We start from the raw sequence: 57,671 nt of genomic DNA on the forward strand, positions 1-57,671 counted from the left end.
GCCCGGCGGACGTCGGATGCTTCCTGCCGCCCGGCCGCACTCCCGGAAGGACGAAACCTTGGGCACCGTAGAAGTTCCGGTACTGATCGTGGGCGGCGGCGGCGCCGGACTGTCCGCCTCCACCTTCCTGTCCGACGCCGGCGTCGGCCACCTGCTGGTGGAGCGCCGCGCGGACACCTCGCGCCTGCCGAAGGCGCACTACGTCAACCAGCGCACCATGGAGATCTTCCGCCAGCACGGCCTGGCCGACGACGTGCTCGAACTGGGCGCAGGCCCGGAGCAGTTCGGCAAGGTCCGCTGGCAGACCACGCTCACCGGGCAGGGCCCGCTCGACGGGCGGCTCATCCACGAGATGGACGGCTTCGGCGGCGGCGCGCTGCGCGAGGCGTACGAGGCGGCCGGACCCGTGCTCCCGGTCAAGCTGCCCCAGCTGCGCCTGGAGCCGGTGCTGCGCCGGCACGCCGAGCAGCGCAACCCCGGGAAGGTGCTGTTCGGACACGAGCTGGTCTCGCTGACCCAGGAGGAGGGCGGCGAGAGCGTCACCGCCGAGATCCGCTCCGCCGAGACCGGCGAGACCACCACGGTCGTCGCGCGCTACGTCATCGCCGCCGACGCCGGACGCACGGTCGGCCCGGCCGTCGGCGCCCGCATGGAGGGCATGCCCGCCCTCTTCGACGCGACCACGGCCTACTTCTCCGCCGACCTGTCGCAGTGGTGGAACGAGGGCTCCCTCATCACCTGGTTCCTCAACCCGATGCGCCCCGACCTGTCGAGCGCGCTCATCGAGATGGGCCCGACCTGGGGCAAGAACTGCGAGGAGTGGGGCATCCACCTGCCGCTCGCGGGCATCGACCGCGATGACGAGCAGGCGGTCACCGGCCGTATCCGCGAGGTCCTCGGCCTGCCCGACCTGGAGCTGACCCTGCACCAGGTGACCAGCTGGACCGTGGAGGCGGTGCTCGCCGAGCACTACCGCCACGGCCGGGTCTTCCTGGCAGGCGACGCCGCCCACCGGCAGCCGCCCGCCGTCGGCCTCGGCCTGAACTCCGGCATCCAGGACGTGCACAACCTCGCCTGGAAGCTCGCCTCGGTCATCTCCGGCAGCGCCGACGACAGCCTGCTCGACGCCTACGAGGCCGAGCGCCGGCCCGTCGGCCAGTTCAACCTCGGCTGGGCGATGTCCGCCTCGGCCAACCACCTGGTCGTCATCGACGCCGCGCTGGGCCTCGGCCCGCACGTGCCGCCGGAGCGCCGCGCGCAGATGTTCTTCGGCTTCTTCGCGCCCACCCCGATCGGCGCCGCGCAGCGCGCCAGGGCGGCGGAGATCTTCGCCACCCACCGCGGCGAGTGCCAGGCGCTCGACGTGGAGACCGGCTTCTCCTACGAGCAGGGCGCGGTCGTCCCCGACGGCAGCCGCCCGCCGGCCCGCTCGCCGCTGGGCGACGTCCACCGGCCCACCACCCGCCCCGGCCACCTGCTGCCGCACGCGTGGGTCGAGCGGGACGGGCAGCGGGTCTCCACCCACGACCTGGTCGGCCCGGCCGCCGGCTTCGTCCTGATCACCGGCCCTGACGGGGCCGCGTGGACCGAGGCCGCCACGCTGGCGGCGGAGAAGCTCTCCGTCCCGCTGACCGCGGTGCGGATCGGCGAGGGCGCCGACTACGCCGACGCCGACGGCGCCTGGGAGCAGCTGCGCGGGACGGACGGGGCGGGTGCCGTCCTGGTCCGCCCCGACCAGCACGTGGCCTGGCGCGCGACCGGCGCCGAGACCGACCCGGCGGGCGCGCTGACCGAGGCGCTCTCCCTCGTCCTGGGCCACCGGGCCTCGTGACCTCCCGCCCCGGCCTGCCTCCTTCGAGACCCGACCAGACGCCCGATCAGGCGTGTCCCGCGCGGAACGCCCTGACGAAGACGGAAGAAGCAGCATGATCAACAGAAGGTCCTTCCTCGCCGGCGCCGGCGGCGCCGCGGTGGCCGGGACGGTGCTGGCCGGCGCGACGCAGGCCAAGGCCAACGGCTCCGCCACCAAGTGGAGCCGGCTCGGCGACCGCCTCCAGGGCCGCCTGGTGCTCCCCACCGACGCGGACTACCAGAAGGCCAAGCAGCTCTACCAGGTCGAGTTCGACTCGACCAACCCCAAGGCGGTGGCCTACTGCGCCTCCGCCGCCGACGTCGCCGCCTGCCTCCGCTTCGCCGAGGGCGAGGGCATCCCCGTCGCCGCGCGCAGCGGCGGCCACAGCGCCGGCGGCTACTCCACCACCCGCGGCCTGGTCGTCGACGTCTCCTCGCTCAACTCCGTCGTGCCGGGCGACGGCACGGTGCGGATCGGGCCCGGCGCCCAGCTCGTCGACATCATGGACACCCTCGCGCCGAACGGCCTGGGCATCTCCGGCGGCTACTGCCCCACCGTCGCGGCCGGCGGCTTCTTCCAGGGCGGCGGCATGGGGCTGTTCACCCGCAGTGTCGGCATCGCGGCCGACAAGATCACCTCGGCGCAGGTGGTGCTCGCCGACGGGCGTACGGTCACCGCGTCGCCCGACTCCCACAAGGACCTCTTCTGGGCCCTGCGCGGCGGTGGCGGCGGCAACTTCGGCGTCGTGACCTCCTACGACGTCACCCCCTCGCCGCTGACCAACGTGGCCGCCATCAACATGGTGTGGCCCTTCGACCAGGCCTTGGACATGCTGGACGGCTGGGCCAAGTGGCTGCCCGACGCGCCCTGGTCGATCGGCAGCGGCGTCAATGTCACGCTCACCGACGCCGGTCCCGGCACGGTGCCGAGCGCCGCGGTCTTCCTGGCCTCGGTGGACACCGGGCCGGCCTTCGACGCCGAGATCGCCCGGCTGCTGTCGCTGGTCGGCCGGCCCACGGTCTTCCAGCAGAAGTTCACCGCCCCTTATCGCAACGTGCTGATGCAGCTCTACCAGTGCACGGAGCTGTCGGTGCAGCAGTGCCACCGCGTCGACACCTCCACGAGCGGCCATATCCAGCGTCCGGCCTTCGGCGCCTGGCGCAGCCGCCTGTTCGAGGACTCGATGCCGCGCGAGGGCTGGTCCAAGGCGCTCGACGCCTTCGTCGACCACCGCTACGCGGGGCAGATGCGCCAGCTGCAGATCTCCGCGCTCGGCGGCCAGGCCAACACGCTGCCGCGCGACCACTCCGCCTACGTCCACCGCGACAGCCTCTTCTCGGTCAGCTTCCTCACCTCGGAGGCGGCGGCCCCGGTCCCCACCGAGGCCAAGGACGCCGCCTGGGCGTACGTCGACGGCGGCTTCAAGGCGATCGACCCCTACTCCAACGGCGAGACCTACCAGAACTTCATCGACCCGCGCCTGCCGGACTGGCGGCGCTCCTACTACGCCGAGAACTACTCGCGGCTGGCCCGGGTCAAGTCGAAGTACGACCCCTACGGCTTCTTCCGGTTCGCGCAGAGCGTCCGCTGACCCGCGCCCGGCCCCGCCCCCGGGTCGCACCGGGGCGGGGCCGGGCCCCCTTCCTTCGCGCCTCCCCGCGCTTGCGCGCGCTCCGCGCGCCGCCTCACAGCGCCACCAGCCCTTCCGCCGGTTCGGCCGGCCCAGACAGGAGCACTCCATGAAGATTGCGAACGCTGCGCGCCCGGCCCCGCTGCGGCTTTCCGACGACATCGACCCCGACGCGGTGCGCCAGGCCACCGCGCGGCTGGTCGCCCACGTCAGCGGCAGAGCCGACCCGGACGGCGCGATCCGCGAGACCTGCGAGAGCAGAGTGCTCGAATCCGCGCTCGCCCTCTCCCTGCTGACCCGGATCGGCTCGAAGTCCCCGGCCAGGGACCGCCTGCTGGCCTACCTGCGCGGCCACCAGGAGTCGCAGGACCGGCTCGACATGGTGCTCGCCTCACTGGCCGTCGGCGGCGCCGCGGGCCGCGAGCCCGGCGGCGACAGCGCCATGGTCGGCACCCTGGCGTCCGGCGTGCTGGCCGCCGCGCCCGGCTTCATCTCCGTACGCCGCCGCCTGATGGTCTACGCGGTGCTCTCCGTGCTCGGCTGCCCGCTGCCCGCCGACGCCGAACTCCCGGGCGGCGGGCAGGCGCCCACCGACCCGCTGCACTCCTGGGCCGCCGTGCAGCAGGCGTCCATCACCCTGATCCTGGCCGGCGCCATGGGCGTGCGGAACCGCGTCACCGAGGCGGCCCTGGAAACCCTGCTGGCCACCGACCCGGCGGGCACGGTGTGGGAGGGCTACGCGCTGATGCACCTGCTGGCGCTGCACGCGCTGGCCGCCCGGCCCGGCCAGGAGGAGACCGTGCGGCGCGGCGTCGAGACGCTGCTGGCCCACCAGCGCGCCGACGGCGGCTTCCCGTTCGTCCTGGAGATGCACAACTGGTGCACCTCCACCGGCGGCCTCGCCCTGCACGCGGCGGGCGCCGACCCCGCGCTGCTCGGCCGTATGGCGGCGATGCTCAGCGCCCACCAGGGCGGCGCCCCGCTGCGCTCCCTGTCCCGCGGCGCGGCGCTGACCGGCGGCTGGTCGATGTCGACGGTCGTCGCGCAGAACGACGTCGACGACACCTCCTGCGCCCTGGAGTTCCTCCAGGCCGTCGACCCGGTCACGCACGCCGGTGCGATCAGGCGCGGCATCGACGCCCTGCTGGCCGTCCAGGGCGCGGACGGCGGCTTCCCGACCTATGTCGCGGGCGCCTCCTCCGAGCCGTGCATGACCGCCGCCGCGATCTGCGCGATGGCCCCGCACCCGGCGACCGCGCCGGCCCGGGAGAGGGCGCTGGCCTTCCTCGCCGACAACCAGTTCGCCGACGGCGGCTTCGAGCCCGGCTGGAGCCGCAGCCGCCTGCACAGCCTCTTCCGGGTACGGCTCGCCGCCTGCACGGCGGCCCCCGACAACCTGCGCGCCGCCGCGATGGCCGCCCGTATCGAGCGGACCGTGCGCGACACGCAGAACGACGACGGCGGCTGGGGCATGCAGCCCGGCGACCCCAGCGACGACATCAGCACCGCCTACGGCCTGATCACGCTGTGCTACTCCGACGACCCGGCGGCCGTCAGCCGGGCCCTGACGTGGCTGCTCGCGCAGCAGAAGGCCGACGGCGGCTACGGCGGCCCGCCCGACATGGTCGGCCCGCGCCCCTTCGCCTACCACTTCCCGCTGCTCACCGACATCCCGGTGCTGCTGGCACTGGGGCACGTACGGGCGCAGGTCCTCGACCCGCGGACCGTCGTGCACGCATGACGGGCCCCCCGGCCTCCTGACACCTGGTCAGGGGGCCGGGGCAGCCCTGTGACATCTTTCGCCCCCACAAGAACTCGGAGAAATCGGCATGCTGCGAAAACTGGCCGCCTTGCCCAGCGGACGGGTGGGCAAGTGGGTCGTCATCGCGATCTGGGCCGTCCTGCTCGTTCCCGCGATGATGTTCGCCGGGAAGCTCACCGGCGCGGAGCAGAACGACAACTCGGCCTGGCTGCCCGGCAATGCGGAGTCCACCGCGGTCGTCCAGCGCGCCGAGAAGCTGATGCCCACCGACACCGTGCCGGCGATCGTGGTCTACGACCGGGCCGGCGGCGTCACCGACGCCGACATGGCCAAGGCGCAGGCCGACGCCAAGGCCTTCCTCGACATCGACAACGTCGTGGGACAGCCGCAGGGCCCGGTGAGGTCCGACGACGGCAAGGCCATCCAGACCGTCTTCCAGGTCCACAAGGACAACACCGGCTGGGAGGGCCTCGGCAAGGTCGTCGACCGGATGACCGTGGTCGGCGGCAAGGGCGCCGACGGCCTCGGCTTCCACGTCGCGGGACCGGCCGGCTACGGCGCCGACTCCATCAAGGCCTTCAGCGGCGGCGGCGCGCTGACCACCATCACCGCCGTGGTCGTCGTCGCGATCCTGCTGCTCACCTACCGCAGCCCGCTGCTCCCCCTGCTGCCGCTGGTCACCGTCGGGGTGGCGCTGCTCGGCGCCGAGGCGCTCATCTACCTGCTGGCGCGGCACGCCGGCCTGGTCATCAACAAGCAGACCAGCTTCATCCTGGTCGTGCTGATCTTCGGCGCCGCCACCGACTACGCGCTGCTGCTGATCTCCCGCTACCGCGAGGAGCTGCTGCGCCACGAGGACCGGCACGAGGCGATGGCCGAGGCGCTCTACCGCTCGGGCCCGGCGATCGTGGCCAGCGCGGCGACCGTCGCGGTCAGCCTGCTGCTGCTGAGCTTCGCCGAGCTGAACTCCACCAAGGGCATGGGCCCGGCCTGCGCCGTCGCCGTCGTGGTCGGCCTGCTCGCCATGGTCACCCTGATGCCGGCCCTGCTGGTCGCCTGCGGCCGGTGGATCTTCTGGCCGGCCAAGCCGGCGCACGGCGCCGAGGCGGTGCTGAAGGAGGGTGTCTGGAGCCGGGTCGGCAAGGCCGTCGCCGGGCGCCCGCGCCTGGTGTGGGCGGGCACCGCGCTGGCGCTCGCGGCCCTCGCGCTCGGCACCCTCGGGCTCGACGCCTCGGGCCTGGCCAACAAGGACCAGTTCACGAACAAGCCCCAGATGGCGGTCGGCGAGGACGTACGCGCCCAGCACTTCCCCGCCGGGTCGGGCGACCCCGTCTACGTCGTGGCCAAGGCCGCCGCGGCGGACCAGGTCAAGGCGGCGCTGGGCGGCGTGTCCGGCTTCGCCGGGGTCCAGGACCCGCTGGTCAAGGGCGACGAGGCGGTGCTGCTCGCGCAGTTGAAGGACGAGCCGAGCAGCGACGCGGCGATGCGGACCGTCGACCGGGCACGCACCGCCGTCCACCGGATCGCCGGCGCCGACGCGCAGGTCGGCGGGAGCACCGCCATCATGGTGGACACCGAGGACGCGGCGACCCGCGACGACAAGGTGATCATCCCGCTCGTCCTGATCGTCGTGCTGCTCATCCTCGGGCTGCTGCTGCGGGCGGTGGTCGCGCCGCTGGTGCTGATGGCGACGGTGCTGCTGTCCTTCGGCGCGGCCCTGGGCGTGAGCAGCCTGATGTTCGAGCACGTCTTCCACTTCGCCGGGGCCGACGCGTCCTTCCCGCTGCTCGCGTTCGTCTTCCTGGTCGCCCTGGGCATCGACTACAACATCTTCCTGGTCACCCGGATCCGCGAGGAAGCGCAGCGGCAGGGCACCAGGCGGGCCGCGCTGACCGGCCTGTCCTCCACCGGCGGTGTGATCACCTCGGCGGGCCTGGTGCTCGCCGGCACCTTCGGGGCGATGGGCTCGCTGCCGCTGGTCTTCGCGGCCGAGCTGGGCTTCGCGGTGGCCTTCGGTGTCCTGCTCGACACGATCGTGGTCCGCTCGGTGCTGGTCACCGCGCTCACCCTGGACGTGGGCCGCTGGATGTGGTGGCCCAGCGACCTCTTCAGGCGCCAGGACGAAGCCCTGCCGACGGCGGGCGGCGTCGATCCCGTTCCCACGCTCAGCGGCAGGTAAGCAACCTGCCGAACGCGCCGTCCGGGGCATGTCCGGACACTCACTCTCGGGGGCAGTCTCCATGCTCGCAAAAACGTTGGACAGAGAAGTCCGCCGCACCTTGACCGCCGTTCCGGTGGCGGTCGAGGAGCACGGAAAGCCGACCATCCCCGGGCAGCGGCCCCAGGGCAGTGAGAGCCCCGGCGGCAGCGCCCGGCGGATAGCGGAACTGGAGCGTGAGGTCTGGGAGTTGAGGCGGGCCAACGAGACGCTCAAGAGCTACGTCAGCAAGGCGCTGGAACTCGACATCTCGCCCCGGCGCAGGGACGACCGCCTCACGGCCGCCGCCGACCCGTCGTCCCGCCCCGTGCTCAGCCCCGTGGCCGCCCCCGCGGCCGCGGTCGAATTCCGGGTGCTCGGCTCGATCGAGGCCTACGTCGACGGGCGGCTGGTCGACCTGGGCGCGCCCAAGCAGCGCGCCGCGCTCGCCCTGCTGGTGAGCCAGGTCGGCCAGCCGGTCTCCGTCGACATGCTGGTCGAGGCGCTGTGGGACGGCCACCCGCCGCAGTCCGCGATCACCTCCCTGCACGCCTACATCGCCAACCTGCGGCGCGCGCTGGAACCCCGCCGCGCGCCGCGCACCCCCGCCACCGTGCTGTGCACCCGCGGCCGCAGCTACCTGCTGGACAGCCGCGCCGTCGAGGTCGACGCGCACCGCTTCGGCGAGAGCGCCACCGCCGGCTGGCAGGCGCTCGACCGGGGCGACCCGCAGCGCGCCCTGCACGCCTTCGAGGCCGGCCTGGCCCTGTGGCGGGGCGAGGCCTACGCCGAGGTGGCCGCCGCCCGCCATGTCACCCCGGCGGCCGTCCGCCTGGAAGAACTCCGGCTGTCCATGATCGAGGGCCGCTGCGCCACCCTGATCGCGGTGGGCAACCACGAGCTCGCGGTCCCCGAACTGGCCGCCTTCACCCAGGCCCACCCCTTGCGCGAATACGGCTGCGAGCTGCTGAGCCTGGCCCTCTACCGCGCCGGCCGCCAGGCCAACGCCCTGTCCGTCCTGCGGGCCCACCAGAAGCGCATGGTCGAGGACCTCGGCATCTCCCCCAGCCCCGCCCTCCAGCACCTGGAGCTCGAAATCCTCCGGCAGGCACCGGAGCTGAGGGCCCCGGGCCGGGTCCAGTAGCCCCGGGGCGCGGGGAGTCCGCGACAGGCGGGTTCAGATTTTGGCGACGCGGACTTTCGGTCCGCACAGGACGAGGAGGTCCTCGGGATCCGAGGTCAGGACCGTGGCCGGGGCGGGGGAGGCGAGGGCGGTGGCTGCGACGATGGCGTCGAGGGCGTACTTGTGGCCGTGCAGCCCGGCTGCGGCGAGGAGCTTGCTGGCGTGGCGGGCGACGGCCTCACTGGGCGGGATGACGTTCACCCGCGAGACGGCGTAGTCGAAGCGGGCCTGGTTGGTCCTGGGGTCGCGAGCTTCGACCAGCGTGACCGAACTGGTGACGACGCGGATGTCCTCCGCCTCGGCGGCGGCCAGCCACTCGGTGAGTTCGGGGTTCCGGCGTACGAGTCCGGACAGGCCTTCGCAGTCCAGGACGAGCGTGCCGCTCACGCCGCGTGCACCGAGTCGGCGGTGTCGCCGCGCAAGGCGGCCCGCTTGGCCTCGACCGCCGCCTGGCCGACCGGACCGTGTTCGGCTTCGGCGTCCTCGATGAGTTCGCGCAGCCGGTCGCGCTCCAGTTGGCGCTGGATGAGGGCTTCGACGTACGCGGACATACCGCGCTTGCCGGTGCGCTCCCTGAGAGCCGCGATCGTGCCTTCATGGAGCGAGACGGATACCGGGCGGACAGGGCCTTCGCCAGGGGCGGGGGAAGCAGCCATGGGTCTAGCTTAACAAATAGATTGTTAATGTGCTACGACTACGGCTACGGCCGCGCCGCGGGAAGCGGCGGCCGCGGCGCCCGCCATCGCGCACGCGGCCGCGGATTGAGCCGAACGCGCCACGTCAAGGGGCATTTTGGCGTCAGATAATCCGCCGTTTCTGACGCCGCGTGAGGTTGTGGATCAGTGCGTGTCATGATTGGTGACGCAGTGTGCGAGCCCGTTCCGCGGGACCTCCCGTAGAGGACGGCGTGACCACTCCCGTACCGATCTCACCAGCCGTTCCGGTTCGACTTCACCGCGAGGAGCACTCCACACCATGTCCACGCAGGTCAGCATTCCCGGTTACCAAGCCGGCACGTGGGTGATCGACGCCGCCCGCACCGAAGTCGCCTTCCTGGCGCGCGCACTCGGGTTCTGGAAGACCCGCGGTACCTTCGACGACTTCGAGGGCACCGTCGTGTTAGCGGAGAACCCCCTCGACTCCTCGGTCAGCGCGGTCATCAGAACCGCCTCGCTGAACACCGGGATGCCCAACCGCGACCGTGACCTCAAGCACGCCGGGTATCTGGACACCGAGCGGTATCCGACGATCACCTTCGCCTCGACCGGGGTGCGGGTCGACGGCGACGGCTTCCTGGTCGACGGCGACCTGACCGCGCTGGCGGTCACCAAGCAGGTGACGCTGAAGCTGGCGGCCAAGGGCTTCGAGGCCGGCGCCGACGGCGAGGCGGTGGCCGCCTTCTCCGCGGCCACCCAGGTCAGCAACAAGGCGCTCGGCGTGACCAAGGGCTCGCTCTTCATCAACGACACGACCCTGATCACGCTGGAGATCACGGCGGTCAAGCAGGACTGACGGGCGCGTCAGGCGAGCCGCAAGAGGGGAGGGGACCGCGGCCGGTCCCCTCCCTCACTGCTTCAGGGCCCGGTCCACCAGCGGCCCCGCCGCCCCGGTGTAGGCGGCCGGGTCGAGCAGCGCGGCCAGCTCCTGCGCGTCCAGCACCCCGCGCAGCCGCGGCAGTTCGGCCAGCACGTCGGCCAGCTCCCTGCCCTCGCGTGCCGCCCGCGCCGAGGCCTCCGCCAGCAGCTCCTTGGCGGCCGCCTTGCCCAACCGCGGTGCCAGGACGGCCGACACGCGCTCGGCGGCGATCCGGCCGCCGGTCGCCGCGAGGTTGGCGCGCATCCGCTCGGGGTGCACGGTCAGGCCCTCGACCAGCTCCACGGCGGTGTGCGCGGCCCCGCCGGTCAGCCGCAGGCACTCGCGCAGCGGCTGCCACTCGGCCTGCCACAGGCCCGCGGCCCGCTCGTCCTCGGCCGGCATGCACTGCGGCAGGACCGCGGCCAGCGCGGGGACCTGCACCGCGGCGGAGCGGATCAGCGTCGCCAGCACCGGGTTGCGCTTCTGCGGCATCGCCGACGACACGCCCCGGCCGGCCCCCGCGGGCTCGGCGACCTCGCCGATCTCGGTGCGGGACAGCACCAGGACGTCAGCGGCGATCTTGCCGAGCGCGCCCGCGGTGTGCGCGAGTACGGCGGCCAGGTCGGCCATCGGGGTGCGCAGGGTGTGCCAGGGCAGCACGGGGACCGCGAGGCCGGTCTCGTCGGCGAAGGCGGCCACCAGGTCGATGACGGCGTCGGGCGCCGCGTCGTCCCCGGCGTACTGCTGGTAGCCCGCGAGGGTGCCGGCCGCGCCGCCGAGCGAGACGGGCAGCCCGCCCGCCACGACCCGGTCGACGCGGTCGGCCGCTTCGAGCACCACCTGCCGCCACCCCGCCGCCTTGAGCCCGAAGGTGGTGGGCACGGCGTGCAGCGCGAGCGTGCGGCCGGCCATCACCGTGTCCCGGTGCGCGGCCGCGGTGGCGGCCAGGGACGCGGCCACCGCCCGCAGGTCGGCGCCGATCAGCCGCAGCGCCCTGGCGGCCACCAGCATCGCGCCGGTGTCGAAGATGTCCTGGCTGGTGGACCCGCGGTGCACGTACTCCGCCGCGGTGGGGGACTGCGCCGCGACCACCGACGTCAGCGCCGCGACCAGGCCGACGACCGGGTTCGCCGTCTCCCGCGCGGCCAGGGCCAGCCGGCGTACGTCCAGGTTCTCGGCGCGGGCCGCCGCGGTGATCGAGGCGGCCGCGTGCGCGGGGACCGTGCCGCAGCGGACCTGGGCCCGGACCAGCGCGGCCTCCGCGTCGAGCATCGCCTGCAGCCAGGCGGTGTCGCCGACCGCCGCCTCCACGGGGGTGCCGACCCGCACCGGGGAGAGCAGGCCGGTGTCGGCGTACGGTTCCGCGGTCATGACGTCACCTTGGCGGCGGTGCCCTGCCCGGTGAGGACGACCTGCTCGGGCAGCCGCACCGGGGGCGGTTCCGGCGCGGGCAGTGCGAGGACGGCGGCGGCGATCACGTCGGAGTCCTCCAGGGTGACCGAGCCGACGCCCGGCCTGATGCCCGCCGCGGTCACCCAGTGCACGGACTCGGTGGGCACCCCGTAGGCGAAGCGCCGCGGGTGCGCCCTGCCGCGGGCGTCCAGCAGGCGGTAGGGGCGCTCGGTCACCGCGAGGCCTCCGGTCTCGTAGTCGTGGCCGTCCGCGCCGGGCACACGGTAGGGGCGGCACTGGCCGGTGCGCAGCAGCTGGGCCATCAGCGGGTCGGCGGTGCGGCGCAGGTCGATGTCGGGCAGGCGGCCCTCGACCAGCGCGGTGGCCCGCACCAGCACGTCGGGTATCTCCGTCGAGGTGCACACGAAGGCGGGTCCTTCGGGGTCGGTGTCGACCCGCATGCCGGGCCCGGTCACTTCCAGCACACCCGCGTCGATGAGCGCGGCCATCTCCTCGATACGTGAGGCGGGCGGCCCGATCGACAGGTAGGCGTTGAGCGGGGTGTACCAGCCGTCCAGCTCGTCGCGGTGCGACTCGGCGTCCAGGCCGCCGTGGTCGACGGCCAGCCGCACCTCGTTGCGCAGGTCCCGCAGGATGTCCAGGGCCGCCTTGAACGGCCCGCTGACATTGCCCTCGTGGGCCTTGCGCACATCCTCGTCCAGGTAGCCGCGCAGCCAGGCGCGGAAGGCGGCCAGGTCGCGCAGGTCGCCGGTGTCGTAGGGGCGGGCGACCCGCTCCCAGTCCCAGCGCTCCGCCGGGTCGATGCCCGCCTCGTCGAGCAGCCGCTGCTCGGCCTCCCCCGGCGCCGAGTTGAGGTAGCGGTTGGCGAAGTCGGCGACCTTGGAGGGTGTTTCCCGGGTGGCGAGCAGCGTCTCGTAGTAGACGCTCTGCACCTCCATGGCGATCAGCGACCACAGCCCCGTGCCGAAGCGGATCGGCTCGCGGGCGGTGGCGGGGGTGCGCAGCGCCGCGACGTATTCGGCGGTCAGCAGCCGGGGGGCGTAACGGCCGTGCGCGCCCTTCTCGTTCTCGCCGCGCGCCTGGTAGGGCACGCCCCGCCGGGAGCCGGCGAAGATCCGCGGCTCGCGGCCCGAGGGGCGGTAGACCAGGCGGCCCTCGACGCGTTCGAAGGTGCCGCCCCTGCCGTGGGTGAACAGCGCCATGTAGTCGAAGAAGTTCAGGCCGAGGCCGCGCAGCAGGACGCTCGCGCCGGGGGCGACGCACGACAGGTCCACGTCGGCGGGGTTGGCCGGCGGCACGTAGGTCAGGCCGTGCACGGTGGCGAAGTCGGCCAGTTCCCGCTCGGCTCGGGTGGGCCGGACGGGGACGTGGCCCTGCGCCAGCATCACCGCGGTCAGCCCGGTCAGCAGCGTCCCGTCGTCCAGCAGCACGGTCTGCGGCCCCGCGCCGCCGGCCGTCGCGTCGCCGTCGACCAGGCCGACCGCCCGCGCCTTGTGGACCTGGACGGACACGTGCTCGGGCGCGTTCGCGGCGACGTGCCGGAAGGCCCAGGTCAGGTACTGCCCGTAGAGGGCCCGGGTGGGGTAGGTGTCGGGGCCGAGCGCCCGCGCCTCGGACAGGGCCGCGTCGTCAGGGGACGTCGCGCCGGACGCGGCGGCGATGTCGCCGAGCGCCTTGGCCCACTGGTAGAGGCTGGGGCCCGGCTCCAGCGGCCCCTTGATCTGCACGCTGGCGTCGGTGAAGACCGTCACCTGGGAGGCCACGGTGTTCATCAGCAGGTGCCGGGACTGGGTGGGTCGCCACACCCGGCCCGCGCCCGGCGGGTCGGGGTCGATGACATGGACGGTGACGGTACCGCTGCGGGGCGACCTGCGCTCCTGCGCGCACAGCCGCTCAAGCAGCGACAACCCGCGGGGTCCCGCGCCGACGAGGCACACTTCGATGCGTCCGCCGCTCACAAGGGCACTCCGATCACGTGGTGGTGGGCGGCTCGAAGGTGAGCGGGGTGATCTGGTGGACGTCGTAGCGGTCCCGCAGCCGCTGCACCGCGCCGGAGTCCACGGTCCTGCCGTCCGCGAAGATCTCGCAGATCTCCTCGAAGTAGCGCTCGTGGTCCGGCGGCGGCGACGCCTGGAAGAGCATCCGCACCGGCAGTTCCGTGGCGTTGGTGAACGCGTGCGGGGTGCCGGTGGGCACGAGCATGCAACTGCCGGGGCCGGCCCGCAGGATCTGCTCCCCGTCGGGGGACTTCCAGTCCCGCCAGTCCTCCGGTGTGCGCTCCACCGGCTCGAACGCGAAGACGTCCAGCTCTCCTTCGAGGACGTAGAAGAACTCGGTGGAGTGTTCGTGGACGTGCGCGCCGACGTTGAAGCCCGGCGGCACCACGACCTCGAAGGTCGAGGCGAAGCCGCCGTCCGCCCCGGTGACCTTGAAGGTGACGTCCTGCGCCTTGGTCAGCAGCTTCCTGCCCTGGCCCGGCGGGACGATGAGGCCCTTCATACGTTTGCCCTCCCTGTCGCGCTGAAGAGATCGCACCCGGCGGCGGCGTCCGCGCCGCCGGGTGTTGAGCGGCTCACGCCCGCTTCTGCAACTGGTCCTGGAGCAGCTGCGACAGCTCGACCCTGCGGACCTTCATCGTCGCCGTCCTCGGGAGTTCGGCCTGCGGGATCTGGACCGGGTCGCCCAGCTGCGGGAAGTCCGCGGCGGCGGACCGCCAGCGCTCCCGGTCCAGCGGCAGGTCGCCCTCGGTGCAGACCACGGGGACCGGCTCGGAGTTCGGGCCGATGACGACGACCAGTTCGGCCAGCTCGTCGAGGCGGCTCAGCATCCGGTCCTCGATCTCCAGGGTGCTGCTGGTGTCGGGCACCATGTCGACCTCGCGGTCGAGCATGTGCAGGCAGCCGCGCCTGGTGCGGTAGCCGACGTCGCCCGTACGCCACCAGCCGTCGTGCCTGTTGGCCTCGTAGCGCTCCGGCTCACCGAAGTAGCTGTGCGCGATGCCGTCCCAACGGACCTCGATGGCACCGGGGTTGTCCTTCGACGGCGCCTTGCCGTTCCGGCTGACCACCCGGACCTTCGCGCAGCCCGGCATCGGGTAGCCGACGCAGCGGCCGTTCATCCGCTCCGCCGACTTGCTGAAGTACGGGCGGCCGACCGCGGGGCCGACCTCGCTCTGCCCGTAGATCTGGAAGAAGAGCGGCACCCGCCGCTTGGAGGCCGCGATGAGCCGGGTGATGGTCCTGGGGTGGATCGCGTCGAAGGTGCTGCTGAAGTACTTGACCGAGGCGAACGGCCGCCGCGGGTCGTCGGCGAGCGGCTCCCAGTCCATGAACGCGTTGGGCAGCGCCTCGATGAAGGTCGGCTCGTGCTCGGCGAGCAGCCCGGCGGCCGCGTCGGGCTTCGGGTTGTTCATCAGCAGCACCGGCATCGCCTTGAGCAGCACCAGCGACATCGCCGCGTACATCCGCGAGTGCACGAAGGGCAGGTTGATCGCGACGGTGTCGCGCCGCCACATCAGCGACAGCAGCCACCACTGCGGCCGCAGCCGCACGCCCATGGTCCGCGGGGTGTGCACGACCAGCTTGGGCACCCCGGTGGTGCCCGAGGTGTGGGTGATCATCGCCGGGTCGTCCAGGCCGCGGAAGACCGGCTCGACCCGCGGTGATCCGGCCAGCTCGGTCAGTGTGACCGCGCCCGCCCACTCGCCGGTCGCGGTGATCACGGTCTTCGCCAGGTCCTTGACCGGCACGTCGGCCAGCACGTCGAGCTTGGGAAGGTCGGTGAGCAGGTGCGGCTGGTCGAGGCGGCCGAGCAGGATGCCGACCGTCCTGCCGTCGAGCGCCGGCGAGAGCATCACCGGCACCGCTCCGACGCGGGCGGCGGCCGAGGCCAGCATCCAGACGTCGAAGTTGGGGGACTTGTAGATGGCGATGGTGTCGCCCGCCCCGACCCCCGCCACGGCCAGCCGTGCTGCCAGGTCGTCCACCAGCTCCGCGAGCCGGCCCACGGTCAGGCGCCGTCCCGCGTCGGGGAGCACGTCGAGGTCGTGGTCGAGGGTGAGGTGCGTCGAGCTGTTCTTGGCCGCGGCCATTTCCGGCATGCTGCCGAGCTGAAGACCGCGCCTTGCTATCTCACGGTCGACCATGAAGCCCATCATCGGGACCAGCTCCCTTTCCAGGAATGAGAGGGAATCTTCGGGCCGTCGCCGGCTCGGCAGGCGCGCGTGGACGCGCTCAACGGGCTCCGAGGCGTCCAGCATCGGCCACCCGGCTTGCGCGGCACTGTCCACCGGCTTGGTGCCGGCTTGGGGGTGAACTGGTGTGCCGTGCGGAGCCGCGGGCGCCCGTGGCGCGGAAGCGGTGGGGCAAGGATGACGCCTTGTGACAGGCCTCCTTGACATGGAGTCACCGGATGGACACGCTCGTGTCCGGCCCGTCAATCGGTGGCTGTCTGCGCGAATCACGGGGGTGCGGCCATGTTCGTGGTCGGGCAGGACAGCGCCGCCGGGGGCGGCTCCGACGCCGCTTCCCCCCAGCAGGGCGCCGGGCGCGGCAGGGTGGAATTCCGGGCGCTCGGACCGGTGGAGGCCGTGGTCGACGGCCGGATGGTCGACCTGGGGACGCCCAAGCAGCGCGCGCTGCTCGCCCTGCTGGTGAGCCGGGTCGGCCGCACCGTGACGGTCGACGTGATGCTGGAGGAGCTGTGGGAGGGGCGCCCGCCGCCCTCGGCGCGGACCTCGCTGCACGCCTATGTGGCCAACCTGCGCCGGGTGCTTGAGCCGTCCAGGGCCCGCAGGACACCCGCGACCGTGCTGCGCACCCACGGGCAGGGCTATCTGCTGGACAGCCGCGAGGTCCAGGTCGACGTGCACCGCTTCTGCGAGCGCGCGACGGCCGGCTGGCACGCCTGGGGCCGCGGCGACCGGCGGCAGGCGCTCGGCGAGTTCGAGGCGGGGCTCGCGCTGTGGCGGGGCCAGGCCTACGCGGAGGTCGCCAACGCCACGCACGTGGTGCCCGAGGTGGAGCGGCTGGAGGAGCTGCGGCTCTCGCTCGTCGAAGGGCGCTGCGCCGCGCTGCTGGCCGCCGGCGCCCACGAGGTGGCGGTGGCGGAGCTGGAGGCCTTCACCCAGGCCCACCCCTTGCGCGAATACGGCTGCGAGCTGCTGAGCCTGGCCCTCTACCGGGCCGGCCGGCAGGCCGACGCGCTCGCGGTGCTGCGCACCAACCAGCGGCGGCTGGCCAGGGAGCTGGGCATCGACCCGCGCCCGGCGCTCCAGCACCTGGAGAGCGAGATCCTCAACCAGGCCCCGGCCCTGGACTGGCACCCGGCCGCACCGGTCGTACGCGGCGGCGCCCCCGCCGTGCCGGCGCCGCGGGTCGGCGGGACGATGCCGCGGGTCGGCGGGACGGTGCCGCCCGTGCGGGTCGCGGCCGTCGAGGTCTTCGTCGGACGGGAGCAGGCGCTGCGGCAGCTGGCCGAGACGCTGCCCGCGGTCGCCGCGGGGCGCGGGCAGGTGGTCGCGGTGTCGGGCGAGCCGGGCATCGGCAAGACCAGCCTGCTGCGGCACTTCGCCGAGTCCGCGCCCGTACCGGTGCTGTGGGGCGCCTGCCCGGAGCATGTGGCGGCGCCGCCGCTGTGGCCCTGGCAGCAGGTGCTGCGCATGCTGGCCGCCCGCCTGCCGCAGCCGTCCGTGCCCGGCCCGGTGGCCGAGCTGCTCGACCGGGACGGCCGCCGGACGGCGGACGGCGCGGACGCGGACGCCGCCACGCTGCGGCGGTTCGAGGCGGTCGTGGACTACCTGACCCGCGCCTCGCTCGTCACACCGCTGGTCGTGGTGCTCGACCACATGCACCGGGCCGACGCCGGCTCGCTGCGGCTGCTGGCCCACCTCGCCGAGTCGGTGCCCGCGGGACGGCTGCTGGTGGCGGTCTGCCACCGGTCCGGCGAAGCGGCCCTGACGGAGACCTCCGCCGCGCTGGCCCGCGTGGAGACCACCCGGATCGTGCTGGAAGGACTCACCGTCCAGGAGACGCAGCGGCTCGCCGGCGCGATGCTGCACCGCGAGGTCGGCGGCCACACGGCCGAGGGCCTGTGGGACCGCACCGAGGGCCACCCCTTCTACCTGCGGGAACTGATCAAGCTGCTGGCCGCCGACCAGCGCCTCGACCAGCGGATCGACCAGCCCCACACGGTGCCGGTGCCCGTGCCGGTGCGCGAGGTGGTGCTGCGCCGGGTGGGCCGGCTGCCGCAGACCGTGGCCTGGCTGCTCGCGGTGGCCGCGGTCGCCGGGCGGCACTTCGACATCGGCGTCGTCGCCGAGGCCGCCTCGGTCGATATCGAGGCGGCGCTCGAAGCACTGGACACCGCGGTCGCCGCGGGACTGGTCGCCGAGGACCAGCAGCGGCTCGGCTGGTTCCGCTTCACGCACGGGCTGACCGCCGAGGTGCTCTACGGTGCCACCGGCCGGCTGCGCAGGGCCCATCTGCACCGCAGGATCGGCGCCGCGGCTGCCCGCACCTGGACGGACAGCGCCTACGCGGGACCCGTGGAGACCGTCAGGTACTGGCCGCAGGACCAGTGATCTCCCCGGCATGCCTCAGCCGAGCCGGGAGAACCAGTCGATGGTCATCGCCAGGCCCTTGTCGAAGTCGACCGCCGGCTGCCAGCCCAACTCCGCGCGGGCCAGGGTGATGTCCGGCCGCCGCAGCCCCGGGTCGTCCACCGGCCGCTCCACGAAGGCGATCGGCGACGCGGACCCGCACAGGTCGCGGACCCGGTGGGCCAGTTCCAGGATCGTCAGCTCGACGGGATTGCCCAGGTTGACCGGGCCCGGGTGCGACCCGGCGGCCGCGGTGAGGATGCCGCCGACGGTGTCGTCCACGTAGCACAGCGACCTGGTCTGCGAGCCGTCCCCGGCGACGGTGAGCGGCTCACCGGCGAGCGCCTGTGTGACGAAGGTCGGCACCGCCCGGCCGTCCTTGGGCCGCATCCGCGGGCCGTAGGTGTTGAAGAGCCGCACGATGACGGTGTCCACGCCGCGGGCGGTGCGGTAGGCGGTGGTCAGCGCCTCGGCATAGCGCTTGGCCTCGTCGTACTGGCTGCGCGGGCCCACCGGGTTGACATTGCCCCAGTACAGCTCGGTCTGCGGGTGGACCAGCGGGTCGCCGTAGACCTCGGAGGTGGAGGCGAGCAGGAAGCGGGCGCCCTTGCGCATCGCGAGGTCCAGGGCGTTCTCGGTGCCGTGGGCGCCCGCCCGCAGGGTCTCCAGCGGGTGCCGGGCGTAGTCGTGCGGGGAGGCGGGCGAGGCCAGGTGCAGCACCAGGTCCACGGGACCCGGCACGTCGAAGGGCTCGCACACGTCGCGGACGTCCAGGACGAAGCCCGGATCGCCGTCCCGCGCGCGGACGTTGTCGACGCTGCCGGTCAGCAGGTTGTCGACGCAGACCACCTCGGTCCCCTCTGCCCGCAACCGGTCGCACAGGTGCGAGCCGACGAAGCCGGCGCCGCCCGTGACGACCGCGCGGCGCACCGGCGGCAACCCGCCCATATCGGTCTCCTTCTTGTCCCTGGTGCGGTCGGACTCAAGCCGTGTCATGGTCAGGACTCCCGCAGCGACCGGCCGGTCCTGGTCAGGAACACGTCGTCCAGCGTCGGCCGGTGCAGCTCGATGGTGGTCAGCTCCACCCCGACGTCGGCCAGCGCCCGCATGATCCGCGGCATCGCCGTCTCGCCGGCGTCCACCGACAGCCGCAGGTCGCCCTCCTCGCGCAGCTCCGCGGACCGTACGCAGTCCTGCTGGGCCAGCACCTCGACCGCCTTCGCGGCGTGCTCCGCGACCTCCACGGTGACCACCTCGCCGGCGATTCCCCGCTTCAGCTCGGCCGGGGTGCCCTCCGCCACGATCCCGCCGCCGTCGATGATGGCGATCCGGTCGCACAGTGCGTCGGCCTCGTCCAGGTAGTGCGTCGTCAGGAAGACGGTCATGCCCTCGGTCCGCAGCCGGCGGATCTCGTCCCACATGTGCGCCCGGCTCTGCGGGTCCAGGCCCGAGGTCGGCTCGTCGAGGAAGAGCACCTTCGGCCGGTGGACCACGCCCAGCGCGATGTCCACCCGCCGCCGCTGCCCGCCCGAGTACGTACGGCAGTGGCGGTCGGCGTAGGCCGTCAGGTCGAAGGCGTCCAGCGCCGCGGTGGCCCGCGCCTGCGCCTCCGCCTTGCCGACGCCGTGCATCCTGGCCTGCATGACCAGCTCCTCGCGGGCCGTCACGTTGTCCCAGGTGCCGCCGCCCTGGGCGACGTAGCCGATGTTCCTGCGCACCGCCGCCTGCGCGGTCCGCAGGTCGGCGCCGGCGACGACCGCCTCGCCGCCGTCGGGCGGCAGCAGGGTCGCGAGCATCCGCAGGGTGGTCGTCTTGCCCGCGCCGTTCGGGCCGAGGAATCCGAAGATCTCCCCCTCGCCCACGGTCAGGTCCAGGCCGGAAACCGCCTCCACGGTCGTGGACTTGCGGCGCCGCCCGGTGCTGAAGGACTTCCGCAGTCCCCTGGTCTCAATCATCGAGGCGTCCTTGTCGTCAGTGCGTTCAGCGGAGTCGTCACCGGGCCGGGCGGAGTCGGGACCGTGGTTCTGCGCGGTGGCCACCGGCTTCTGCGGAGTCGTCACCGGGTGCTCAGCGGACCGAGCGGGCGAAGAGCCGGGCCGACCAGGCCAGTGCCAGCACGGCGACGGCGGCCAGCAGCGAGATGCTCTGCCAGACCGAGGCGTCGCCGGTGTGCCCGGCGAACAGCGCGCGCATGCCGACGACCGCCCGGCTGAAGGGATTCCAGTCCGAGACCCGGCGCAGCCACAGCGGCGCGAGCGCCAGCGGCAGCAGCGTCCCCGACAGCAGCATCAGCGGCTGGGCGATGTTGTTGACCACCTGGCCCAGCGCGTTGGGGTCGCTGACCTTCAGCGCGATGCCGTAGCTGACCGCCGAGCTGCTCAGCGTGATCAGCGCCAGCAGCGCGTACGCCAGCAGCAGGTCCTGCACGTGGACGAACAGGCCGAGCGGCATGGCCAGCACGATGATGATCGCCGCCTGCACCACCAGCACGACCACGTCGCGCAGCGCCCGCCCCAGCAGCAGCGCCGCCCGGCTGACCGGGGTGACCCTGGCCCGCTCGATGACGCCGGAGGCCAGCTCCGCCAGCAGGCCGAACCCGACGTAGAGGCCGCCGCCGAGCGCCAGCGCGACCAGCATGCCGGGCACGTAGATGCGGTAGGCGTCGGTCATCGAGTCGGCGCCCATGGAGGAGAGCGCGGGTTTGAGCAGCGGGGCGAACAGCGCAAGATAGACCACCGGCTGGGCCACGCCCAGCAGGATCGACAGCGGCGACCTGGTCAGCAGCAGCATGTGCCGCTGGAAGACCAGCCAGGTGTCGCGGAGCGTCTTCACGACGGAGTCCCCCTTCGTCCGAGGAGTTGTTCGAGGTGCCGGGCCGCGGCCGCGGCGCCGCCCGCGGCGGCGAAGGAGTCGCGCACGCGGTGCGCGGCGGCGCGGTAGGCGGGGTCGTCGAGGACGGCGAGCAGCTCCTCGCGCAGCGTCTTGGGCCGCACGCTCGCGAACCTGACCCTGCGGCCCGCGCCGACCGCCGCCACCCTGGCGGCGTTGATGGGCTGGTCGCCCTTGATCGGCGCGACGACCAGCGGCACACCGTGGGCGAGCGCCTCGCACACGGTGTTCAGGCCGCCGTGGCTGACGACCGCGTCGAGCTGCGGCATCAGGTCGAGCACCGGGACCCGCGACCTGACGAGGACGTCGCCCTCGGGCGGGTCGGGGACCGTGCCGTCGGGTGCCACCACGATCGCCTGGACACTGCCGCCGATCGGGCGCAGGGCCTGGAGGACCCGGGCGTGGAAGTCCTGCGCCAGGTCCATCGACAGGGTGCCCACGGTGACCAGCACATGCCGGCGGCCGGGGTCCAGCCAGTCCCAGGGGAAGGAGGTGTCCGGCGGGCGCGGGGCAAGCGCCGGGCCGACCAGCACGGCATTGCCGGGCCAGTCGAGCGGGCCGTTCAGGGCGGTGCCGGTGAAGGCGATCAGCAGGTGCGGGGAGAACCGCAGATCGTGCGGCGGCTCGCCGGGCATGCCCGCCGCGGTCCAGGCCGCCGCCATCTGCCGGTGGAGCCAGGCCTCGACCTCGGGCAGCGCGCGGTAGGGCCGGGTCAGCTCCATCGTGGTCGGCGCCAGGCTCGCCCAGGGCAGCCCGGCCCGGTGCGCGGCGATCGCGCCCGCCACCGCGTGCTGGTCCACCGCGAGGACGTCGGGCCGGAAGGCGGCGACCGCCCGCTCGATGCCCGGCAGGGTGACCTTCGCGTGCGGGACGATGTAGCCCTCCCACCGCGACTTCGCCGCGGCCATGCCCCGGTCGGCCTGGCCGCGGTGCGCCCGCAGCGGGATCGGGGTGATCGGGGTGCCGGGGCCGAGCACGGGCCGTAAGAACGACTCGGACCCGGCCCACATCACCTCGTGCCCGCGGTCGGCCAGCTCCCTGGACACCGCGGCCATCGGGTGCACATGGCCGGTCAGCGGCAGCGATACGAACAGGTAGCGGCCCATCAGCGGCCGTCAGGCCCGCTGGTGTCGCGCCGGGCGGCGACATAGCCGGCCACGTCGGCGACGGTCAGGTCGATGAGCTGGTCGACGCCGAGGCCCGAGACGTGGCCGAGCAGGTCGACGCCGTCGCCGTACTCCTCGCGCAGCGCCTCGCTCCACGCGGCCAGTTCGTGGCTCTCGACCAGCAGGTCGCCGTCCACCCGGGTGCCGGGGACGACGGAGTCGAGCCAGGCGTCGTCCTCGCCGACGATGCCCCGCAGCAGGTCGGCGACCGGGCGGATCAGTTCGGCCGCCGCGGTGTCGCCCGGCACGGGCTTGGTGGCCCGCAGCGCCCCGTAGGTGATGACACCGGTGTCGAAGCCCTTCTTCATCAGCGGCCCCGCGTGGAAGAAGCCCAGCACGTCCACCCCGCGCTCGCGGGCCAGCCGGCGCATCACCGTGCGGCCCTGGTCGAACTGCCTGATCTGGGCGAAGGACGGGTCCCAGGAGTTGGCGACGGCCTGGCTCCAGTCGACGGTGGCGACATCGGCGAAGCCGGCGGCGAGCGCCTGCCGCTCGTGCTCCTCCAGGGACGAGAAGTCGGGCATCACCTGGTGCTGGAGTATCTGCCGTACGAGGTCCTGCTCGGCCTCGTCCAGCTCGCCCTCACGCACCGACCAGGTGGCCACGGCCAGGATTCCGCCGGGCCGCAGCAGGCGCATGGCCTCGGCGAAGAAGGCCGGCCGGTCGGGGAGGTGCATGAGGCTCTCCACCGCCCAGACCACGTCGAAGGACGCGTCGGGGAATCCGGTGGCGAGAGCGTCGAGCTGGTGGAAGCGGGCCCGGTCGGCGACGCCGGCGGCCCGCGCCTTCTCGTTGGCCCTGGCGGCCTGCTTCGCGCTGAGGGTGACGCCCTCGACCGCGCAGCCCAGCGCCCCCGCCAGGTGCAGCGCGGGGCCGCCGATACCGCAGCCGACGTCCCAGACCTTCGACTTCGCGGGGAGGCGGGCGAATTCCACGAGCTCGCGGACCAGCCGGTCCGTGGCGGCGTGGCGGTCTGAACCATTGACACCGGGAACCTCTCCGGGGTCCCAGAAACCGTGGTGGACGTGTTCGCCCCACAGGTCCTCGTAGAGATCAAGAGTGATGTCGTAGTAGCGCTCCACGGCCGTGTTCAGGCCGGCGCCGATCCCAGGTTCCACTGATGGCCAATCCTCGAAAGCTGGCAGGAATGCGGAATACGAAGGCAGCACAAATAGAGCCGTCAGCTTCGGAAATGTTGCACCCGGGGGGTGCGTGAAGGGAGTGCTGCGGGAGTTTGTGAACAAGTGCGTGTGCAGGTGCGCGGGAAGCCGTGCTGTGGCAGTGCGGAGGCAGTGCGGAGGCAGTGCATGAGCAGTGCATGGTGTGCGGCGTGGAGATGCGCGCAGGAGGGCGCGGAAGTACAGGCCGTGAAGGTGGCACCAAAGAAAAGAGACCGCCCAGCCGTGAGGGGCGGCTGGGGGATCACCCGCAAGTAGGACAGGTGTTCTGGGCTGGCAACTCTCCGCCGGATCACGGCAGTTGGCCAATTGGCGCCATGCTAGCGGCGGGTGTTGCCGTCGTCAATACGGAGAATTTGTGTCGTGAGTGACTGATTGATACGCCAGAGAATATTGGGAAGTTCCACCTGTCGGGCCGGGTCTTGACAGCGATGAATTCAGAGTTGACAGTTCGGCGTGAGAATTCAGTCGGCTCTTTTGATCACGTCGGGAAAGAGGTTCCGGTTCTTCATGAAGGCTGCATCGACAACTCCGCAGAAGGGCCCGGCGCCCCCGCCCCCCGACCCTTCATGGGTGGACGAGATCCTTCTCGCCGGCCCCGGCGCCGACGTCTGCCTGGTCTTCGACGCACCCGTCAGCAGGGACGAGCTGCGCCGCCAGGTCGCCGGCCGGCAGGCCGCGCTCACCGCCGCCGGCCTGCGCGCCGGCGGCTCCGCCGCGCTGTGCCTGGCCCCCTCGCTCGCGCTGGTCGCGAACCTGCTGGCGGGCTGGCGGATCGGGGCGCAGGTCGCGTTACTCGACCACCGGCTCACCCCGTTCGAGACCGAACGGGCCCTGGGCCGGCTGGAATCCCAGGTCGTCGTCTCCGCGGACCCGGTCGGCGCGGGCCCCGCCCGCGGCTTCTACGACCAGCGCGACACCGCCAGGGCCCGCCCCGGCAGCCCCGCCCGCACCCCGCACGCGCTCGTCCAGCTCAGCTCGGGCTCCACCGGCCCTTCGAAGATCATCGGGCGGACGGCCGCCGACCTCATCGCCGAACTCGGGCGCTACGCCCTGATGGACGGCGTCCCGCGGGCCGGCGAGCGCATCGTGTCCATGGCGTCCATGGTCCACGTCCTCGGGCTCGTCGGCGGCCTGATGCACAGCCTGCACGCCGGCGTCCGGCTCGTCTTCCCGCAGCGGGCCACCGGCGAGGGCATCCTCGCCGCCGTCGCCGCGGGGCCCGAGCCGACCACGCTGCTCGGCGTGCCCTTCCATATCGAGCTGCTCACCTGGGTCGCGGAGCCGCCCCGGCTGCCGCAGCTCACCGGCATGACCACCGGCGGCGAGCTGGTCAGGGCCCAGGTCCACGACGCCTTCACCGAGCGCTACGGCGTCCGGCTCGGCAGCATGTACGGGATGACCGAGGTCGGCGTCATCGCCACCGACCTCTTCGGCGAGCACCGCCCCGAGGTCACCCCCGCGCCCGGCATGACGATCACCGAGTCCGCCGGCGAACTGCTCATCGCCACCGACCAATCGCCCTACCTCGGCACCACCGACCCGGCCCGCTGGTCCGACGGCTGGCTCCACACCAGGGACGGCGGCACCGTCGACCCGGCCACCGGCCGGATCCGCGTGCTGGGCCGCCTCGACTCCCAGGTCTCCGTCGGCGGCCTCAAGGTCGACCTCACCGAGGTCGAGCACACGCTCGCCGCGCTGCCCGAAGTGGCGGAAGCGGTCGTCGTGTTCGGCACCTCGATCGAGGCCTACGCGGTGCTCCGCGAGCCCGGCACCGCCGCCGCGGTGGAGGCCGGCCTCACCTCCCGGCTGGCCGCGTACAAGCGCCCCCGCCTGCTGCACTTCGTCGACCGCCTGCCGCGCACCGCCACCGGAAAGCTCGTACGCGACCACGCCGCCCTGCGCGCCGCCGACCGCGGCGCGCACCGCCAACCCGCCACCAGGGAAGGGAATCCCCGCGATGTCCACTGACGAGATCCGAGCCTTCGTGCTCACCTCGCTGACCGAGATGAACTACAGCATCGCCGGCGTCGACGACGACACCCCCCTCGGCCCTGCCGGTGTCGACCTGGAATCCCTTTCCCTGGCCGAACTCGGCATCCGCGTCGAGGAGCGCTTCGGCGTGATGTTCGAGGAGGACGAGGCGGAGCTGCTCGGCACGATGACCGTCGGCGAATTCGGCGCGGCGCTCGCGGCGCGCATCTCGGCCCTGCCGGCCGCGGGCCAGTGAGCGGTCAGCCCGCTCCCGGGCCTGTTCCCGACCGGGCCGAGATCCTCTCGATCCTCGCCGCCTTCGGCGACCGCTCCCCCGAGGACGTCCCCGAGGGCATCGACTCGATGGAACTGGCCTGGCTGGTCCACCAGATCGAGCAGCGCTACGGCGGCAGCGTGGACGACGAGGCGATGACGCGGATGACCACGGTGTCGGCGGCGCTCCAGGTCCTCGCCGAACTGCGCGCGGGCGCGGGCGCCTCCGGCGGCTCCGAACGGGACGGGCATGGCTGAGCAGTGGCGGCGGCGCGAGGCGGGCGGCACGGGCCCGGGGGTACGACGGGGGCCCGAGGCCGTCGTCGTCACCGGGATCGCCGTCCTCAGCGCCTTCGGGGACGGCGTCGGGGCGGTGCTCGACGCCGCTCTCGACGGGACGCCCGGCTTCACGCCCGTGAGCCGCTTCGGGGTCGACGGGCGGCGGTCCCGGCACGCCGCCGTGCACCCCGGGGCGCCGGTGCTCGCCGACGAGTTGACGCGGATGATCGGGCAGGCCTGCGACCAGGCCGGGCTGGGCGCCGTCCAGCGCGCCGGCTGCGAGCTGTACCTGGCGGTGCACGGCGACCCCGCGCTGCCGCGCGCGGCCGAGGACGAGCGGCCCGCGCACGGCGCCGACACCTTCGCCGGAGCCGTCGCCCGGCGCGGCGGGCTGTCCGGCACGGCGCGGGCCTACACCTCGGCCTGCGTGGCGTCGAGCACGGCCGTGGCGGACGCCGCCGCGTCGATCGCCCGGGGGCGGGCGGAGCGCGTCGTGGTCGCCGCCGGATACCTGGTCGACGCCGACCAGTTCGCCGTCTTCGACGCCGGGCGGGCGCTCGCCCGCGACGGTCGGGTACGGCCCTTCAGCGCCGGGCGCGGCGGGCTGCTGCTGGGCGACGCGGTGGTCGCCGTGGTGGTCGAGTCGGCGTCCGCCGCGCGGGCCCGCGGGGCGGAACCGCTCGCGCGGCTCGCCGGCTGGGGGCGGACCGGCGACGCCCACCACGTGTGCCGGCCGCGGCCCGACGGCGCGGGACTGGCCCGCGCGATGGCCGACGCGCTGACCCGCGCGGAGCTGCGGCCCGAGCAGATCGGCTACGTCAACGCCCACGGCTCCGGCTCCCCGGCCGGCGACACCGCGGAAGCCGCCGCGCTGCACCGGGTGTTCGGCGACGCGGCCGCGTCCTTACCGGTCAGCTCCACCAAGTCCGTGCACGGCCAGGCCCTGGAGGCCGGCGCCCTGCTCGAACTGGCCGTCACCATCGCGGCCCTGCGCGCCGGCTCGCTCCCGGTCAACGCCGGCTACCTCGGCCCCGACCCGGACTGCGAACTCGGCCTCATCCTCGACCGGCCCGCGCCGGCCGCCTCCGCGTACGGCCTGAGCCTGACCACGGCCTTCGGCGGCGCGAACACCGCACTCCTGGTGGGCGCCCCGTGACCGCCACCCTCACCGCCTTCACCGCCCGGGGCCCGCTGCCCGCGCAGGCCGAGTCCGCGGGCCTGCGCGTCCTCGCGGCCGCCGCCTGGCCCGAATTCCCCGCCGACGCGCCGCCGCCCCAGCTCCCCGGCTTCATCCAGTCGTCCTTCAGCCCCCTGGCGGCGGAAGCCGCCCACCGCTGCCTCACCCGCCGGCCGCCGACGCCCCCGGAAGCGGCGTCCGCGGACGACCTGGCACCCGCTGCCGTCCCCGCCGGCCGCGTCACCGCCGTGGTCATCGTCAGCGCCTTCGGCGACCTCGCCAACGCGACGCATGTCGCCCGGGTCGTCGACGGCGGCGGGGCGCTCAGCCCGCTGATGTTCTTCCAGGCCGTGCCCAACGCCGTCGCCGGCCACGTGGCCGCGCGCTGGGAGCTCGACGGGCCCGTCGTCTGCGTGGCGGACGCGGCCGCCGGGGTCGACGTGGCCCGGCTGCTCGTCGAGGACGGCGACGCCGACGAGGTGCTGCTGATCCGCGTCGACCAGGGCGTCGGCGCCGCGGGGGCGGACCGGGCGGAGGCCGTACTCGTGACGGGGACGACATCGCACAGTGGAGGAGAGCAGCCGTGACAGGTGCGGGCAAGCGCGAGGACGTCGTCATCACCGGGATGGGCATGGTGACCCCGGTGGGGACCAGCGCCGACGAGGTCATGGCGGCGATGTGCGAAGGGCGGTCCGGGCTCAGCCGGCCGGCGGCGGGCAGCCTGCTGGACGGCAGCCTCGACGTGGGCGCCTTCGGGCCGCCGATCGACCCCGAGTCCGTGCTGTCGGGGCCCGAGGCCAGGGTCGTGGACCGCTACATCGTGATGGCCCTGCAAGCCGCCGGGGACGCGCTGGCCGACGCCGGGATCGAGGTCGGACGGGACGTGGACCCGTACCGGACCGGGGTGATCCTCTCCGGCACCGGCGGTCTCGCCACCCTGGAGGCGCAGGTCATCACCAGGACGCAGCGCGGGCGTCTCGGCGTCAGCCCGTACCTGCTGCCGGGGATGCTGCCCAACATGGGGGCGGCCCGGGTCGCGATCAAGCACGGCATCCGCGGCTACAGCTCCTCGATCGGCACCGCCTGCGCGGCCGGCGCGCAGTCCGTGGGGGAGGGGCTGCGGCTGCTGCGCGCGGGCGAGGCGGACGTCGTGGTGTGCGGGTGCAGCGAGGCGCCGCTCTTCCCGACGCTGGCCGACACCTTCAACAACGCCCGCGCCCTGGCCCGGGGCTGGGCCGCCGACCCGACCGGCGCGAGCCGGCCCTTCGACCGGCGGCGCAACGGCCTGGTGCTAGGCGAGGGCGCCGGCGTCCTGGTCCTGGAGCGGGCCGAGCACGCCGACGCGCGCGGCGCGGCCGGCTACGCGGCCGTCCTGGGGTGGGGCGCCACCAACGACGCCCACCACCCCACCACCCCGCACCCCGAGGGCGAGGGCGCGGCCGCCTGCATGCGGCAGGCGCTGGCCGACTCCGGGCTCGAACCCGCCGACATCGGCTACATCAACGCGCACGGCACCAGCACCAAGATCGGCGACCGCGCGGAAGCCCTCGCGATCCGCCGGGTCTTCGGCGTGGACGGGCCGCCGGTCAGCGGCACCAAGGCGGTCACCGGGCACATGCTCGGCGCCTCCGGCGTCGTCGAGTCCGCCGTCTCGGTCCTGGCGCTGCGCCGCGGCCTGCTGCCGCCGACGCACAACCTGGACGACCCGGACCCGGCCTGCGACCTCGACCACGTCCGCAAGGGCCCGCGCCCGGCCCCGGGGATCGGCCAGGTGATGTCGAACTCGTTCGGCTTCGGCGGCCACAACGTCAGCCTCGTCTACGGCCGTCCGGGAACGCGGCTTTCCCGCGCGGTCTGACGGCACGTGAAAAACAAGCGTGGCACCAGCACGTACAGCAACACCGAGCCCATCAACACCAGGCACAGCGACACCAAGCACCGCGTCGGCAATTAAGGAGCGGAAATGGACTACCTCGGCATCGATCATGTCGAGTTCTACGTGGGTGACGCGCGCCAGGCGGCGTTCGTCCTGTGCTCCGCCTTCGGCTTCCGCCTCCTGGGGCAGGGCGGTCCCGAGACCGGCCTGCCCGGCCAGCGCAGCCTGCTGCTGGGCCAGGGCGACTGCCGGGTGCTGCTGACGTCGGGCCTGCTGCCCGACCACCCCGCGGTGGACTACGTATCCCGGCACGGCGACGGTGTGGCCGTGATCGCCTTCGGCACCAGCGACGCCAAGTCCTCCTTCGCCGCGGCCGTCGCGGGCGGCGCGACCGCGATCGACGCACCGCGGACGTACGACGGCAAGGACGCCTCCGTGCGGACCGCGACCGTCTCCGGCTTCGGCGACGTCATGCACCGGCTGGTCGAACGGCACGGCACGGAAGGGGACTTCCTGCCCGGCGCCGTCGAGATGCTGGACGGGCCGCCGCCGGCGGCCGAATCGGACCTGCTGCGGACCATCGACCATGCCGCGGTCTGCCTGGAGGCCGGCACCCTGGACGCCACCACCCGCTTCTACCAGCAGGCCTTCGGCTTCGACCTGATCTTCGAGGAGTACATCGAGGTCGGCGGCCAGGGGATGTTCTCGCAGGTGGTGCAGAGCCCCGGCGGCGGCGCCACGCTCACCCTGATCCAGCCGGACCTGAGCCGCTCGCCCGGCCAGATCGACGACTTCCTGGCCTGGCACGCCGGCCCCGGCGTGCAGCACCTCGCGCTCAGCAGCCAGGACATCGTCGCCGCCGTCGACGCGCTCGGCGAGCGGGGCGTCGGCTTCGCGCCCACCCCGGCCAGCTACTACGGCTCGCTCGACGGCCGGCTCGGGGCCGTCGACCTGCCGGTGGAGCGGCTGCGGCCGCGCGGCATCCTCGTCGACCGCGACCACTGGGGGCAGATGTACCAGATATTCGCCAAGTCCCTGCATGTGCGGCGGACCTTCTTCTGGGAGCTGATCGAGCGGCACGGCGCCCGCACGTTCGGCACCAGCAACATCCCGGCGCTCTACGAGGCCAAGGAGCGGGAACTGGCCGCCGTCCGCGAGACCACCCAGGCAGGCCTGTGATGACGACGACCCACGACGCGAACCCCTTCACCCTGACCCCCGCCGAGGCCGCGCTGCTGCCGGACGAGGACGACGTCGCCTTCTACGCCCAGCACGGCTGGTACCTCACCAGGAAGCTGCTGGCCGACGAGGAGGTCGACGAGCTGGTCGCCGCCAGCGAGCGCTACTACGCCGGCGAGCGCAGCCGTACGCTGCCGGTCCGCCCGCCCCGGCTGGCGGCCTGGCAGCCCTCCGACGGACCCGTCCAGCGCCACAACGACTACGTGCACGTCGAGAGCGACCCGCTCGCCCGGATCCTGCGCAAGCCGCTGATCGGCGCGGTCGCCGCCCGGCTGGCCGGCGCGGCGGAGATCCGGGTCTTCCAGTCGACGCTGATACTCAAGCCCGCCGTCGACGGCGAGCCGAGCAACATCGTGCCCTGGCACTTCGACAAGCACTACTGGTCGACGTCCACCTCGGAGCGCATGCTCACCGCCTTCATCCCCTTCCACGACTGCGGCGAGGAGATGGGCACCCTCACCGTGGTCGACGGCAGCCACCACTGGAAGGAGACCGGCAGGGACGACTCGATGACCCGGCATTTCGCCGAGCGCGACAAGGCCGACCTGGAGCGGGTGCTCGCCGAGAACGCCGCCTACAACGGGGCCGAGATCCGCAAGGTGCCGCTGGTCATCCCCAAGGGCCACATGAGCTTCCACCACTGCCTGACCTACCACGGCAGCGGCCCCAACCGCAGCGGCCGGCCGCGCCGCGCCGTCTCCCTCCACCTGCAGGACGGCGACAACGAATACCGCCGCTTCCCGCTGAGCGGCGGCGGCGAGGCCGCGTACAACCACGACGTCCTGGTCCGGCGGCTGCCGGACGGCCGGCCCGACTACGCCGACCCCGACTACTGCCCGGTGCTGTGGCGCGCGCCATGACCGCAGCCGACCTCTACCGCACGGTCGCCCTGATCCGCGGCTTCGAGCAGCGGGCCGTCGAGCTGGTGCGCACCGGCGTGATCAGCGGCGGCATCCACCCCTGCACCGGGCAGGAGGCCGTCGCCGCCGGCACGTGCGCCGCGCTGCGCCCCGACGACGTCATCACCAGTACCCACCGCGGCCACGGGCACGTCCTGGCCAAGGGGGCGGACCCGGCCAGGATGATGGCCGAGCTGGCGGGCCGCACCACCGGGCTCAACCAGGCGCGGGGCGGCTCCATGCACGCGGCCGACTTCGGCGCGGGCGTCCTCGGGGCCAACGCGATCGTCGGCGCCGCCGTGCCGATCGCGACCGGCGCGGCCTGGGCGATGCGGCAGCAGGGGTCCGACCGGGTCGCGCTCGCCTACTTCGGCGACGGCGCCGTCAGCCAGGGCGTGGTGCTGGAAACCTTCAACCTGGCCGCGCTGTGGCGCGTCCCGGTCGTCCTGGTCTGCGAGAACAACGGCTTCGCGACCTCCATGCGCCCCGCCGACACCATGGCCGGCTCGGTCCTCGGCCGCGCGGCGGCCTTCGGCATCCCGGCGAGCGCGGTGGACGGCATGGACCCGCAGGCGGTGCTCGACGCGACCGCCGAGGCCGCCGACCGCGCCAGGTCGGGCGGCGGCCCCACGCTGCTGGAGTGCGTCACCTTCCGCTTCGACGCCCACCACACCTGGGAGCACACCGCCCGCCCCCGCTACCGCACCGACGACGAGGTGGCGGCGGGCCGGGCCCGCGACCCGCTGGAGATCCAGGGCGCCCGCATCCCCGCGGCCACCCGCGCCGCGATCGACGCGGAGACGGCGGCGCTGCTGGACGAGGCGGTGCGCTTCGCGCTCGACAGCCCGCACCCCGACCCGGCCGGCGCCCTCGACCACCTCTATGCCACCGGGATGCGGCCCAGGGCGGGGGCGCTCTGATGCCCAACCTCTCCTACCTCAAGGCGCTGAACCGCGCCATCGGCGACGAGATGGAACGCGACCCGGCCGTCTGCGTCCTCGGCGAGGACATCGGGGTCGCGGTCACCTACGCCACCGCCGGGCTGCTCCGCCGCTTCGGCCGCGACAGGGTGCTGGACACGCCCATCTCCGAGCAGGCCTTCACCAGTTTCGCGACCGGTGCGGCGATGGCCGGGATGCGGCCGCTGATCGAGTTCCAGATCCCCGCGCTGCTCTTCCTGGTCTTCGAGCAGATCGCCAACCAGGCGCACAAGTTCTCGCTGATGACCGGCGGCCAGACGCGGGTGCCGGTGACGTACCTGCTGCCCGGGTCCGGCTCCCGGGACAGCTGGGCGGGCCAGCACTCCGACCACCCGTACAGCCTGTTCGCGCACGTCGGCGTCAAGACGGTGGTGCCGGCGACGGCGTCGGACGCCTACGGCCTGCTGGTGACGGCGATCAGGGACGACGACCCCGTCGTCGTCTTCGCCCCCTCCGGCGCCCTGGCCTCCCGCGAGAACATCGACTTCGACGCGCTGGCCCCGGTGCCGCTCGGCTCGGGCCGCGTCCACCGCTCCGGCACCGACGTGACCGTGGTGGCGGTGGGCCACCTCGTGCACGACGCGCTGGCGGTCGCGGACGACCTGGCCGGCTCGGTGTCGGTCGAGGTCTTCGACCCGCGCTCGCTCTACCCCTTCGACTGGCAGGGTCTCGCCGCGTCGCTGGAGCGCACCGGGCGGCTGGTGGTGGTCGACGACTCCAACCGCACCTGCGGCATCGGCGCGGAGATCGTCGCGACCGCCGCGGAGGAGATGCGCCTGACGGCGCCGCCGCGCCGGGTCACCCGGCCCGACGGCGCGGTGCTCCCCTTCGCCCGCGAGCTCGACCTGGCGTGCCAGCCGACCCGCGGGCAGCTGCGGGCGGCCGTGGAGAAGGCGGTTGGGGTCTGACATGACAAGGCGATACGAAGGAGGAACGCTGTGACCGGCAGCAACATCCGGGCCAGACTGGCCGCCGACCCCGAACTCGGCGCGGGCAATGTGCTGCCCAAGCTGTTCGAGCACGGGGCCGACCCGGAAGGGCCGGGGGCCGCCTTCGACACCCCGGTCGACGGGCTTCCCGCCTGGCAGCAGCTCAGCCTCGGGCAGTTGCGCGAGCGGGTGGCGGCCAGGGCCGCCTGGTGGCACGAGCACGGCATCGGCCCGCGCGACCCCGTCGCGATCCACGTCTCCGACGCGGCGGACTGCCTGCTGAACTTCCTGGCACTGGCCTGGCTCGGCGCGATCCCCGCGCTCATGAACACCTACCTGCCCGGCGACATCGCCGCCGAATACATCCGGCGGCTGCGCGGTGTCGCCCTCGTCACCGACGCCGAGCACCGCGAGCGGCTGGCCGGCCACGACCTCGGCCTCACCGTCCATGCCGACGCGGCCGAGGTCGGCACCGCGGACCCGGCCGCCGCTCCCGCGCCCTACCGCCACCACCCCGACGACCCGATCGCCATCACCCACTCCTCGGGCACCACCCGGATGCCCGCCGCGGTCGTGCACTCCAACGCCAGCCTCTTCGCGGCCACCCGGCTCTTCCGGCTCTCCGCGCCGCGCGCCCGTGGCGCGGAGCGGATACTCAGCGCGCTGCCCGCCGCCCACGCCGCCGGCATCTCGGCGCTGAACATGGCGCTGTGCCTGCGCAGCGACCTGCTCCTGCTGTCCACGCAGAACGACGGACCCGCCGTGGTGCGGGCCATCGAGCGCTGGCGGCCGAGCGGCGTCCTCGGATTCGCCGCCACCTGGGCCCAGTTGGCGCGGCAGGACCTGACCGCGCACGACCTGGACTCGGTGTCGCTCTGGTTCAACACCGGCGACTGCGCCCACGAGCCGCACATCCGCCGCCTCGTCGCGGCCGGTTCGCGCGAGACCGCCACCCGCGAGGGGGTGCGCCGCGCCCCCGGGTCCAGCTTCGTGGACGGCCTCGGCTCCACCGAGATGGGCCACTCCGCCTTCCACATCACCCACACCACGGCGACCTCGCGCTACGGGCGCTGCGTCGGGGTGCCCCACGGCTTCGCCGAGGTCGCGCTGCTCGACACCGACACCGGCGAGGAGGTGCCGGTCGGCCAGGTCGGCCAACTGGGTCTGAAGGCACCGACGCTGGCGCCCGGCTACTGGAACGACTCGGCGGCCACCTACCGCAACCGGATGCGCGGCTACTACCTCACCGGCGACCTGATGTACCGCGACGAGGAGGGCTACTACTTCCACGTCGACCGGGCCGTCGACGCCGTCGACCTCGGCGGCGGCGAATGGCTCTACACCGCCATGTCCGAGGAGCGCATCCTCGCCCGCTGCCCCGACGTGCACGACTGCACGGTGGTCTCCGCCGAGGTCGGCGGCCGCGTCGTCACCGACGTCCTGCTCGCCCTGCACGCCGACGCCGACCCCGGCCTGGACCGTACGCCGGCGGTCCGCGCCGCACTGACGGCCGCCGCCGCCGCGACCCTGCGCAGGGTCGTGCTCATCTCCGAGGCCGACCTGATCACCGGGCCGACCGGCAAGGTCCGCAAATTCCTGATGCGGCAGCGGCATCGCGCCGAGACGGCAGGGGTGTGACATGCCAGAACCGGACGACAAGCAGGTCACCGAGCCCGCGGTCACCGAGCGGGTGACCGTCGACTTCGCAGGCGAGGGCGAGGGCGAGGACGAGATGTCCTGGGGGATGTGGGAGATCTGGTCCGCGATGGGCCGCCAGCAGAGCGCCCTGCCGATCGGCGGCCGGGCACCGCTCGACCCGGGCACGACCGTCGCCGACCTGGCCGAGGAACTGCGCTACCTGATGAGCCGCTTCCAGGCCATGCGCACCCGGCTGCGCTTCGACGCCGAGGGCCGCCCCACCCAGCGGCTCTTCGCCGAGGGCAGCACCGCGCTCGACGTCTACGACGCCGCCCCGGACGCCGACCCCGACGAGGTCGCCGCCGCGGTCGAACAGCGCTACCGGGACACCGAGTTCGACTTCGTCGACGAGTGGCCGGTCAGGATGGGCGCGGTAAGGCAGCACGGCAGGCCCACCCACCTGGTCACCGTCATGCACCACCTGGTCACCGACGCCATGGGCGGCGCGGTCATGCTCCGCGAGGTCAAGGCGCGCGAGACCGCGCCGGTGGCCGGCATGCAGCCGCTCGAACAGGCCAGATGGCAGCAGTCCCCGGCGGGGCAGCGGCACAGCGACCGGGTGCTGCGGCACTGGGAGAACGTCCTGCGGTCCGTCCCCGCCCGCCAGTTGCCCGGCCCCACCGACCCGCGCACCCCGCGCCACTGGGGCGCCGAATTCCGCTCCCCGGCGCTGAACGCGGCCCTGCCGTCGATCGCCGCACGCACCGGCGCGAACTACTCGGCCGTCCTGGTGGCCCTCTACGCCCTCGGCCTGTACCGGGCCACCGGCATCAGCCCCGCGGTGGTCAGGCCCGTCGTCAGCAACCGCTTCCGGCCGGGTCTGGCCGACGTGGTGTGCATGCTCGCCCAGGCGGGCGTCTGCGTCCTCGACGTGGAGGGCGCCACGCCCGAGGAGGTGGTCGAGCGGTCCCGGCGCGCGGGCATGTCGGTCTACAAGCACGCCTACTTCCACCCGGGCCGGCTCGACGAACTGACCGCGCGGATCTCCCGCGAGCGCGGCGAGGACGTCAGCGTGGGCACCTACTTCAACGACCGCAGGGCCCCGGTCGCGCTGGCGGACATCCAGCTCCCGGACCCCGAGGAGCTTGCCGCGACACTGCGTGCCGCCCAGGGCGCCGGCAGCTTCCGCTGGTTCGTCAAGCAGGACACCCAGATCGAGCGCTTCTTCGTCCACGTCGACGACATCCCCGAGGGCGTGGGCTTCGAGATCCGCATCGACACGCACTTCATCTCCCCGGCGGACGCGGAGGCCCTCGCCTGGGAGATGGAGGCGGCGGCGGTGGAGCTGGCGCTGGGCTCCGAGGGGGTCGCCGCTGACGTGACCGCCGCCGACCTGGCCGTCGAGGTGAGCCGGTGACGGCGCTGGCGGCGGTGTCGGCGTATCTGCCGGAGGGCAGGGTGCCGATCGAGGAGGTGGCCGCGCGGCTCGGCCTGAGCGGGATGCAGGCCAAGATATTCCGGCGCTACCACCGGCTCGGCGAGGTCGCCCTCGACCCGCACGGCGGCTTGGCCGACCTGCTGCGGGGCGCGCTCACCCGGCTCGACGGGCTGCGCGGCCAGGAGCACCGGGTCCGCTACGTCCTGCACGCCAGGACCTTCCCCACGGTCGTGCCCTATCCGCACGATCCTGTGCGGGAGTTGTGCGAGGAGTTCGGGATCGGCCATGCCGCCGTCTTCGCGGTCGGCCACCACGCCTGCGCGTCCGGCCTGCTCGCCGTCGACGCTGCGGGGCGGCTGCTCGCCGCCGACGGCGACCGCGACGGGCTCGCCCTCGTGCTCACCGGGGAGAAGGCCTTCACCCCGGAGGCCCAACTCGTCCCCGAGACCTCCCTCTTCGGGGAGGGCGCCGCCGCCTGCCTGGTCTCCGCCGCCGGGGAGCGGGACCGGCTGCTCGCCTACGCCACCGACCCGCGCGGGGAGTTCGACACCGACGACCAGGAAATGGCCCTGGAATTCCAGCGGGTGTACGCCGACACGCTCGCCGCCGCCGTCACGGCCGCCGTCGGCCGGGCGGGCCTCACGATCGACGAGGTCGGGGTGATCCTGCCGCACAACGTCAACCGCGTGGCCTGGCACCAGGTGTGCCGCACGCTCGGCTACCCGCGCGAGCGGGTCGTGCTCGACAACGTGGCGGCCACAGGCCACGTCTTCTGCGCGGACGGCTTCATCAACTACCTCACCGCGCGCGACCGCGGGCTGCTGCGGCAGGGCGAGCCGTACGTGATGGCGGCCGCCGGCGCCGGGCGCGGCGCCACCTTCTCGGCCATGGTCTTCGCACACTGAACCCGGGCCGGGCCACCGCCACCACCGACCACCCACCACCGCCACCGAAGGGACCACCGATGACGGAGCAGGACACCGCCCCGAGCGTCGCCGCCGACCCGGCGCTGCGCGACCGCCTGGTCGACAGCATCCGCGACCTCCTCCCGCACGTGCTCAAGCGCGAGGTCGCCGGGGTGACGGCGGACACCGAGCTGATGGAAGCGCTCGGGCTGAGTTCGACCACCGGCCTCGAACTCGTCCTCGAACTGGAGGAGCGCCTCGAACTGGAGATCAGCGTCGAGGAGTTGGGCCGCGACGACTTCGGCACGGTCGGCTCGCTCGCCGACTACGTCGCGGGAAACCTGCTCACGGAAGCGTGATGATGCGCACCTTCGTGCCTTACGGCGGCCCCGCCGACGAGGTCCCCGCCGGCTGGGGGATCCGCCGGGCGGTCCGGCTGGCCTTCCCCGAACCTGCGGCGCTGGCCGCCGACCCCGTCCACACCGAGCGGCTGCGCGTCTACCTCACCGACCTGCTCCGCCCCTACGGCATCGCCCTGGACGCCGGCGCTTCGGCCGGCGCGGGCCAGGCGTACGGCGAGATGGCGGAGGCGCTCATCGAGCGGGCCGTCCCCCCGGGCGAGTCCGTCGACCTGCTCGTCCTCGCCTACTCCGTCCCCGACATCGCCCCCGGCCGCGCCACGACCACCCGCCTGAGCCACGTCTGCCCCGGCAACCCGATGGCCTTCGCGGTCACCGACCAGGGCGCGGCCGCCCCCTTCACCGCGCTGCGCCTGATCCGCGCCTACGCGGGCCGGCTGCGACGCGCGCTGCTGCTGGTCGTGGAGCAGCCCTCGCTGCCCTACGCCCCCGGCGTCCCGGTCGCCCTCCCCGCCACGTCCTCGGGCGTGGCGATCCTCCTCGGCCCGCCGACCCCGGGCACCCCCACGACCCCCCTCGGCCCGGTGACCACCGGCCGCGCCTCCGCGGCGGAGGCAGGCGCCGCCTTGTCCGCGCTGGTCAACGGGGCGGACGCGCCGGCCGACCCCGCCGCCCCCGCGACGGTGGTCCTCGGCTCGGCGCTCGCCGCCCAGGCCCCGCTCCTGCCCGCCGCCCACCGGGTGCTCACCGCCACCGCGGGCCGCCCCACCACCGGCGTGTGGTGGGAACTTGCCGCCGAGCTGTCGACGCCGTCCGGCGAACCGGCCCCCCTGCTCCTGGCCGACCACGACCCGCTCTCGGGCACCCTGTCCGTGGCCGCCCTCACCGCGGCCGCCGAGGCGCTCCCCGCCGCGGCGGCCGCCGGGAGCGCGCGATGACCGCCCCCGCGCGGCGCGTGCCGCCGCCGCAGGGTCGGGCGCCCGAGCTGCGCCTGCCGCCGCCCCAAGGCCCCGCACCGGCGCGGCATGTCCCGCCGCCGCGAGACCCGGCCCCCGTGCGGGTCGAGGACTACCGGCGCATCGCGCGGCGGCGGCTCGGCCGGCCGGTCTGGGACTTCATCGACGGCGGCGCCGAGAGCGAGCGGACCGTCGCGGCGAACCGGCGTGCCTTCGGGCGGGTCACGCTGCGGCCGCGCGTGCTGGTCGACGTGTCGCGGTGCGACACCGCGACGGAGCTGCTCGGCGCGCGGGTGGGGACGCCGATCGCGGTCGCGCCGACCGCGTATCACCGGCTCGTGCACCAGGACGGCGAGGTCGCCACCGCCGAGGGCGCCGGTGCGGCCGGGGCGCTGTTCGTGGTCAGCATCTACGCCAGCCGCACCCTGGAGGACATCGCCGCCGCGGCGGCGGGCCCGCTGTGGATCCAGCTCTACTGGCTGCGCCGCCGCGAACTGCTCGCCGAACTCGTCGCCAGGGCGGCCGCCGCGGGCTGCCGCGCGGTCGTACTGACCGTGGACGCGCCCCGGTTGGGGCGGCGGCACCGCGACGCGCGCAACGGCTTCGCCCTCGACCCCGGCATCCGGGCCGCCAACCTGGACGCGGCCCTGATGACCGCCGCCCACCTGCCCGCCGCCGGGCGCTCCGCGCTGGCGGAGCACGCGGCCGAGGCCGTCGACCCGTCCGTGACGTGGTCCGACCTCGCGTGGCTACGGGAGCGCAGCGACCTGCCGCTGGTGCTCAAGGGCGTCCTCACCGCCGAGGACGCCGCAGCGGCGGTGGCGCACGGCGCCGACGCGATCATCGTGTCCAACCACGGCGGCCGCCAACTCGACCGCGCGAGCGCCAGCCTGGACGCGCTGGCCGAGGTGGTGGCCGCGGTCGGGGGCTCGTGCCCGGTGCTGCTGGACGGCGGGGTGCGCGGCGGCACCGACGCCTTCGCCGCCCTCGCGCTGGGGGCGAGCGCGGTGCTGCTGGGCCGGCCCGTCCTGTGGGGGCTCGCGGCGGACGGCGCCGCCGGGGTGGCCGGCGTCCTCGGCCTGGCCACCGAGGAGTTGGCCCACACCATGGCGCTGGCCGGTCGGCCGGACCTGGCGTCGATCGACAGATCAGCGGTCACGCTGAGAGCGGAGGCACGATGACGTTCGAGCTGCGACGCGACGACCTGCACGCCTCCGTCTCCGACCCGGAATCCGCGTCGATGAACTTCCTCAACGAGGTCGCCGCCCGCTTCCCCGACGCCATCTCGCTCGCCGCGGGCCGCCCCTACGACGGCTTCCACAGCACCGACGAGCTGCCCCGCTACCTCGCGGGCTACCTCGCCCACCTGGAGGCGCTCGGCCTCACCCACGAGCAGCGGCAGCGCCAGCTGCTGCAATACGGGCGGACCAACGGCTACCTGGGCGCGCTCATCGCCCGCATGCTCGACGTGGACGAGGACATCTCGGTGCCCGAGCAGGCGGTCATGGTCACCAGCGGCTGCCAGGAGGCCATGGTCATCGCGCTGCGCGGCCTGTGCGCGCGGCCCGGTGACGTGGTGCTGGCGGTCGACCCCTGCTACGTCGGGCTCACCGGGGCGGCCCGGCTGCTCGGCGTCGAGGTCGTGCCGGTGCCGGAGTCCGCCGACGGGCTCGACCCGGAGACGGTGCCCGCGGTGGTGGCCGCGGTGAGGGCCAGTGGGCGGCGGCCGCGCGCGCTGTATGTGGTGCCGAGTTTCGCGAACCCGTCGGGCGCGTCCATGCCGGTGGCGGCGCGGCGGCGGCTGCTTGAGGTCGCCGAGGAGGCCGGGCTGCTGATCCTGGAGGACGACCCCTACGGCCTCTTCGGCCTGGACGACGAACCCCGGCCCACGCTCAAGGCGTTGGACACCGGCCGACAGGTCGTCTACCTCGGCTCGTTCGCCAAGTCCTGCTTCCCCGGGGCCCGGGTGGGCTTCCTGGTCGCCGACCAGACGGTGGTCGCCGCGGACGGCGGGCGGGCTTTCCTGGCCGAAGAACTGTCCTCCGTCAAGAGCCTGTTGACGGTCAACACCTCGCCGGTGGCGCAGGCGGTCATCGGCGGCTTCCTGGTCGAGGCCGGGTGCAGCCTGCGGGCGGCGGCCAAGGAGAAGATCGCCTTCTACCGGGGGAATCTGCGTATCCTGCTCGACGCGTTGGAGCGCAGCTTCGGCGACGACCCCCGGGTGCGCTGGAACGCCCCCGCCGGCGGCTTCTTCGCCGTGGTCGACGTGCCGCTGACAGCCGACGAGGCGATGCTGGAGACCTCCGGCCGGGACTACGGGGTGCTGTGGACCCCGATGAGCTTCTTCTACGGACCCGGGTCCGGCGGCGGCCGCCGGTCGATCCGGCTGTCGTGCAGCGCGCTGCCGCCGGACCGCGTCGAGGAGGGTGTGCGCAGGCTGGCCGAACTGGTCGGGGACCGGGCGGTGCCGGCGTGACGGACCTCGTCGAGGTGTGGCTGGTGGCCGACCGGCGCCCGGACTGCGCCCTGGACGGGCTGCTCGCCGTGCTCGACGCGGACGAGCGGCAACGCGCCGAGGCCTACCGCTCGGCCGACGACCGGCGCCGCTTCGTGCTGGCGCACGCCGCCCTCCGCCACGTCGTCGCCGGGCGGCTCGGCGCACCCCCTGCCGAGATCCGCTGGGCGCGCGGCCCGCACGGCAAACCCGAACTCACCGGTCCCTGGCGCGGGACCGAGGTCAACCTCTCCCACTCCGGCGACGTGGCGATGGTCGCGCTGGCCGCCTACCGCCGCGTCGGCGTCGACGTCCAGCGCGTGCTCCCGCACCTGGACGCCGCCGCGATGGCCGCCCGCTACTTCCCCCCGGAGGAGGCCGCCGCCATCCGCGCGACCCCCGACCCCGCGACCCGCGCCACCCTCTTCGCCCACCTCTGGTCCCGCAAGGAGGCCCTGACCAAGGCCCACGGCGGCCGCCTGACCCAGGGCCTGCGCATCCCGGTGACGCCATCGTTCGGGCAGGCGGCCGGCTCGGGCGCCTACGCCCCGTACGCCGACGGTCCGCGGGCGGACGGCCCGTACGTCGACGGTCCGCGGGCGGACGGCCCGTACGCCGACGGGCTACCCGCCACCGGCCCGCTCGCGGACGGCCCACGTACGGACGTGCGGTGCGCGGCCGGTCCGGCGGCCGACGACCGGCACGCGGCTGTCCCGTCCGCAGACCGCACGCCGCCGCCCCGGCACCCCGACGACGCGTGGGCCGGGGGCTACCGCATCAGCGACGTGCCCGCCCCGCCCGGCTACCGGGCGGCCGTCGCCCTGTCCGGGCGGTCGGACTACCGGGTGACCTGCCACCGATGGACCTGGCCGGTCCCGGCGCGGTGAAGCCACCGCGCCAGTGTCGCGCGCAGGCGCGCGTCACCCGTCGCACGCGGCGGCGTACGCCCGGCCCCACGCCGACCCCGACCCCGCCCGACCCCCACACCCCCCGGAGGTACCCGGTATGCCGCTCGATCCGCAGATCCAGGCCCTGCGCGACCAGCGCGCCCGCAGCGGCGAGGCGCCGCTCTACATGCTCACCGTCGAGCAGGCGCGGGCCGCCGACCTGGCCGCGATCCAGGCGGCCGGGGGGAGCCCGCGGGCCTTGCACAGCGTCGAGGACCGGAAGATCCCCGGGCCCGACGGCGTCCTGCCCGCGCGGGTCTACCGGCCGAGCGGTGAACGGCGACTGCCGGTGCTGCTCTACTACTTCGGCGGCGGCTGGACGCTCGGCAGCATCGACACCGCCGACGTCCTGTGCAGGACGCTGGCTGCGGAGGCCGGGTGCCTGGTCGTCAGCGTCGGATACCGGCTGGCGCCGGAATTCCCGTTTCCCGCGGCGGTGCACGACTGCCATGCCGCCCTGCGCTGGGTCGCCGCCCATGCGGACGAGATCGGCGCCGACCCGGCGCGGCTGGCGGTCGGCGGCGACAGCGCGGGCGGCAACCTCGCGGCCGCGGTGACGCTGCTCGCCCGGGACCGGGGCGACATCGGGCTGGCCGGACAGCTCCTGGTGTACCCGAACACCGACCAGCCGGCCGACGCCGCCTCGGCGCGCGACAGCGAGAGCGCCGACCCGTACCTCTTCAACCACCACTCGGTGGCCTGGTACGCCCGCCACTACCTGCGCGACCCGGCCGACGCCGCCGACCCGCTGGCGTCACCGCTGCGGGCCGCCGACCTGAGCGGGCTGCCGCCGGCCCTGGTCATCACCGCCGAGTACGACCCGCTGCGCGACCAGGGCGAGGCGTACGCGCGGCGCCTCGCGGAGGCCGGCGTGGCGGTCGAGGCCACCCGCTACCCGGGCATGGCCCACGGCTTCTTCGCCATGGCCGGCGCGGTCGACGCCGCCACCACCGCCAACCTCCAGGCGGCCCGCCACCTGCGCCGCTGGTTCGGGCTGCCGGACAGGCCCTAGCTAGTCGCCCAACCGCGAGGCGAGCCAGGCGAGTTGGCGGCGGGTGTGCAGCGCCTCGCCGCCCTCGTGGTGGTTGAACGGGTAGACGTGGACGGTACGGTCCGCGCGCCCGGGGCGGGCCGAGCCGTAGTGGTTGCAGGCGGCGAAGACCGTGCTGGGCGGGCAGACCGTGTCGCGCAGGCCGACGCCGACGTGGACGGGGGCGGTGGCGCGGCGGGCGAAGAGGACGCCGTCGACGTAGGACAGGGTGCGGCGGACGTCGGCCTCCGCCTCGCGGTTCACGGCGAGATAGCGGACGATCTCGCCGTACGGGTCCGCGTCCGTGATGTCGATGGCGCGCTGGATGTGGCACAGGAAGGGCGCCGAGACCATCAGCGCGGCGAGGTCCGGGACGAGGCCGGCGACCGCGAGCGCCAGGCCGCCGCCCTGGCTGTTGCCCACCGCGGCCACCCGGTCCCGGTCGACGCCCGGGAGCGCGCGGGCCGCGGTGACGGCGCGGACGGCGTCGGTGATCAGGCGGCGGTAGTAGTAGTCGTGCGGGGAGCGTATGCCGCGGGTCGCCACGCCGGGGCCGCCGGGGGCGCCGCCGCCCGGGTCGGGGGTGTCGCCGCCGTTGCCGTACAGGTCGCCCTGGCCGCGGCTGTCCATCAGCAGGTGCGCGTAGCCGGCGGCGGCCCAGGTCAGCCGCTCGTGCGGGAGGCCGCGGCCGCGGCCGTAGCCGAGGTATTCGACGACCGCGGGCAGCGGGGCGCCGGCGCCGCGGGGGCGGGTGAACCAGCCGCGCACGGGCTGGCCGCCGTAACCGGCGAAGGTCACGTCCCAGGTGTCGACCAGGCTCAGGCCCGCGTCCACCGGTGTGACGTCGACGAGCACCGGCGCGGCGTCCGACTGCTTCAGGGTGCCGGCCCAGAAGGCGTCGAAGTCGTCGGGCTCGGGCACCGCGGGGGCGTACCGCTCCAGCTCGGCGAGCGGAAGGTCGAACAGGGCCACAGGTCCTCCATCGGGTGCGTGCCGCGCGTGCGGGATCGGACGGGAAGCGCTCAGCAGGAAGCGGGGAGCACGAAGCGGGGTGCGGGAAGCCGCGCGGATCAGCGGCCCGGTCTGGGCGGCGCGGTGCTCTCCCGGACGATCAGCTCCGTGCCCAGGTCGATGCGGCTGCTCCGCACCTCGACGCCGGCCGCCAGGTCGAGCAGCATCCGGGTCGCGGCGCCCGCCATGTCGTGCAGCGGCTGGTGGACGGTGGTGAGCGGGGGCTCCGTCCACGCGGCGACCGGCAGGTTGTCGTAGCCGACGACGGACAGGTCGCCGGGCAGTTCGAGGCCGAGGTGCCGGGCGGCCCGCAGGACGCCCATGGCCTGCGCGTCGGATCCGGCGAAGATGGCGGTCGGCGGGTCGGGGAGCCGCAGCAGCTCCATGCCGTGCTCGTAGCCGGCGTCGAGGTAGAAATTGCCGTGCCGGACGAGTCCCTGGTCCATCGCGAGGCCCGCCTCGTCGTGCGCCGAGCTGAATCCGGCCACCCGGGCGCGGCTGCACAGCAGGTCCTCGGGGCCGGCGATGACGGCGATCCTGCGGTGGCCGAGCGCCAGCAGGTGGCGGGCGGCGATCAGGCCGCCGTTCCAGTTGTTGGAGCCGACGGTGGGGACCGAGGCGGGGGTCGCGCTGTCGGTGTCGACGGCGACGAAGGGCACCCGCTGCCTGCGGAGCTTCTCCTGCTGGGCGGGCGTGAGCCCGCACTGCACCAGCAGCACGCCGAGCGGCTGCCGGCCGACGATCAGGTCGAGCCAGGTGTCGGAGGGGCGGTGCCTGCCGCCCATCTGGGTGAGCACCAGTTCGACCCCGGCGGTGGCCGCCGCGCGCTCGACGCCGCGGATGATCTCCATCGCCCAGGCGGAGTCGAACTCGTGGAAGACCAGGTGGATCTGGCTGGTCGTCTCCGCCGGGCGCCGGGTCCTGCGGCGGTAGCGGTGCCGTTCGAGGCTGGCCTCGACCCGCGCCCTGGTGTCCGGCGCGACGTCGGGGCGTCCGTTGAGCACTTTGGAGACGGTCGCCACCGACACGCCGACCTCGGTGGCGATGACGGCGATCGTCGCGGCGCGCGGCCCGCCGGCTGGAACGGAACTGGTCAAGGGGTCAGCCCTACGCTGCTGGGTCGGCTGGGATGTCGAAAGTTTCGGCCTTCGTGAGGAAAACGGCTGAACCGAACTGGCGGCCAGGCGGTGAATATACGCCACGAGGCGGGCTCCGGCCAGGCTGAAAACCCGCTGTCAGGTCTCTTGACACCCTTTCTGTCACGTCCCTAGGCTGCCCGACACGTTAAGCAAGAGTTTCGAAAGTTTCGACTCCGCCCAGCCCCGGCCCCGCCCCCACCGACCGGACCAGGACCGGCCGGCACCGGACGTAAAGGACCATCACTGTGCGTATCGCCGTCCCGAACCAGCCCGCAGGACAGCTGACGGACGCATGGCGCTTCTGCGTCGGGACCGGCCGGTTCGATCTCGCGCTGCGCCGCGATTACCAGGACTCCCTCGCGCTCGTCCAACAGGACATCGGCTTCCGGTACATCAGGGGCCACGGCCTGCTGAGCGACGGCATCGGCATCCACCGGCCCTACGAGCACCAGGGCGAACGGCGGGTACGGCACTCCTTCGGCTATGTCGACCAGGTCGTCGACGCCTATCTCGACCTGGGCATCAAGCCGTTCGTGGAGCTGGGCTTCATGCCCTCGACGCTGGCCTCCGGCGACCAGACCGTCTTCTGGTGGCAGGGCAACGTCACCCCGCCGCGCGACTGGCGCGAATGGGCCGACCTGGTGGGCGCCACCGTCAGGCACCTCGTCGACCGCTACGGCCTCGCGGAGGTGCGCACCTGGCCGATCGAGGTGTGGAACGAGCCCAACCTGAAGGACTTCTGGGCCGGCGCCGACCAGGACGCCTACCACCGCCTCTACGAGGTCACCGCGAACGCCGTCAAGGACGTGGACGCCGAACTCCAGGTCGGCGGGCCCTCGCTGGCCCCCGGCTACCAGCCCGAGTGGCTGACCCGCTTCGCCGACTTCGTCGCCGGCAGCTCGGCGCCCATCGACTTCGTCAGCCGGCACGCCTACACCTCGGGGCCGGCGCAGCAGGTGCCCTTCGGCACCCACCAGACGCTCGGCCCCGCCTCGTCCCTGCTGGAGCAGTTCGCGGCGCCACGCCAGCAGCTGCACGGCACCGACCTGGCCGAACTGCCGGTGCACATCACCGAGTTCAACTCCTCCTACCGTCCCGACAACCACATTCACGACACCGCGCTGCACGCCGCCTACCTGGCACCGGTGCTCGCGGCCGGCGGCGACCTGGTCGACTCCTTCTCCTACTGGACCTTCAGCGACGTGTTCGAGGAGGTCGGCATCCCCACCGCCCTCTTCCACGGCGGCTTCGGCCTGCTGACGCACCGCCAGATCAAGAAGCCGACCTACCACCTCTACGCCTTCATGGCCCGCCTGGGCGACACCGTGCTGGCCCGCGGCGACGACCACCTGGTCACCCGCCACCCCGACGGCCGGATCGCCGTCCTGGCCTGGGCCCCCGTCGACGTCACCGGGGGCGAGGGCGTCGGCACGCACACCGTGCGGCTGTCCGTCCCGGTCGGCGGCCCCGGCGACTCGGCCGTCTACGCCCAGCGTTCCTCCGTCGCCGAGGACGCGGGCAACGCGTATGCCGCCTGGTGCGAGATGGGGCGCCCCGCCTCGCCCTCCCGGCGCGCGCTCGACGCGCTGCGGGAGGCCGCGGAGCCGGCCCGCAGCCACCACTCGCTGCCGGTCGCCGGCGGCCGGGCCGACTGCGACCTGGTGCTCGGCCGGCACGAGGTCACGCTGCTCGAACTGACACCCGTCCACGACGAGACCCCGCCGTGGTGGGACGAGAGCCGGCTGCTCGGCCTGACCCCGCGCCCGGCCGAGCCCGTCTGAGTGCCCGCGGGGCGCGGGCGGCCCCGACCTGCTGACCGGTGAACGCATCGTGCCGGGCCGTCCCTTCGGCCCGGACGCCTACGGGGTGCGGGTGCTGCGCGAGAACGACTGAACCCGCGCCCTGACCCAGGACGCCGCCGCTCCTCGTCCGGAGGGCGGCGGCGTCCGCCGTTTCGCACCGCCCGCTACGGGATGCGCCGCCCGTGTGCGTCCGGCACGCCGGACTTCCGCAGGAAGTAGGCGTTGACCTGGTCCCGCCACTCCTCCGCGCACCGCACCTGCTCGTCCAGGCGGTCGAGCACCCGCGCGTGCAGGGCCGCGTCCACCAGGCCCGTACCGGCCAACCCCCGCCAGTGCGCGCGCATGTGCGCCGCCTCGTCGGCGCCCGCGAAGTGCGTGTCGTAGATGTGCTGGACCACCGTGGCACCCGAGTGCAGCACATGCCCGTACGGCACGTGGTGGAAGAACAGCAGCAGTTCGTCGGGGCACCGCTCCGCCGACTCGTAGACCTCCGACCAGGGCCGCGGGTACTGCCCGGTGTAGCCGGTGCCCGTCGCCCGGGTGCGGTCCACGCCGATGCCGTCGCGGTCGGCGTAGTGGTAGGTGCCCCACGGGGTGTACTCGTAGCCGTCCACGTCAGGGCCGTAGTGGTGCCCGGGGCGCACCATGAAGCCGACGCCGAGCGGCGCGGTGTAGCGCTCGTACGTCCGCCACGAGCCGTCCATCATCGAATGCAGCACCCGGCGCAGCGGCGCCGGGTCGCGGGACAGCAGCGGCACGAAGGTCAGGTCGATCCACTCGTCCAGCAGCGCGACCGGGTCGGCGCGGGGGTCCCAGGCGAGCCGCCCGAAGGCGTAGAGGTTGGCCTGCGCGAGCGGGTGCCCGGTCCAGTACGGGTCGTCGCCGACGTTGGACACCGCGACCAGGCCGCCGCCCGCGGCGGGGCCCGCCGCCAGCGCCGCGACCGTACGCCCGTCGCCGTCCTCGCCCCACGGCCGGAATCCGAGGACCTCGCTCCACATCGGGCCCAGATAGCAGACGTGTCGCTGCTGCCCGGTGTATTCCTGCGTGACCTGCAATTCCACCGCGAGCCTGGTGGCCGGTATCGCCGCGATCACCGGCGAGACCGGCTCGCGGGCCTGGAAGTCCATCGGGCCGTGCTTGACCTGGAGCACCACGTTCGCGGCGAACTCGCCGTCCAGCGGGGCGAAATGGTCGTAGGCCGCGCGCGCCCGGTCCGTCGACCGGTCGCGCCAGTCCTGCGTGTGGTTGTAGACGAAGGCCCGCCAGTGGACCTCGCCGCCGAAGGGCGCGAGCGCCTCGGCGAGCATGTTGGCGCCGTCGGCGTGGCTGCGCCCGTAGGTGAAAGGCCCCGGCTGGCCCTCGGAGTCGGCCTTCACCACGAAACCGCCGAAGTCCGGTATCGCCTCGTGGACCCGGGCGGCGGCCTCGCCCCACCACGCCCGCACATCGCCGTCCAGCGGGTCGGCGGTCGGCAGCCCGCCGAGCAGCACGGGCGAGGCGAAGTTGACCGACAGGTGCAGCCGGATGCCGTACGGGCGGAAGACGTCCGCGAGGTCGGCGACATCGCCGAGCCGCTCGGTCAGCAGCCGCGTCTCCGCGGTGTGCACGTTGACGTTGTTCACCGACACCGCGTTGATCCCGGTGGCCGCGAGCAGCCGCGCGTACGCCCGCACCCGCGGCAGGTCGCCGCGCGGGCCGCCGTCGCGCCAGAAGATCGACCCGCCCGCGTAGCCGCGCTCGACATGGCCCATCACCGGGTGGACGTCGAGGTTGTCCCAGTGGTCCAGCATGCGGGTGCGCATGGCGGGGCGGTGGGCCGCGGCGGGGACGTCGCCCCCCTCGGCGCCGCTGCCCTCGAAGGCCGACTCGCCGAGCCGCACCACGTGGAAGAGGCCGTAGAGCAGCCCGGCCGGCGCGTCGGCGAGCACGACGGTGACACCGCCGCGCCGGGCGAGCAGGAAGCCCTCGTCGCCGAGCGGGCCCTCCGCGCTGCCCGCCGGCACCTGCGCCGCCTCGGGCAGCGCGGGCTCCGCGCCGGTCAGCGCGAGGACCAGGTCGTAAGGCCCCGCCTCGTCGCCAGGCTCGCGCCCCACCCGGCCCCCGTAGGCGGCACAGGCCCGCGCCACCTCCGCGTGCACCGTCCCGGCCAGTGGCCCGGCCCCCTGCACCAGGATCCGGCGGGAGCCGAGCGCCCGGAAAGCCTCGGACGGCAGCCAGGCCGCGTGTACGTCGGTCGTCACGTCCATGCTCACGGAGATTCCCGCCTCACTCGCCTGCCCGGCCGTCGTGGCGCCGGCCCGCAGCCGAATCTACAGAGGAGGAATAGGCAGGTAAACGCCCAGGTCATCACGGGTGTGAAAAGTCTGCGGCAGCGAAATGTTTCGAGGCTCCGGTATTCGCGCGGGTGACTTACGGACCGGTTTCTCCGAGTGCGGGAATTCCGCCGGGGCGGCGCCTTCGCCGGCCGTCAGGGGCCGCCCCCGATGGTCACCACGCGAGCCCAGTCGGGCGGAGCGCCCCGGGTGTAGAAGACGGTGTCGTCGTCGTACGGGCGGGTGGTGGGGGCGCGGCGGAAGAGGCCGACGACGGTCCTGCACGACGGGCGGGCCTCGGGCCACGGAGTGTGCCCGTCGGTCAGGGCCACGACGACGTCGGGGGCGGGCCGCGAGCGCAGGGCCCTGGCGAAGCCCTCGCGCAGGTCCGTACCGCCGCCGCCGACCAGCGGGATGCCTTCCGCGCTGCACAGCCGGTGCACCTCCCCGGCCGCCGCGTCGCAGGACAGCACGCTCACCAGGTCCCTGCGGCCGCCCACCGCCCGCGAGATGGCGGCGACTTCGAGCAGCGCGCTGCCCAACTCGTCGTCGCTGACCGACCCCGAGGTGTCGATGACCACGCACACCCGGGGCGGCCTGCGCCGCAGGCTCGGCAGGACCGCGCCGGGCACGCTCGCCGAGCGGCGCGACGGCCGGCCGTAGCTGTAGTCCTCGCCCGCGCCGCCGGCGGAGGCCGCCGAGCGGATCGCCGCACCCAGCAGGTCCCGCCAGGGCTGCGGCGGATGGAAGGCCTCCTCCGCCCACCGCCGCCACGACTCGGGCGCGTCGCCGGGACGGGCGTTGATGCCCTGCGCGACCCGGAAGCGCACCGCGTCCCGCTCCTGCGGGGTCAGCCCGTGCGCGCCGTCAGGACCGAGGTCCCACTCCCGGGCGGCCCCGTCGACGCCGCTGCCGCAGTCCAGCCAGGCCAGCCGCTCGGTGCGCGGCCCGAGCCGGATCTGCCGCAGGTAGTCCTCCATCAACTCGCCCTCGCGCAGCCCCAGCAGGCGCGGCGTGACCGCCCCTTTCGGCTCGGCCAGGCCCTCGCCGAAGGCGTCGTCGTTGATCTCGCAGTCCGCCGCGATGTTCATCCGCAACCGCTCGGCCGGCCCGGTCAGCCCCTCCTTGCGCGCGACCCGGTCGCCGCGGCCGTGGTGGTCGCGCAGCAGATGCGACACCTCGTGCACCCAGACCCCCGCCAGCTCCTCGACCGGGGTGATGTCGACGAAGACCGGTGAGGCGTAGCACCGCCAGTGCCGGTCGACGGCCATCGTCGGCACCGCCCGCGAGGCGACGGCATGCAGGGCGAAGAGGGCTGACGCCAGGTAGGGCCGGGAGCGGGCGGCGTAGAGGCGGGCGGTGAAGAGCTTGTCGAAGTCGAGCGCGGGCGGGGCGGCGTCGGCGCGCCTCGGGCGGGGCACGGGGGAGCGCGGCCTGCGGATGTCGCGGGGGGTGGGGAAATGGCGCGAGGCCGTCGGGGGGCCGTCTGCGGCCGAGGGCGGCGGGGGCGTGCGGGCGGGGCCGTGGGAGGTCGGGCCCCCGTCTTCGGCGTCCCTGGACGGGGGGATCGTGCGGGCCGTCATCGGGTGGCCTTCGACGTCTGGGCGACCCGGGCCGCGGTGCGGTCGGCGCGGCGGGACATCGTCACGGCCCCGGCGAGGCGCTCGATGGACGCCGGTACGGCCCAGTCCTCGCGCCGCAGGGTGGCCAGCGTCGTCGCGGGCACGACCACCAGGTCGGGGGCGCCGGTCTCCAACGCTCTCACCAGCACCGCCCATGCCGCGTCCCAGCGCTCCCGGTCGGGCCGCTCCCGCACCGCCGCGACCACCCCGTCGAGCACCGCCTGCCGCAGGTCACCGCGCTCGGGCAGCACCGCTCCCGCCGGGTCGGCGAGCAGCGTCTCGGGGTCGGGCAGGTCCATCCGGTCGAGCCCGGCGAGCAGTTCGAGCCCGGGGCCGTCCCCGACCGTGCCGCGTACCAGCAGCGACAGCACCTCCCGCGAGGAATCCGCAGCGGTGGCGAAGGCGATGAGCCGCAGCGTCATCTCCCAGCTCCTCGGCGACGGCCAGGCACCGCCCCTGCGCGCCTCGCCGGCGGGCAGCCGGTGGACGAGTCCGGGCCGCGCGGTCAGGAACCCGCACACCGCCCGGCGGGCGAAGGCCACGGCGTCCGCCAGGCCGTCGGACCCGAGCCGCGGCAGCGTCGCCCGCGGCCACGTACCGCCGAGGCCGCGGACGACGACGTCGTGGTCGTGCGTCCACTGGAGGTGGACGAACCGGTTGGCCAGCGGCGGGCTCAGCTCCCAGCCGTCCGCGGCCGAGGACCGCGGATTGGCCGCCGCCACGATCCTTACTCCCGGCGGCAGTCGGAGCGCGCCGATCCGCCGCTCCAGCACCAGCCTGAGCAGCGCGGCCTGCACGGCGGGCGGCGCGGTGGACAGCTCGTCCAGGAACAGCAGCCCGCGCCCCGCCCGGACCAGCCGGACCGCCCAGTCCGGCGGGGCCATCGGCACGCCCTGCCCGGCGGGGTCGTCGCCGACGACGGGCAGCCCGGAGAAGTCGGACGGCTCGTGCACGCTGGCGATCACGGTGGTGAGGGGGAGTTCGAGTGCCGCGGCGAGCTGGGTGAGGGCCGCGGTCTTGCCGATGCCCGGCTCGCCCCAGAGCAGCACCGGCAGGTCGGCGGCGACCGCCAGCGTCAGGGCCTCCAGCTGGATGTCGGGCCGCGGTTCCGTGGCCGTGTCGCCGAGCAGGGCGAGGAGGTCGGCGGCGAGGTCGAGTTGGGAGGTGGTGGTGGAGGTGGAAGTGGTACATGTCGGCATATGTGGTCACCTTGGGTTCGTGGCGGGCCGCGCGCGGGCGCGGCGGGGCGGACGTCGGGGGCCTTCGTGGCTCAGCGGGTGGACCGGCTCAGCGGGCGGACCGGCTTGGTGGGTGGACCGGCTTGGTGGACGGACCGGCTCAGCGGTGGTGTGCGAGGCGCGGGCGGGTGCGGTAGTCGGCGAGGCGGCGGATCTCTTCCCGGGAAGCGCGGTGGACGGGGGCGGACTTCGGGCCCGGCCACGGGTCCCACAGGTCGGACCGGTAGAGGCCGTGGGCGACCTTGCGCTGCGCCGCCGACTCCAACTCGTCCCGCAGGTCGCCGTCGCGCAGCACCGCCCCGTCGCCGAGCAGCCCCTCGACCAGGGCCACCGCGGCCGCGGTGTCGCCGTGGTCGAGGCGCTCCCGTACCTCGGGCAGGCAGTCGGGGCGCCGGTGGGCGGTGTCGATCGCCAGCAGGCAGGGCATCGGCGTACCGGTCAGCGCGGCCAGCAGCTCTTCCCTGCGCAGCTCGTCCCGGTCGTGGTCCAGCGCGGTGAGCACACCGCCGACCAGGTCGATCCGGTGCCGCGCGCCGCGGCAGACGACGATCCGCGGCTGCCCGGCCGGGTCCGGCGGCGCCGACCAGTCGGACGCGGTGCGCCCGGGTACGAGGGCCGCGGCGACCAGCGGGTGCAGCAGCTCGGGGGCGATCAACTCGGCCCTGAGCAGCTCCAGATCGGGCGCCATCCAGGTCGCCGCGTCGGGCAGCAGGGGCATGGTGGCGGCGCTTTCCCCGGGCCACGGCGTGATGCGCGGTGCGTCGCCGCCGCCCCCGTCCACGTGCACGACCAGCCGGCGGCGGCCGCCGAGCCGTACGGCGACGGGACCGGTGGACCGCCCCTCGGCCCGCAGCACGAGCGCCGCCTCGGCCGGCCAGCGGTCCACCGCGCAGCCGGGGCCCGGCGGCACCAGCGGATGGTCGAGGCCGGTCCCCGCCCGTAGCGGCAGCTCATGGGCCAGGTCGGCGTCCCACAGGTGCCGGTGCAGGTCGAGCCGGAAGCGCCGGTCGGGGCTGCGGTGCGGGTGCCGCCGTGCGCCCGGTTCGATCCGGGCGCCGTCCCACAGAGCGAGGCTGATCCGCTGCCCGGCGTCCGCCCACGGGGGCGGTGTCCTGGCCACCAACCGCACCTGGCCCTCGGCGGTTTCGTACCGCGCCAGTGCGACGGTCAGCCCCGGCCGCAGCAAGCCGTCGGGGGCGGCCCTCGGCATGTGCCAGCGCAGCAGGTCGGGAGCGAGCCGCCGCAGATCGGCCCGTAGGCGCGCGGCCAACTCCCGGCCGTGGGTGCGCGCGACGGAGCGTGGAGTGAATTCGACGTCGAGACCGGCGGCAGCGCATGCCCCCGCCCAGTCGCCGGAAAGCCGGCGGGCGGTCGCGGTCTCGATCATGGGGGCCGGCACGGCGAACGTGCGCACGCGCAGCCACAGGGAAAGCCGGGACTCCGTCTTCGCGATCTCGGTGGGCATCAGCACTCACCTTGCGCGGACGGGTCCCCCAATCTGCTGAGAGATGAAGTCGTCATTGTGAGCAAGCGTAGCGCCCACCGGGGCCGGCTGTCAGTCCCCGTTTCGCCGCCCCGGCGCGGCCCGAGCCCGGGGCGGGCTCACAGGCCCAGGTCGAGGGCCAGGCAGGAGTAGGAGATGAGCGACCGCTCGGGGGCGTAGTCGTCGGTCGGCTTCGGGGCGGGGGTCTGCTCCTCGACCATGGCCTCGAAGGGGATGCGCTCGGGCAGAGCGCCGAAACGGGCGTGGCGTGCTGCCGCGGCGGTGTCCCTGATGCTGACGCTGATGGTCTCCATCGTCATTCTCCGCTCCGTGCCGGGCGGGCGCGTCCGGGCGCCCGCGTACGCAAGACTGCCACCCCGCTCGTCACCGGTCAAGGTGGTGACGCGGTCGGCGGTCCGGCGCCGGGCCGGTTCATGTCCGGGCCCGGCCCCGGCTCAGCGGACGCCGGACAGCAGATTGCGGACGAGCGTGTCGGCGAAGTCGGCGTCAAGCGGGCGCGCGGGCAGCAGCAGGCGGTGGTAGCAGGCGCCCCAGAGCTGGTCGACCAGGCTCTCCAGGTCCACGTCGGGGCGGAGCTGGCCGGCGTCGCGGGCGGTGCGCAGCCGGGCCACCGCCAGGGCGCGGCGGGGGAGCGTGTAGCGCTCGGCGAAGGCGGCGGCGAGGTCGGGGTCGGACTGGGCGGCGCCGACGAGTTCGGCGACGACCGGGCCGTGCTCGCGGGAGGTGAGGAAGCCGACGAAGGCGTGCAGCTGCCGGGTGAGGTCGGCTTCGAGGTCGCCGGTGTCGTCGAAGGCGAAGGTCTGCTCGGTCGCGGCGAAGTAGGCGTCGAAGGCGAGCGCGCCCGGCGAGGGCCACCACTTGTAGAGGGTCATCTTGCTGGCCCCGGCCCGGGTCGCGACCTTCTCGAAGGTGATGTCGCGCAGGCCGTTCTCCAGCAGCATCGCGCCGGCCGCGGCGAGGACGGCCGCGCGGACCTCGGCGGCCGGGCGGCGGCCGCGCCCGGGGCGCGCGGCGGCGGTCTCTGCGGTCACGGCGGTGACTCCTTCCTTCCGGCTTCCGGCTTCCGGGGCTGGGGCGCCCGGGTCCCTCGGTCCCGGGCCTTCGGGACCCGGGCGTCCCGGCGGCGCGGGCCCTGGCTGTTTGCGTTATATGGACGATCAGTCTACATTCATTGATGTGGACGGATCGTCCACATAGCGCTTCGCGAGGAGGTCCCGCCATGACAGACACCCCGACCGCCGCGGCCGGCAGAGTCGCCCTGGTCACCGGTGCGTCGGGCGGCATCGGCCGCGCGGTGGCCGAACGGCTGGCCGCCGACGGCGACGCCGTCGTCGTGCTCTACAGCGGGGGCCGGCAGCGCGCCGACGAGACGGTCGCGGCCGTCACCGCCCGCGGCGGCCGGGCGATCGCGCTGCGGGCCGACGTCGCCGACGAGACGGAGATGGCCGCCGCCTTCGACCGGGCCGAGCAGGAGTTCGGCGGCGTCGACGTGGTCGTCAACACCGCGGGCGTCATGGTGCTCGCCCCGGTCGCCGAGCTGGACCTCGCGGACCTGGACCGTATGCACCGGGTCAACATCCGCGGCACCTTCGTCGTCTCGCAACTCGCCGCGCGCCGGCTGCGGTCGGGCGGCGCGCTGATCAACTTCTCGACGTCGGTGACCCGGCTCCAGCAGCCCGGTTACGCCGCCTACGCCGCCTCCAAGGGCGCGGTCGAGGCCATGACGCTGATCCTGGCGCGCGAGCTGCGCGGCCGCGACATCACCGTGAACACCGTCGCCCCCGGCCCGACCGCCACCCCGCTCTTCCTGGAGGGCAAGCCCCAGGAGGTCGTCGACCACATCGCCGGCCTCAACCCGATGCAGCGCCTCGGCGCCCCGGCCGACATCGCCGACTCCGTCGCCTTCCTGGCCGGCCCCACCGGCCGCTGGACCAACGGCCAGACCCTCTACGTGAACGGCGGCGCGGCCTGACACGCTGCGCGCGCCCGCGGCGAACGACCCCCGTATCCGGCCTGGTACGGGGGCGTTTCGGGCTGCGGGCAGGGCGGCGGGGTGGCGATCACGATGCGGACGGGCGTTGACGTTGCGTGCAGGGGCCAGCTAGCTTCCTCGGCATGCGGCAGCCCCAGCTCCTTCTGACGACTCGCGGTCACGTCGACCTCATGCGCGTCTGCTCCGCCGCCTGTTGCTCCTGTTGAGCCGACAATCCCCCCCTCCCGTACGGGAGTTCCGCCGCGCGTGACGCGGCCGCAGCGGACACGTCCGTCCTGATCCGCTGAATCCCCCGCCGTTCGCCCACGCCGGGCGGCGTCCCCCCTCGCGCGCCCCGCGCCCTGAGGTGCTGAAGGCTGCCGCCAGGCCCGGCTTCCGGCTGCCTGCCTTCCGAAGGATCACCATGCGAAAGAAGTCCCTGACCCTTTACGCCCTGGCCGCGGCCGCCGCCGCGGTCGTACCCGCCGCAGGCACCCCCGCGGCAGCCGCACCCGCACCGGCCGACGGCCTCCCCCTCGCGCCGCTGACCGTCCTCACCGGCAAGCCCGGCACCGCGCACGGCGACCTGTTCGTGTCGCCCAACGCCGTGGCCGGGAAATACGCCGGCGGGGTGGAGATCCTCAGCCAGGACGGGCGGCGGACGGTGTGGTCGCACGCGCTGCCCGCGGGGCAGTCGGCCGCCGACTTCCGCAAGCAGACCTACCGCGGCAAGCCGGTCCTCACGTGGTGGGAGGGCACCGGCCTCGGCGGGGCCGCCGCGGGCACCGACGTCGTCTACAACGACCGCTACCAGAAGATCGCCGAGGTCAGGGCGGGCAACGGCTACTCCGCAGACGGCCACGAATTCCTCATCACCCCGCGCGATACCGCGCTGATCCTCGCCTACGCGGTCGAGACCGCGGACCTGCGCTCCATCGGCGGGCCCGCCGACCAGAAGGTGATCGACGGGGTCGTGCAGGAGGTCGACATCCGCACCGGCAAGGTGCTCTTCCAGTGGAAGGCCGCCGACCACGTCCCGTACTCGCAGAGCGAGCAGCCGCTGCCGGCGTCGGCGGACACCCCGTGGGACTGGTTCCACGTCAACGCCGTCAAGCCGGACGCCGGCGGCAATCTGCTGGTCGACGCGCGCAACACCTGGACGGCGTACGAGATTTCGCACCGCACGGGGCACATCCTGTGGCAGGTCGGCGGCAAGGCGAGTTCGTTCGCGCTGAAGGCCGCTCCCGGGCAGGTGCTGAACAGCAAGGACACGATCTTCGCCTGGCAGCACGACCCGGAGCCGCTCGGCGGCGGCCTCTACAGCTTCTTCGACAACGAGTCCGCGGGCATCGCCAACACCGGTACGGGCGCGGTCTCCGAACTGCCGTACAGCCGGGTGGCCACCGTGAGGATCGACTCCCGTACGCACACCGCCACCCTGGTCGCCTCCGACGACCAGCCCTCGGCGCTGATCGCGTCCTCGCAGGGCAATGCGCAGCCGCTGCGGGACGGCCACACCGTCGTCGGGTGGGGCTCGCTGCCGTACGTCTCGGAATTCGGCCGCCATGGCGAGCTGCTCTTCAACGCCCGATTCCCGGCCGGGGTGAACACCTACCGGGCCTACCGCTTCGACTGGCGGTGAGGGACCGGTAGGCGCGCACCCGGGAGCCGGACCCGTCAGACCGGGTTCGGCTCCCGCAGCCTGCTCAGCAACTGGTCGCCGACACGGGCGATCTCGGACCGGTAAGGCGTGTCGGACAGCACGAAGTGCGTGATGCCGAGCTTGCCGTAGGCGCGCAGCGCCTCGGCCACGTCGTCGGGGGAGCCGACCAGCCAGGTGGTGCCCGCACCGCCGCCGCCGAATCTGCCCGGGGCCGTGTAGAGGCACGAGTCGAGCACCTCGCCGCGCTCGGCCAGGTCGAGCAGCCGCTGCTGGCCGACCGCCTTCCGCCGCTGGCGGGTGAGGGTCGAGTCGGTGGCGCGGTCCGCCATCGCGGCGACCTTCTCCTCGGCGTCGTGCCAGGCCTGCTCGGTGGTGTCGCGCACCAGCGTGGTGATCCGCAGCCCGAACTCCAGCGGGGCGTGGTTCCGTCCGACGCTCGCGCTGAGCGCCCTGAGCCGGTCGATCCGCTCGGCCACGCCGTCGAGCGGCTCACCCCAGAAGAGCTGCACGTCCGCCTCGGCGGCCGCGACCTTCTCCGCCGCCGCCGACGCGCCGCCGAAGTAGAGCCG

At 74.0% G+C, this 57,671-nt stretch carries 49 protein-coding genes (1 of these 49 only partly in view); 29 read left to right on the top strand and 20 right to left on the bottom strand.

The features are described from left to right. Positions 1 to 58: 58 nt before the first annotated feature. From OG900_24050 to OG900_24070, 5 genes are all read left to right on the top strand, one after another. Positions 59 to 1,831 (top strand): FAD-dependent monooxygenase, encoded by a 1,773-nt coding sequence (locus OG900_24050; protein ID WUH92876.1) that lies wholly within the window; start codon positions 59 to 61, stop codon positions 1,829 to 1,831. A 94-nt stretch (positions 1,832 to 1,925) separates the two neighbouring features. Further along, the gene (locus tag OG900_24055) at positions 1,926 to 3,443 is read left to right on the top strand and encodes an FAD-binding oxidoreductase (protein WUH92877.1); all 1,518 of its coding nucleotides are present in this window, start codon (positions 1,926 to 1,928) and stop codon (positions 3,441 to 3,443) included. Between the two features lie 148 nt (positions 3,444 to 3,591). Further along, complete coding sequence (locus OG900_24060) at positions 3,592 to 5,223, top strand: hypothetical protein (GenBank protein ID WUH92878.1); 1,632 nt, start codon at positions 3,592 to 3,594, stop codon at positions 5,221 to 5,223. 88 nt (positions 5,224 to 5,311) lie between these two features. Further along, positions 5,312 to 7,423: an MMPL family transporter gene (locus tag OG900_24065; protein WUH92879.1), complete on the top strand. Its 2,112-nt coding sequence runs from the start codon at positions 5,312 to 5,314 to the stop codon at positions 7,421 to 7,423. Between the two features lie 100 nt (positions 7,424 to 7,523). Beyond that, complete coding sequence (locus tag OG900_24070; protein ID WUH92880.1) at positions 7,524 to 8,585, top strand: AfsR/SARP family transcriptional regulator; 1,062 nt, start codon at positions 7,524 to 7,526, stop codon at positions 8,583 to 8,585. Positions 8,586 to 8,618: 33 nt separating this feature from the next. Here the strand turns inward: OG900_24070 and OG900_24075 are convergent, their stop codons facing one another. Next, positions 8,619 to 9,011 (bottom strand): PIN domain-containing protein, encoded by a 393-nt coding sequence (locus tag OG900_24075; GenBank protein WUH92881.1) that lies wholly within the window; start codon positions 9,009 to 9,011, stop codon positions 8,619 to 8,621. Then, positions 9,008 to 9,280 carry a hypothetical protein gene (locus tag OG900_24080; GenBank protein WUH92882.1) on the bottom strand — a complete coding sequence of 91 codons (273 nt, stop codon included), beginning with the start codon at positions 9,278 to 9,280 and terminating at the stop codon, positions 9,008 to 9,010. Before OG900_24080 ends, OG900_24075 begins: the two co-directional genes overlap by 4 nt. 319 nt (positions 9,281 to 9,599) lie before the next feature. On the opposite strand from OG900_24080, the gene OG900_24085 reads away from it, so the two are divergent. Beyond that, complete coding sequence (locus OG900_24085) at positions 9,600 to 10,136, top strand: YceI family protein (GenBank protein ID WUH92883.1); 537 nt, start codon at positions 9,600 to 9,602, stop codon at positions 10,134 to 10,136. 54 nt (positions 10,137 to 10,190) lie between these two features. On the opposite strand, the gene OG900_24090 is transcribed toward OG900_24085, so the two are convergent. The 4 genes from OG900_24090 to OG900_24105 all read right to left on the bottom strand — a co-directional run bounded on the left by OG900_24090 (position 10,191) and on the right by OG900_24105 (position 15,756). After that, positions 10,191 to 11,570, bottom strand: a complete 1,380-nt coding sequence (locus OG900_24090) for an adenylosuccinate lyase family protein (GenBank protein WUH92884.1) — start codon at positions 11,568 to 11,570, stop codon at positions 10,191 to 10,193. Beyond that, positions 11,567 to 13,570: an FAD/NAD(P)-binding protein gene (locus OG900_24095; GenBank protein WUH92885.1), complete on the bottom strand. Its 2,004-nt coding sequence runs from the start codon at positions 13,568 to 13,570 to the stop codon at positions 11,567 to 11,569. Before OG900_24095 ends, OG900_24090 begins: the two co-directional genes overlap by 4 nt. A 13-nt stretch (positions 13,571 to 13,583) precedes the next feature. Beyond that, positions 13,584 to 14,111: a cupin domain-containing protein gene (locus tag OG900_24100; GenBank protein WUH92886.1), complete on the bottom strand. Its 528-nt coding sequence runs from the start codon at positions 14,109 to 14,111 to the stop codon at positions 13,584 to 13,586. Positions 14,112 to 14,184: 73 nt separating this feature from the next. Further along, positions 14,185 to 15,756 (bottom strand): AMP-binding protein, encoded by a 1,572-nt coding sequence (locus OG900_24105; GenBank protein WUH92887.1) that lies wholly within the window; start codon positions 15,754 to 15,756, stop codon positions 14,185 to 14,187. A 330-nt stretch (positions 15,757 to 16,086) separates the two neighbouring features. On the opposite strand from OG900_24105, the gene OG900_24110 reads away from it, so the two are divergent. Continuing rightward, positions 16,087 to 18,192, top strand: a complete 2,106-nt coding sequence (locus OG900_24110) for an AAA family ATPase (protein WUH92888.1) — start codon at positions 16,087 to 16,089, stop codon at positions 18,190 to 18,192. A gap of 15 nt (positions 18,193 to 18,207) precedes the next feature. On the opposite strand, the gene OG900_24115 is transcribed toward OG900_24110, so the two are convergent. From OG900_24115 to OG900_24135, 5 genes are read right to left on the bottom strand one after another with little or no spacing between them, the layout of a single operon-like run. Next, complete coding sequence (locus OG900_24115; protein ID WUH95897.1) at positions 18,208 to 19,158, bottom strand: NAD-dependent epimerase/dehydratase family protein; 951 nt, start codon at positions 19,156 to 19,158, stop codon at positions 18,208 to 18,210. A gap of 50 nt (positions 19,159 to 19,208) precedes the next feature. Further along, positions 19,209 to 20,270 carry an ATP-binding cassette domain-containing protein gene (locus OG900_24120; protein WUH92889.1) on the bottom strand — a complete coding sequence of 354 codons (1,062 nt, stop codon included), beginning with the start codon at positions 20,268 to 20,270 and terminating at the stop codon, positions 19,209 to 19,211. A gap of 7 nt (positions 20,271 to 20,277) precedes the next feature. Then, on the bottom strand, positions 20,278 to 21,042 hold the full coding sequence (locus OG900_24125) for an ABC transporter permease (GenBank protein ID WUH92890.1): 765 nt from the start codon (positions 21,040 to 21,042) through the stop codon (positions 20,278 to 20,280). Then, positions 21,039 to 22,205, bottom strand: coding sequence for a glycosyltransferase (locus OG900_24130; GenBank protein ID WUH92891.1), 1,167 nt, complete (start codon positions 22,203 to 22,205; stop codon positions 21,039 to 21,041). The genes OG900_24125 and OG900_24130 overlap by 4 nt, the downstream gene beginning before the upstream one ends. Beyond that, a complete protein-coding gene (locus tag OG900_24135) occupies positions 22,205 to 23,383 on the bottom strand; it encodes a methyltransferase domain-containing protein (GenBank protein ID WUH92892.1) in 1,179 nt (392 codons plus the stop codon). Before OG900_24135 ends, OG900_24130 begins: the two co-directional genes overlap by 1 nt. A 633-nt stretch (positions 23,384 to 24,016) precedes the next feature. On the opposite strand from OG900_24135, the gene OG900_24140 reads away from it, so the two are divergent. The 19 genes from OG900_24140 to OG900_24230 all read left to right on the top strand — a co-directional run bounded on the left by OG900_24140 (position 24,017) and on the right by OG900_24230 (position 42,818). Beyond that, positions 24,017 to 25,414, top strand: a complete 1,398-nt coding sequence (locus OG900_24140; protein ID WUH92893.1) for an acyl--CoA ligase — start codon at positions 24,017 to 24,019, stop codon at positions 25,412 to 25,414. Next, positions 25,404 to 25,673, top strand: coding sequence for an acyl carrier protein (locus OG900_24145; GenBank protein ID WUH92894.1), 270 nt, complete (start codon positions 25,404 to 25,406; stop codon positions 25,671 to 25,673). Before OG900_24140 ends, OG900_24145 begins: the two co-directional genes overlap by 11 nt. Continuing rightward, positions 25,670 to 25,948 (top strand): acyl carrier protein, encoded by a 279-nt coding sequence (locus OG900_24150; protein ID WUH92895.1) that lies wholly within the window; start codon positions 25,670 to 25,672, stop codon positions 25,946 to 25,948. The genes OG900_24145 and OG900_24150 overlap by 4 nt, the downstream gene beginning before the upstream one ends. Continuing rightward, positions 25,941 to 27,125, top strand: a complete 1,185-nt coding sequence (locus OG900_24155; GenBank protein ID WUH92896.1) for a beta-ketoacyl-[acyl-carrier-protein] synthase family protein — start codon at positions 25,941 to 25,943, stop codon at positions 27,123 to 27,125. Before OG900_24150 ends, OG900_24155 begins: the two co-directional genes overlap by 8 nt. Beyond that, complete coding sequence (locus OG900_24160) at positions 27,122 to 27,733, top strand: hypothetical protein (GenBank protein ID WUH92897.1); 612 nt, start codon at positions 27,122 to 27,124, stop codon at positions 27,731 to 27,733. The genes OG900_24155 and OG900_24160 overlap by 4 nt, the downstream gene beginning before the upstream one ends. Next, entirely contained in the window at positions 27,730 to 29,004 is a 1,275-nt protein-coding gene (locus OG900_24165; GenBank protein WUH92898.1) for a beta-ketoacyl-[acyl-carrier-protein] synthase family protein, read from the top strand. Before OG900_24160 ends, OG900_24165 begins: the two co-directional genes overlap by 4 nt. Positions 29,005 to 29,109: 105 nt before the next feature. Then, a complete protein-coding gene (hppD, locus tag OG900_24170) occupies positions 29,110 to 30,201 on the top strand; it encodes a 4-hydroxyphenylpyruvate dioxygenase (protein ID WUH92899.1) in 1,092 nt (363 codons plus the stop codon). After that, positions 30,201 to 31,121 (top strand): phytanoyl-CoA dioxygenase family protein, encoded by a 921-nt coding sequence (locus tag OG900_24175; GenBank protein WUH92900.1) that lies wholly within the window; start codon positions 30,201 to 30,203, stop codon positions 31,119 to 31,121. The genes hppD and OG900_24175 overlap by 1 nt, the downstream gene beginning before the upstream one ends. Further along, positions 31,118 to 32,080: a thiamine pyrophosphate-dependent dehydrogenase E1 component subunit alpha gene (locus OG900_24180; protein WUH92901.1), complete on the top strand. Its 963-nt coding sequence runs from the start codon at positions 31,118 to 31,120 to the stop codon at positions 32,078 to 32,080. Before OG900_24175 ends, OG900_24180 begins: the two co-directional genes overlap by 4 nt. After that, entirely contained in the window at positions 32,080 to 33,048 is a 969-nt protein-coding gene (locus tag OG900_24185) for an alpha-ketoacid dehydrogenase subunit beta (GenBank protein WUH92902.1), read from the top strand. The genes OG900_24180 and OG900_24185 overlap by 1 nt, the downstream gene beginning before the upstream one ends. Positions 33,049 to 33,078: 30 nt before the next feature. Next, entirely contained in the window at positions 33,079 to 34,707 is a 1,629-nt protein-coding gene (locus OG900_24190; protein WUH92903.1) for an acyl--CoA ligase, read from the top strand. A 1-nt stretch (position 34,708) separates the two neighbouring features. Beyond that, complete coding sequence (locus OG900_24195; protein ID WUH92904.1) at positions 34,709 to 36,124, top strand: condensation domain-containing protein; 1,416 nt, start codon at positions 34,709 to 34,711, stop codon at positions 36,122 to 36,124. Beyond that, positions 36,121 to 37,050: a 3-oxoacyl-ACP synthase gene (locus OG900_24200; GenBank protein WUH92905.1), complete on the top strand. Its 930-nt coding sequence runs from the start codon at positions 36,121 to 36,123 to the stop codon at positions 37,048 to 37,050. Before OG900_24195 ends, OG900_24200 begins: the two co-directional genes overlap by 4 nt. Positions 37,051 to 37,109: 59 nt before the next feature. Then, a complete protein-coding gene (locus tag OG900_24205) occupies positions 37,110 to 37,409 on the top strand; it encodes a phosphopantetheine-binding protein (protein WUH92906.1) in 300 nt (99 codons plus the stop codon). Further along, positions 37,409 to 38,347, top strand: a complete 939-nt coding sequence (locus tag OG900_24210; GenBank protein WUH92907.1) for a hypothetical protein — start codon at positions 37,409 to 37,411, stop codon at positions 38,345 to 38,347. Before OG900_24205 ends, OG900_24210 begins: the two co-directional genes overlap by 1 nt. Then, positions 38,344 to 39,546: an alpha-hydroxy-acid oxidizing protein gene (locus tag OG900_24215; protein WUH92908.1), complete on the top strand. Its 1,203-nt coding sequence runs from the start codon at positions 38,344 to 38,346 to the stop codon at positions 39,544 to 39,546. The genes OG900_24210 and OG900_24215 overlap by 4 nt, the downstream gene beginning before the upstream one ends. After that, a complete protein-coding gene (locus tag OG900_24220; GenBank protein ID WUH92909.1) occupies positions 39,543 to 40,841 on the top strand; it encodes a PLP-dependent aminotransferase family protein in 1,299 nt (432 codons plus the stop codon). Before OG900_24215 ends, OG900_24220 begins: the two co-directional genes overlap by 4 nt. Beyond that, positions 40,838 to 41,746 (top strand): 4'-phosphopantetheinyl transferase superfamily protein, encoded by a 909-nt coding sequence (locus OG900_24225; GenBank protein WUH92910.1) that lies wholly within the window; start codon positions 40,838 to 40,840, stop codon positions 41,744 to 41,746. Before OG900_24220 ends, OG900_24225 begins: the two co-directional genes overlap by 4 nt. Positions 41,747 to 41,864: 118 nt before the next feature. Further along, a complete protein-coding gene (locus OG900_24230) occupies positions 41,865 to 42,818 on the top strand; it encodes an alpha/beta hydrolase (GenBank protein ID WUH92911.1) in 954 nt (317 codons plus the stop codon). Here the strand turns inward: OG900_24230 and OG900_24235 are convergent, their stop codons facing one another. Further along, a complete protein-coding gene (locus OG900_24235) occupies positions 42,819 to 43,808 on the bottom strand; it encodes an acetylxylan esterase (GenBank protein ID WUH92912.1) in 990 nt (329 codons plus the stop codon). A gap of 98 nt (positions 43,809 to 43,906) precedes the next feature. Beyond that, on the bottom strand, positions 43,907 to 44,944 hold the full coding sequence (locus OG900_24240) for a LacI family DNA-binding transcriptional regulator (GenBank protein WUH92913.1): 1,038 nt from the start codon (positions 44,942 to 44,944) through the stop codon (positions 43,907 to 43,909). 287 nt (positions 44,945 to 45,231) lie between these two features. Here OG900_24240 and OG900_24245 point away from each other — a divergent pair, with 287 nt between their 5' ends. Beyond that, positions 45,232 to 46,767, top strand: coding sequence for a xylan 1,4-beta-xylosidase (locus OG900_24245; protein ID WUH92914.1), 1,536 nt, complete (start codon positions 45,232 to 45,234; stop codon positions 46,765 to 46,767). 185 nt (positions 46,768 to 46,952) lie between these two features. Here the strand turns inward: OG900_24245 and OG900_24250 are convergent, their stop codons facing one another. The 6 genes from OG900_24250 to OG900_24275 all read right to left on the bottom strand — a co-directional run bounded on the left by OG900_24250 (position 46,953) and on the right by OG900_24275 (position 54,498). Next, positions 46,953 to 49,037 (bottom strand): alpha-glucuronidase, encoded by a 2,085-nt coding sequence (locus OG900_24250; GenBank protein ID WUH95898.1) that lies wholly within the window; start codon positions 49,035 to 49,037, stop codon positions 46,953 to 46,955. A gap of 221 nt (positions 49,038 to 49,258) precedes the next feature. Beyond that, positions 49,259 to 50,524 carry a VWA-like domain-containing protein gene (locus OG900_24255; protein WUH92915.1) on the bottom strand — a complete coding sequence of 422 codons (1,266 nt, stop codon included), beginning with the start codon at positions 50,522 to 50,524 and terminating at the stop codon, positions 49,259 to 49,261. Between the two features lie 158 nt (positions 50,525 to 50,682). Further along, a complete protein-coding gene (locus tag OG900_24260; protein ID WUH92916.1) occupies positions 50,683 to 51,924 on the bottom strand; it encodes an AAA family ATPase in 1,242 nt (413 codons plus the stop codon). A 139-nt stretch (positions 51,925 to 52,063) separates the two neighbouring features. Beyond that, positions 52,064 to 53,428 (bottom strand): hypothetical protein, encoded by a 1,365-nt coding sequence (locus OG900_24265; GenBank protein WUH92917.1) that lies wholly within the window; start codon positions 53,426 to 53,428, stop codon positions 52,064 to 52,066. 137 nt (positions 53,429 to 53,565) lie between these two features. After that, positions 53,566 to 53,760, bottom strand: coding sequence for a hypothetical protein (locus tag OG900_24270; protein WUH95899.1), 195 nt, complete (start codon positions 53,758 to 53,760; stop codon positions 53,566 to 53,568). Between the two features lie 141 nt (positions 53,761 to 53,901). Continuing rightward, complete coding sequence (locus tag OG900_24275) at positions 53,902 to 54,498, bottom strand: TetR/AcrR family transcriptional regulator C-terminal ligand-binding domain-containing protein (GenBank protein WUH92918.1); 597 nt, start codon at positions 54,496 to 54,498, stop codon at positions 53,902 to 53,904. A gap of 188 nt (positions 54,499 to 54,686) precedes the next feature. Here OG900_24275 and OG900_24280 point away from each other — a divergent pair, with 188 nt between their 5' ends. Both OG900_24280 and OG900_24285 read left to right on the top strand, forming a co-directional pair. After that, positions 54,687 to 55,439, top strand: a complete 753-nt coding sequence (locus tag OG900_24280) for an SDR family oxidoreductase (GenBank protein WUH92919.1) — start codon at positions 54,687 to 54,689, stop codon at positions 55,437 to 55,439. 424 nt (positions 55,440 to 55,863) lie between these two features. Continuing rightward, the gene (locus OG900_24285) at positions 55,864 to 57,081 is read left to right on the top strand and encodes an arylsulfotransferase family protein (GenBank protein ID WUH92920.1); all 1,218 of its coding nucleotides are present in this window, start codon (positions 55,864 to 55,866) and stop codon (positions 57,079 to 57,081) included. Between the two features lie 35 nt (positions 57,082 to 57,116). On the opposite strand, the gene OG900_24290 is transcribed toward OG900_24285, so the two are convergent. Then, a protein-coding gene (locus OG900_24290) for an LLM class flavin-dependent oxidoreductase (protein WUH92921.1) crosses the window boundary here: on the bottom strand, positions 57,117 to 57,671 show its 3' portion. It continues 522 nt past the right edge of the window; the window shows 555 of its 1,077 coding nt (coding positions 523–1,077); the start codon falls outside the window, past its right edge — the gene reads right to left on this strand; it ends in the stop codon at positions 57,117 to 57,119.

Origin of the sequence: Streptomyces sp. NBC_00433 (assembly GCA_036015235.1) — a bacterium.
Classification (GTDB): Bacteria; Actinomycetota; Actinomycetes; order Streptomycetales; family Streptomycetaceae; genus Actinacidiphila.

Bases quoted from the DNA above. Each gene is read 5' to 3' on its own strand.
- OG900_24250 (WUH95898.1), bottom strand. From the start codon at position 49,037: ATGGACGTGACGACCGACGTACACGCGGCCTGGCTGCCGTCCGAGGCT.
- OG900_24110 (WUH92888.1), top strand. From the start codon at position 16,087: ATGTTCGTGGTCGGGCAGGACAGCGCCGCCGGGGGCGGCTCCGACGCC.
- OG900_24280 (WUH92919.1), top strand. From the start codon at position 54,687: ATGACAGACACCCCGACCGCCGCGGCCGGCAGAGTCGCCCTGGTCACC.
- hppD (WUH92899.1), top strand. From the start codon at position 29,110: ATGGACTACCTCGGCATCGATCATGTCGAGTTCTACGTGGGTGACGCG.
- OG900_24260 (WUH92916.1), bottom strand. From the start codon at position 51,924: ATGCCGACATGTACCACTTCCACCTCCACCACCACCTCCCAACTCGAC.
- OG900_24220 (WUH92909.1), top strand. From the start codon at position 39,543: ATGACGTTCGAGCTGCGACGCGACGACCTGCACGCCTCCGTCTCCGAC.
- OG900_24130 (WUH92891.1), bottom strand. From the start codon at position 22,205: ATGGGCCGCTACCTGTTCGTATCGCTGCCGCTGACCGGCCATGTGCAC.
- OG900_24060 (WUH92878.1), top strand. From the start codon at position 3,592: ATGAAGATTGCGAACGCTGCGCGCCCGGCCCCGCTGCGGCTTTCCGAC.
- OG900_24215 (WUH92908.1), top strand. From the start codon at position 38,344: ATGACCGCCCCCGCGCGGCGCGTGCCGCCGCCGCAGGGTCGGGCGCCC.
- OG900_24100 (WUH92886.1), bottom strand. From the start codon at position 14,111: ATGAAGGGCCTCATCGTCCCGCCGGGCCAGGGCAGGAAGCTGCTGACC.
- OG900_24145 (WUH92894.1), top strand. From the start codon at position 25,404: ATGTCCACTGACGAGATCCGAGCCTTCGTGCTCACCTCGCTGACCGAG.
- OG900_24230 (WUH92911.1), top strand. From the start codon at position 41,865: ATGCCGCTCGATCCGCAGATCCAGGCCCTGCGCGACCAGCGCGCCCGC.
- OG900_24210 (WUH92907.1), top strand. From the start codon at position 37,409: ATGATGCGCACCTTCGTGCCTTACGGCGGCCCCGCCGACGAGGTCCCC.
- OG900_24185 (WUH92902.1), top strand. From the start codon at position 32,080: ATGCCCAACCTCTCCTACCTCAAGGCGCTGAACCGCGCCATCGGCGAC.
- OG900_24085 (WUH92883.1), top strand. From the start codon at position 9,600: ATGTCCACGCAGGTCAGCATTCCCGGTTACCAAGCCGGCACGTGGGTG.
- OG900_24080 (WUH92882.1), bottom strand. From the start codon at position 9,280: ATGGCTGCTTCCCCCGCCCCTGGCGAAGGCCCTGTCCGCCCGGTATCC.
- OG900_24270 (WUH95899.1), bottom strand. From the start codon at position 53,760: ATGGAGACCATCAGCGTCAGCATCAGGGACACCGCCGCGGCAGCACGC.
- OG900_24055 (WUH92877.1), top strand. From the start codon at position 1,926: ATGATCAACAGAAGGTCCTTCCTCGCCGGCGCCGGCGGCGCCGCGGTG.
- OG900_24175 (WUH92900.1), top strand. From the start codon at position 30,201: ATGACGACGACCCACGACGCGAACCCCTTCACCCTGACCCCCGCCGAG.
- OG900_24285 (WUH92920.1), top strand. From the start codon at position 55,864: ATGCGAAAGAAGTCCCTGACCCTTTACGCCCTGGCCGCGGCCGCCGCC.
- OG900_24090 (WUH92884.1), bottom strand. From the start codon at position 11,570: ATGACCGCGGAACCGTACGCCGACACCGGCCTGCTCTCCCCGGTGCGG.
- OG900_24155 (WUH92896.1), top strand. From the start codon at position 25,941: ATGGCTGAGCAGTGGCGGCGGCGCGAGGCGGGCGGCACGGGCCCGGGG.
- OG900_24105 (WUH92887.1), bottom strand. From the start codon at position 15,756: ATGGTCGACCGTGAGATAGCAAGGCGCGGTCTTCAGCTCGGCAGCATG.
- OG900_24195 (WUH92904.1), top strand. From the start codon at position 34,709: ATGCCAGAACCGGACGACAAGCAGGTCACCGAGCCCGCGGTCACCGAG.
- OG900_24065 (WUH92879.1), top strand. From the start codon at position 5,312: ATGCTGCGAAAACTGGCCGCCTTGCCCAGCGGACGGGTGGGCAAGTGG.
- OG900_24265 (WUH92917.1), bottom strand. From the start codon at position 53,428: ATGCCCACCGAGATCGCGAAGACGGAGTCCCGGCTTTCCCTGTGGCTG.
- OG900_24180 (WUH92901.1), top strand. From the start codon at position 31,118: ATGACCGCAGCCGACCTCTACCGCACGGTCGCCCTGATCCGCGGCTTC.
- OG900_24205 (WUH92906.1), top strand. From the start codon at position 37,110: ATGACGGAGCAGGACACCGCCCCGAGCGTCGCCGCCGACCCGGCGCTG.
- OG900_24115 (WUH95897.1), bottom strand. From the start codon at position 19,158: ATGGGCGGGTTGCCGCCGGTGCGCCGCGCGGTCGTCACGGGCGGCGCC.